This is a genomic window from Pseudomonas sp. MEJ086, assembly GCF_030209025.1.
Classification (GTDB): Bacteria; Pseudomonadota; Gammaproteobacteria; order Pseudomonadales; family Pseudomonadaceae; genus Aquipseudomonas; species Aquipseudomonas fulva_A.
The window spans coordinates 1-57,063 of record NZ_JARVSV010000010.1; the positions used below are offsets into that span (position 1 = coordinate 1).

At 61.6% G+C, this 57,063-nt stretch carries 48 protein-coding genes, 2 tRNA genes and 4 pseudogenes; 42 read left to right on the forward strand and 12 right to left on the reverse strand.

The features are described 5' to 3' along the window. Window positions 1-224: 224 nt before the first annotated feature. Window positions 225-827 carry a hypothetical protein gene (locus QRN22_RS08665; protein WP_042552855.1) on the reverse strand — a complete coding sequence of 201 codons (603 nt, stop codon included), beginning with the start codon at window positions 825-827 and terminating at the stop codon, window positions 225-227. A 293-nt stretch (window positions 828-1,120) separates the two neighbouring features. On the opposite strand from QRN22_RS08665, the gene hppD reads away from it, so the two are divergent. From hppD to QRN22_RS26570, 7 genes and pseudogenes are all read left to right on the forward strand, one after another. Beyond that, window positions 1,121-2,203: a 4-hydroxyphenylpyruvate dioxygenase gene (hppD, locus tag QRN22_RS08670; protein WP_042552856.1), complete on the forward strand. Its 1,083-nt coding sequence runs from the start codon at window positions 1,121-1,123 to the stop codon at window positions 2,201-2,203. Between the two features lie 4 nt (window positions 2,204-2,207). Continuing rightward, on the forward strand, window positions 2,208-3,347 hold the full coding sequence (locus QRN22_RS08675) for a homogentisate 1,2-dioxygenase (RefSeq protein ID WP_042552857.1): 1,140 nt from the start codon (window positions 2,208-2,210) through the stop codon (window positions 3,345-3,347). Then, a complete protein-coding gene (locus QRN22_RS08680; protein ID WP_042552858.1) occupies window positions 3,347-4,327 on the forward strand; it encodes a fumarylacetoacetate hydrolase family protein in 981 nt (326 codons plus the stop codon). Before QRN22_RS08675 ends, QRN22_RS08680 begins: the two co-directional genes overlap by 1 nt. A gap of 378 nt (window positions 4,328-4,705) precedes the next feature. Beyond that, on the forward strand, window positions 4,706-5,356 hold the full coding sequence (gene maiA / locus QRN22_RS08685) for a maleylacetoacetate isomerase (protein ID WP_042552859.1): 651 nt from the start codon (window positions 4,706-4,708) through the stop codon (window positions 5,354-5,356). An 83-nt stretch (window positions 5,357-5,439) separates the two neighbouring features. After that, entirely contained in the window at window positions 5,440-6,828 is a 1,389-nt protein-coding gene (locus QRN22_RS08690) for an amino acid permease (protein ID WP_042552860.1), read from the forward strand. A 1,166-nt stretch (window positions 6,829-7,994) separates the two neighbouring features. Continuing rightward, a pseudogene (locus QRN22_RS26565) lies at window positions 7,995-8,183 on the forward strand (HAMP domain-containing protein); the annotation flags it as partial. 264 nt (window positions 8,184-8,447) lie between these two features. Then, window positions 8,448-9,038 (forward strand): annotated as a pseudogene (locus QRN22_RS26570) (methyl-accepting chemotaxis protein); the annotation flags it as partial. A gap of 59 nt (window positions 9,039-9,097) precedes the next feature. Here QRN22_RS26570 and QRN22_RS08700 read toward each other — a convergent pair. Next, a complete protein-coding gene (locus QRN22_RS08700) occupies window positions 9,098-10,228 on the reverse strand; it encodes a metal-dependent hydrolase (protein ID WP_042552862.1) in 1,131 nt (376 codons plus the stop codon). Window positions 10,229-10,368: 140 nt separating this feature from the next. Between QRN22_RS08700 and arfB the strand changes: the two genes are divergently transcribed. After that, the gene (arfB, locus tag QRN22_RS08705) at window positions 10,369-10,782 is read left to right on the forward strand and encodes an alternative ribosome rescue aminoacyl-tRNA hydrolase ArfB (RefSeq protein WP_042552863.1); all 414 of its coding nucleotides are present in this window, start codon (window positions 10,369-10,371) and stop codon (window positions 10,780-10,782) included. Here the strand turns inward: arfB and dkgB are convergent. Next, window positions 10,779-11,582, reverse strand: a complete 804-nt coding sequence (gene dkgB / locus QRN22_RS08710; protein ID WP_042552864.1) for a 2,5-didehydrogluconate reductase DkgB — start codon at window positions 11,580-11,582, stop codon at window positions 10,779-10,781. The genes arfB and dkgB overlap by 4 nt on opposite strands. A 357-nt stretch (window positions 11,583-11,939) precedes the next feature. On the opposite strand from dkgB, the gene QRN22_RS08715 reads away from it, so the two are divergent. From QRN22_RS08715 to QRN22_RS08780, 14 genes are all read left to right on the forward strand, one after another. Continuing rightward, window positions 11,940-12,341, forward strand: coding sequence for a PA2779 family protein (locus QRN22_RS08715; RefSeq protein ID WP_042552865.1), 402 nt, complete (start codon window positions 11,940-11,942; stop codon window positions 12,339-12,341). Then, window positions 12,326-13,285, forward strand: a complete 960-nt coding sequence (locus QRN22_RS08720) for a PA2778 family cysteine peptidase (protein ID WP_042552866.1) — start codon at window positions 12,326-12,328, stop codon at window positions 13,283-13,285. The genes QRN22_RS08715 and QRN22_RS08720 overlap by 16 nt, the downstream gene beginning before the upstream one ends. A 538-nt stretch (window positions 13,286-13,823) precedes the next feature. Continuing rightward, window positions 13,824-13,900: transfer RNA gene (locus QRN22_RS08725), tRNA-Val, on the forward strand. A gap of 220 nt (window positions 13,901-14,120) precedes the next feature. After that, the gene (thrS, locus tag QRN22_RS08730) at window positions 14,121-16,043 is read left to right on the forward strand and encodes a threonine--tRNA ligase (protein ID WP_042552867.1); all 1,923 of its coding nucleotides are present in this window, start codon (window positions 14,121-14,123) and stop codon (window positions 16,041-16,043) included. After that, window positions 16,043-16,594: a translation initiation factor IF-3 gene (gene infC, locus QRN22_RS08735; RefSeq protein ID WP_179540022.1), complete on the forward strand. Its 552-nt coding sequence runs from the start codon at window positions 16,043-16,045 to the stop codon at window positions 16,592-16,594. Before thrS ends, infC begins: the two co-directional genes overlap by 1 nt. A 60-nt stretch (window positions 16,595-16,654) precedes the next feature. Then, window positions 16,655-16,849: a 50S ribosomal protein L35 gene (gene rpmI, locus QRN22_RS08740; RefSeq protein ID WP_042552869.1), complete on the forward strand. Its 195-nt coding sequence runs from the start codon at window positions 16,655-16,657 to the stop codon at window positions 16,847-16,849. 27 nt (window positions 16,850-16,876) lie between these two features. Next, complete coding sequence (gene rplT, locus QRN22_RS08745) at window positions 16,877-17,233, forward strand: 50S ribosomal protein L20 (RefSeq protein WP_003461224.1); 357 nt, start codon at window positions 16,877-16,879, stop codon at window positions 17,231-17,233. 97 nt (window positions 17,234-17,330) lie between these two features. Then, a complete protein-coding gene (gene pheS, locus QRN22_RS08750) occupies window positions 17,331-18,347 on the forward strand; it encodes a phenylalanine--tRNA ligase subunit alpha (protein ID WP_042552870.1) in 1,017 nt (338 codons plus the stop codon). A 46-nt stretch (window positions 18,348-18,393) separates the two neighbouring features. After that, window positions 18,394-20,772, forward strand: coding sequence for a phenylalanine--tRNA ligase subunit beta (gene pheT / locus QRN22_RS08755; RefSeq protein WP_042552871.1), 2,379 nt, complete (start codon window positions 18,394-18,396; stop codon window positions 20,770-20,772). 3 nt (window positions 20,773-20,775) lie between these two features. Further along, window positions 20,776-21,078, forward strand: a complete 303-nt coding sequence (gene ihfA, locus QRN22_RS08760) for an integration host factor subunit alpha (protein ID WP_013791841.1) — start codon at window positions 20,776-20,778, stop codon at window positions 21,076-21,078. Beyond that, window positions 21,059-21,415: a MerR family transcriptional regulator gene (locus QRN22_RS08765; RefSeq protein WP_042552872.1), complete on the forward strand. Its 357-nt coding sequence runs from the start codon at window positions 21,059-21,061 to the stop codon at window positions 21,413-21,415. Before ihfA ends, QRN22_RS08765 begins: the two co-directional genes overlap by 20 nt. A 90-nt stretch (window positions 21,416-21,505) precedes the next feature. After that, window positions 21,506-21,582, forward strand: a tRNA-Pro gene (locus QRN22_RS08770). Window positions 21,583-22,154: 572 nt separating this feature from the next. Then, the gene (locus QRN22_RS08775) at window positions 22,155-23,234 is read left to right on the forward strand and encodes a DNA cytosine methyltransferase (RefSeq protein WP_082045732.1); all 1,080 of its coding nucleotides are present in this window, start codon (window positions 22,155-22,157) and stop codon (window positions 23,232-23,234) included. 100 nt (window positions 23,235-23,334) lie between these two features. Further along, complete coding sequence (locus tag QRN22_RS08780; RefSeq protein WP_042552873.1) at window positions 23,335-24,252, forward strand: HNH endonuclease; 918 nt, start codon at window positions 23,335-23,337, stop codon at window positions 24,250-24,252. Between the two features lie 167 nt (window positions 24,253-24,419). On the opposite strand, the pseudogene QRN22_RS08785 reads toward QRN22_RS08780, so the two are convergent. Beyond that, window positions 24,420-24,707 (reverse strand): annotated as a pseudogene (locus QRN22_RS08785) (sigma factor); the annotation flags it as partial. A 646-nt stretch (window positions 24,708-25,353) separates the two neighbouring features. On the opposite strand from QRN22_RS08785, the gene QRN22_RS08790 reads away from it, so the two are divergent. From QRN22_RS08790 to QRN22_RS26580, 3 genes and pseudogenes are all read left to right on the forward strand, one after another. Further along, window positions 25,354-26,076 carry a hypothetical protein gene (locus QRN22_RS08790; RefSeq protein ID WP_042552875.1) on the forward strand — a complete coding sequence of 241 codons (723 nt, stop codon included), beginning with the start codon at window positions 25,354-25,356 and terminating at the stop codon, window positions 26,074-26,076. Between the two features lie 468 nt (window positions 26,077-26,544). After that, window positions 26,545-27,306: pseudogene (locus tag QRN22_RS26575) on the forward strand (MCP four helix bundle domain-containing protein); the annotation flags it as partial. A gap of 135 nt (window positions 27,307-27,441) precedes the next feature. After that, window positions 27,442-28,170 (forward strand): methyl-accepting chemotaxis protein, encoded by a 729-nt coding sequence (locus QRN22_RS26580; protein WP_419761276.1) that lies wholly within the window; start codon window positions 27,442-27,444, stop codon window positions 28,168-28,170. A gap of 280 nt (window positions 28,171-28,450) precedes the next feature. Here the strand turns inward: QRN22_RS26580 and QRN22_RS08800 are convergent, their stop codons facing one another. Beyond that, window positions 28,451-28,726, reverse strand: coding sequence for a hypothetical protein (locus tag QRN22_RS08800; protein ID WP_042552876.1), 276 nt, complete (start codon window positions 28,724-28,726; stop codon window positions 28,451-28,453). A gap of 419 nt (window positions 28,727-29,145) precedes the next feature. Between QRN22_RS08800 and QRN22_RS08805 the strand changes: the two genes are divergently transcribed. Then, window positions 29,146-29,394, forward strand: a complete 249-nt coding sequence (locus QRN22_RS08805) for a hypothetical protein (protein ID WP_156152669.1) — start codon at window positions 29,146-29,148, stop codon at window positions 29,392-29,394. A gap of 144 nt (window positions 29,395-29,538) precedes the next feature. Here QRN22_RS08805 and QRN22_RS08810 read toward each other — a convergent pair whose 3' ends face one another. After that, window positions 29,539-29,802 carry a hypothetical protein gene (locus QRN22_RS08810; RefSeq protein WP_042552878.1) on the reverse strand — a complete coding sequence of 88 codons (264 nt, stop codon included), beginning with the start codon at window positions 29,800-29,802 and terminating at the stop codon, window positions 29,539-29,541. 158 nt (window positions 29,803-29,960) lie between these two features. Between QRN22_RS08810 and QRN22_RS08815 the strand changes: the two genes are divergently transcribed. After that, entirely contained in the window at window positions 29,961-30,206 is a 246-nt protein-coding gene (locus tag QRN22_RS08815; protein ID WP_042552879.1) for a hypothetical protein, read from the forward strand. A gap of 15 nt (window positions 30,207-30,221) precedes the next feature. Here the strand turns inward: QRN22_RS08815 and QRN22_RS08820 are convergent, their stop codons facing one another. Continuing rightward, a complete protein-coding gene (locus tag QRN22_RS08820; RefSeq protein ID WP_042552880.1) occupies window positions 30,222-31,136 on the reverse strand; it encodes an alpha/beta fold hydrolase in 915 nt (304 codons plus the stop codon). Between the two features lie 116 nt (window positions 31,137-31,252). Here QRN22_RS08820 and QRN22_RS08825 point away from each other — a divergent pair, with 116 nt between their 5' ends. Further along, window positions 31,253-32,188, forward strand: a complete 936-nt coding sequence (locus QRN22_RS08825) for an AraC family transcriptional regulator (RefSeq protein WP_042552881.1) — start codon at window positions 31,253-31,255, stop codon at window positions 32,186-32,188. A 61-nt stretch (window positions 32,189-32,249) separates the two neighbouring features. On the opposite strand, the gene QRN22_RS08830 is transcribed toward QRN22_RS08825, so the two are convergent. Continuing rightward, on the reverse strand, window positions 32,250-33,278 hold the full coding sequence (locus QRN22_RS08830) for a LacI family DNA-binding transcriptional regulator (protein WP_042552882.1): 1,029 nt from the start codon (window positions 33,276-33,278) through the stop codon (window positions 32,250-32,252). A gap of 478 nt (window positions 33,279-33,756) precedes the next feature. Between QRN22_RS08830 and QRN22_RS08835 the strand changes: the two genes are divergently transcribed. The 14 genes from QRN22_RS08835 to QRN22_RS08900 all read left to right on the forward strand — a co-directional run bounded on the left by QRN22_RS08835 (window position 33,757) and on the right by QRN22_RS08900 (window position 50,897). Then, on the forward strand, window positions 33,757-35,412 hold the full coding sequence (locus tag QRN22_RS08835; protein ID WP_042552883.1) for a choline dehydrogenase: 1,656 nt from the start codon (window positions 33,757-33,759) through the stop codon (window positions 35,410-35,412). A 74-nt stretch (window positions 35,413-35,486) separates the two neighbouring features. Continuing rightward, window positions 35,487-36,239: an SDR family oxidoreductase gene (locus QRN22_RS08840; RefSeq protein ID WP_179537863.1), complete on the forward strand. Its 753-nt coding sequence runs from the start codon at window positions 35,487-35,489 to the stop codon at window positions 36,237-36,239. Window positions 36,240-36,249: 10 nt separating this feature from the next. Then, window positions 36,250-36,807, forward strand: coding sequence for an NIPSNAP family protein (locus QRN22_RS08845; protein ID WP_042553243.1), 558 nt, complete (start codon window positions 36,250-36,252; stop codon window positions 36,805-36,807). 65 nt (window positions 36,808-36,872) lie between these two features. Beyond that, window positions 36,873-38,360, forward strand: a complete 1,488-nt coding sequence (locus QRN22_RS08850) for an aldehyde dehydrogenase family protein (RefSeq protein WP_042553242.1) — start codon at window positions 36,873-36,875, stop codon at window positions 38,358-38,360. A 72-nt stretch (window positions 38,361-38,432) separates the two neighbouring features. Next, entirely contained in the window at window positions 38,433-39,467 is a 1,035-nt protein-coding gene (locus tag QRN22_RS08855) for a proline racemase family protein (protein WP_042553241.1), read from the forward strand. 157 nt (window positions 39,468-39,624) lie between these two features. Then, entirely contained in the window at window positions 39,625-40,392 is a 768-nt protein-coding gene (locus tag QRN22_RS08860) for an alpha/beta fold hydrolase (RefSeq protein WP_042553240.1), read from the forward strand. Next, entirely contained in the window at window positions 40,389-41,201 is an 813-nt protein-coding gene (locus QRN22_RS08865) for an aspartate dehydrogenase (protein ID WP_042553239.1), read from the forward strand. Before QRN22_RS08860 ends, QRN22_RS08865 begins: the two co-directional genes overlap by 4 nt. A 188-nt stretch (window positions 41,202-41,389) precedes the next feature. After that, complete coding sequence (locus QRN22_RS08870) at window positions 41,390-42,577, forward strand: MFS transporter (RefSeq protein WP_042553238.1); 1,188 nt, start codon at window positions 41,390-41,392, stop codon at window positions 42,575-42,577. 149 nt (window positions 42,578-42,726) lie between these two features. Beyond that, window positions 42,727-43,263: a cupin domain-containing protein gene (locus QRN22_RS08875; RefSeq protein WP_042553237.1), complete on the forward strand. Its 537-nt coding sequence runs from the start codon at window positions 42,727-42,729 to the stop codon at window positions 43,261-43,263. Between the two features lie 395 nt (window positions 43,264-43,658). Then, window positions 43,659-45,581 carry a methyl-accepting chemotaxis protein gene (locus tag QRN22_RS08880; protein WP_042553236.1) on the forward strand — a complete coding sequence of 641 codons (1,923 nt, stop codon included), beginning with the start codon at window positions 43,659-43,661 and terminating at the stop codon, window positions 45,579-45,581. 1,252 nt (window positions 45,582-46,833) lie between these two features. Continuing rightward, window positions 46,834-48,333, forward strand: coding sequence for a catalase (locus QRN22_RS08885; RefSeq protein WP_373565141.1), 1,500 nt, complete (start codon window positions 46,834-46,836; stop codon window positions 48,331-48,333). Between the two features lie 109 nt (window positions 48,334-48,442). Next, complete coding sequence (locus tag QRN22_RS08890; RefSeq protein ID WP_082045892.1) at window positions 48,443-49,003, forward strand: ankyrin repeat domain-containing protein; 561 nt, start codon at window positions 48,443-48,445, stop codon at window positions 49,001-49,003. 379 nt (window positions 49,004-49,382) lie between these two features. Beyond that, complete coding sequence (locus tag QRN22_RS08895) at window positions 49,383-50,159, forward strand: hypothetical protein (RefSeq protein WP_042556087.1); 777 nt, start codon at window positions 49,383-49,385, stop codon at window positions 50,157-50,159. Between the two features lie 90 nt (window positions 50,160-50,249). Continuing rightward, complete coding sequence (locus QRN22_RS08900) at window positions 50,250-50,897, forward strand: TetR/AcrR family transcriptional regulator (RefSeq protein WP_042556086.1); 648 nt, start codon at window positions 50,250-50,252, stop codon at window positions 50,895-50,897. Window positions 50,898-50,903: 6 nt separating this feature from the next. On the opposite strand, the gene QRN22_RS08905 is transcribed toward QRN22_RS08900, so the two are convergent. From QRN22_RS08905 to QRN22_RS08920, 4 genes are all read right to left on the reverse strand, one after another. Beyond that, window positions 50,904-54,446, reverse strand: a complete 3,543-nt coding sequence (locus tag QRN22_RS08905) for a molybdopterin cofactor-binding domain-containing protein (RefSeq protein WP_285402274.1) — start codon at window positions 54,444-54,446, stop codon at window positions 50,904-50,906. After that, the gene (locus QRN22_RS08910; protein WP_042556715.1) at window positions 54,437-54,931 is read right to left on the reverse strand and encodes a (2Fe-2S)-binding protein; all 495 of its coding nucleotides are present in this window, start codon (window positions 54,929-54,931) and stop codon (window positions 54,437-54,439) included. Before QRN22_RS08910 ends, QRN22_RS08905 begins: the two co-directional genes overlap by 10 nt. A gap of 351 nt (window positions 54,932-55,282) precedes the next feature. Further along, window positions 55,283-55,732 carry a MarR family winged helix-turn-helix transcriptional regulator gene (locus tag QRN22_RS08915; RefSeq protein ID WP_042556714.1) on the reverse strand — a complete coding sequence of 150 codons (450 nt, stop codon included), beginning with the start codon at window positions 55,730-55,732 and terminating at the stop codon, window positions 55,283-55,285. A 188-nt stretch (window positions 55,733-55,920) separates the two neighbouring features. Beyond that, window positions 55,921-56,973 carry a 2,5-dihydroxypyridine 5,6-dioxygenase gene (locus tag QRN22_RS08920; RefSeq protein WP_042556713.1) on the reverse strand — a complete coding sequence of 351 codons (1,053 nt, stop codon included), beginning with the start codon at window positions 56,971-56,973 and terminating at the stop codon, window positions 55,921-55,923. Between the last annotated feature and the right edge of the window lie 90 nt (window positions 56,974-57,063).

Here is a 57,063-nt window from a genome sequence, read left to right on the forward strand (position 1 = left end):
CGGAGATCCTTCTCCCACAGACCGCTGCCCTCCAGGCCGGATCATGCGCGTCGGCTATCCGATTCGCCCGCAAGCGGGCTCCTACAGAAACGGGGTGTTCGCTGGTTGGGTGGCGGGCTCGATCGCGTAGGAGCCCGCTTGCGGGCGATGGAGTTGTGGCCGCACCGCGATACCCGCGTTGGCACCATTTCGGTAGACGCGCCCTTGAGGCCAGCATTGAAAAACTACTCGTGCGGCAGCTTGCTGCCCCATTGCTGGATCGCCTTGGTGCGTTGCACGCTGGCGTTGACGGCCTTGTCGAGTTCTTCGTTGTAATCATCCAGCCAGCTGCGTGAGCCGGGAATCATGTCGGCGAGGTCGCGCATGCCGTTCTTCAGGGCCTGCAAGCTCTGCTGGAAACTCTGTTCCTGGCCCAGCAGGGTGCGGCCCATGAGCTTCAGCGCGGCGATGTCCTGGGGCGGGGCCGCTGCCGGTGCCGCGGTGGCTGGCGCCGGAGGCGGCGGGGTGGCCGCCAGTTTCAGCAGGGCATCCTGGCGTTTTTGATCCTCTTTGAGGCTGGCCACTTCCGTTTCCAGCGCTTCGGCACGCTTTTGAACGGCGGCGAATGCCTCGGGATCGAAAGGAGGCGGCTCGTCGGCGAGCATCTTCACCACCGCCGAGGTGGCCAGGCTCGATAGCACGATGAACAGCAGCAACGCCAAGCCGAAGATCAGCAGGCGGTTGAGGCGGTTGGCCTTTTCCAGCTTGGCCAGGCGCTCCTCATCGCTGGCGGGGGCGAGATCGAACGCGGCTGGGCTCTCGGCTTCGGAAGGCGTTTCACTGCTCATGGCGGCCTCATGGTTGGCTCATCTTGGATGCTGTCATTCTGGCACGTTTGCAGTTATCTGCCTGTCATTCGGCCATCATCCCGTCGGCAGCCAAATCGACCACGCTGTAAAGAAAGGTTTACGAGCGGGGAAGGTCTGTGGCTCTAAAAGCCACGAATACCGTGGCGGGGCCTTCCGATGTATCGATCCGTTGCCACGGCCACGACCTAAGGTCACCTCGCACCCATCCGAGGGCCTTGCCCCTAACACCGGCCTCGACTGTCATGGAGCCATAACGACAACGAGGACAACCCATGAACGCCGTGTCCAGAATCGAACAGCACAACCCCATCGGAACCGACGGTTTCGAGTTCGTCGAATTCACCGCCCCTACGCCTGAAGGCATCGAGCAGCTGCGTCAGCTGTTCACCGCCATGGGCTTCACCGAGACGGCCAGGCACCGCAGCAAGCAGGTCTGGCTGTTCCAGCAGCACGGCGTCAATTTCGTCCTCAACGGCAGCCCGACCGGCCATGTACATGCCTTCGCCGAGAAGCACGGGCCGAGCGCCTGTGCCATGGCCTTCCGGGTTCGCAACGCCGCCCAGGCTGCCGCCTATGTGAAGGAGCAGGGCGCTACCCTGGTCGGCAGCCATGCCAACTTCGGTGAGCTGAACATTCCCTGCGTCGAGGGCATCGGCGGCTCGTTGCTGTATCTGGTCGACCGCTATGGCGAGCACAGCATCTACGACGTGGATTTCGAGTTCATCGAAGGTCGCGGGCCGGACGACAACGCCGTGGGCCTGCAGATGATCGACCACCTCACCCATAACGTGAAACGCGGGCAGATGGACGTCTGGTCGGGCTTCTACGAGCGCATCGCCGGGTTTCGCGAGATCCGTTACTTCGATATCGAAGGCAAGCTCACCGGTCTGGTCTCCCGGGCCATGACCGCGCCCTGCGGCAAGATCCGCATCCCCATCAACGAGTCCGCGGACGACAAGTCGCAGATCGAGGAATTCATCCGCGAGTACCACGGTGAGGGCATCCAGCATATCGCGCTGTCCACCGACGACATCTACGCCACCGTGCGCAAGCTGCAGGCCAACGGCGTGGCGTTCATGAGCACGCCGGACACTTACTACGAGAAGGTCGACCAGCGCGTGGCCGGGCATGGCGAGCCGCTGGACGTGCTGCGTGACCTGAGCCTGCTGATCGATGGCGCGCCAGGTGACGACGGCATCCTGCTGCAGATCTTCACCAACACGGTGATCGGTCCGATCTTCTTCGAGATCATTCAGCGCAAGGGCAATCAGGGCTTCGGCGAGGGCAATTTCAAGGCCCTGTTCGAATCCATCGAAGAGGATCAACTGCGCCGTGGTGTGATCAGCGAGGAGTGAAGCCATGAGCCGCAAATGGATCAGCTTTCCCCTGCGTGAAGGCGAGCACTCGCGCCAGGCTCACTGTGACTTGCCCGCCGAGACCTACGAGCGGGAAATGGGCCGCGAGGGTTTCTTCGGCCCCGTGACCCACCTGCATCACAAGCACCCGCCCACCGGCTGGGTCGACTGGCAGGGCCCGCTGCGGCCCCATGCCTTCGACTTCAACCGGATTGCCAGCGAGCACGACTGCCCGCTGCAGGCGCCGCTGACCCTGCATAACGCCGACATTCGCTTGCGCGTGTGGAAGACCGCCGGCGCCATGAGCCACCTGGTGCGCAACAGCGATGGCGATGAACTGCTGTTCGTGCATGACGGCGCGGGGCACTTCTACTGTGATTTCGGGCACCTGGAGTACCGCGATGGCGATTACCTGGTGATTCCCCGTGGCACTGCCTGGCGCATTGAGCCGACAGCGCCCAGCCATTTCCTGCTGATCGAAAACACCGATGGCGCCTACCAGCTGCCCGACAAGGGGCTGCTCGGGCCCCAGGCGATCTTCGATCCGGCCGTGCTCGATCATCCGCATATCGATGAGGCCTTCAAGGCCCAGCAGGACGAGCGCACCTGGCAGATCCGCATCAAGCGGCGCAACCAAGTCAGCACCGTGACCTACCCCTACAACCCGCTGGATGCGGTGGGCTGGCACGGCGACAACACCGTGGTGCGCCTCAACTGGCGCGATATCCGGCCCCTGGTGAGCCATCGTTACCACCTGCCACCGTCGGTACACACCACCTTCGTGGCCAACGGCTTCGTGGTCTGCACCTTCACGCCGCGGCCGGTGGAGTCCGATCCCGGCGCACTCAAGGTGCCGTTCTTCCACAACAACGATGACTACGACGAAGTGCTGTTCTATCACCGCGGCAATTTCTTCAGCCGTGACAACATCGAAGCCGGGATGGTCACCCTGCACCCCTGCGGTTTCCCCCATGGCCCGCACCCCAAGGCCCTGAAGAAGGCGCAGACCGACCCAGCCACCTTCACCGATGAGGTGGCGGTGATGATCGATACGCGCCGCGCCCTGGAAGTGGCTGATGCCGCTGCTGCGGTGGACGTTGCCGAGTACGTGAATTCCTGGCGTGCGCCGGGCAAGGAGTCCTGATGAAACTGGCATCACTGAACCAGGGCCGTGATGGCGTGCTGGTGGTCGTCTCCCGCGATCTGTCATGTGCCGTTCGCGTGCCACAGATCGCCCACACGCTGCAGGCCGCCCTGGATCGATGGGCGAACATGCGGCCGCAACTGGAGGCGGTCTACCAGCGCCTCAATGATGGTCTGGAGGCTGCCGCGTTCTACTTCGACCAGCGCGATTGCCACAGCCCGCTGCCACGCGCCTATCACTGGGCCGATGGCAGTGCCTACGTCAATCATGTCGAGCTGGTGCGCAAGGCCCGCGGTGCCGAGATGCCCGAGTCGTTCTGGCACGAGCCGCTGATGTACCAGGGCGGCGCGGATGCCTTCATCCCGCCCCACGCGCCGATCCGTCTGGGTGACGAAGCCTGGGGTATCGATCTGGAAGCCGAACTGGCGGTAATCACCGACGACGTGCCGATGGGCGTCACGCCTGCCCAGGCGCTCGGGCATGTGCAGTTGCTGCTGCTGGTCAACGATGTGTCGCTGCGCAACCTGATTCCCGGCGAGCTGGCCAAGGGCTTCGGCTTCTACCAGAGCAAGCCGTCGTCGAGCTTCTCACCAGTGGCGGTCACCCCGGACGAGCTGGGCGAGAGCTGGCGCGAGGGGCGGGTGCATCGGCCACTGGTGTCGCATATCAACGACCAGCTGTTCGGCCAGCCCGACGCCGGCACCGACATGACCTTCGACTTCCCCACGCTGATTGCCCACGCCGCCCGTACCCGCCCCCTGGGCAGCGGCACCCTCATCGGTTCGGGGACCGTTTCCAATTACGACCGCAGTGCCGGTTCCAGCTGCCTGGCCGAGAAGCGCATGCTGGAGGTGATCGAGCACGGCGAGGCGAAAACCCCGTTTCTCAAGTTCGGCGACCGGGTGCGCATCGAGATGTTCGACGCCGCTGGTGCGAGCATCTTCGGCGCCATCGACCAGCAGGTCGAACGCTACCGCTAGCCAGGAGCCTGGTTTGTGCAGGCGCGTCGTCTTCGGCGCGAAGCGATTGCGGCCTTAGCGCATCATCTGCGTCGGCTGCACGATTCGCCCCGGGGGCGGGGCTCCTACGGGTAGGCGGTTGGCGGCAAGGTATTTGCGGGTCGCGTAGGAGCGTCGCCCTCGGCGCGAAGCGGTTGCGGCCTTAGCGCATGATCTGTGCTGGCTGCACGATTCGCCCCGGGGGCGGGGCTCCTACGGGTATGGGGTTGGCGGCAAGGTATTTGCGGGTCGCGTAGGAGCGTCGCCCTCGGCGCGAAGCGATTGCGGCCTTAGCGCATCATCTGCGCTGGCTGCACGATTCGCCCCGGGGGACGGGGCTTCTACAGATGTGGAGGCTGTATGTTGACGTTGTATTCCTACTGGCGCTCCAGCGCTGCTTACCGGGTGCGTATCGCGCTCAACCTGAAGGGCATCGCTTACCGGCAGGTGCCGGTGCATCTGGTTCGCGAGGGCGGGGAGCAGCACGGCGATGCCTACCGGGCGCTGAACCCCCAGGGCCTGGTGCCGCTGCTGGTGGACGAGGAGAACGGCGGGGTGCGGATCGCCCAGTCGCTGGCGATTCTCGAATACCTCGAGGAGATCTTCCCGGTGCCGGCGATACTGCCTGGCGAACCGGCGCAGCGCGCGGCGATCAGGGCGCTGGCGCTGCACATCGCCTGCGAGGTGCATCCGCTCGACAATCTGCGGGTGCTGCAGTACCTCGGGCGTGAACTGGGCGTCTCCGAAGAGGGGCGAAGCGCCTGGTACCGGCACTGGGTGGCTCAGGGCCTGGCTGCCGTGGAACAGGGTCTGGTGGCGTACGGTGAAACATTTTCCCTGGGCAAGCGGCCCGGCTATCTGGAAGCCTGTTTGGTTCCACAGGTGTACAATGCGCGCCGTTTCGACTGTGACCTCGATGCGTATCCTCGCATCCTCGCTCTGACCGCACGCTGTGAGGCCCTCGAGGCATTCCGGCAAGCCGCACCGGATGCCCAGCCCGACGCGCAGTGATCGACGAGAAAACCAAGCCATTCCGCCAGGCCACGAGCCGAGCGGGTTCGATCCCGTCACGGTCGATCACCCACAGGTGACAGATGCCAAGCGAAATGCTCCAGACAGGCCCGCTCAAGCGCGGCCTGAAGAACCGCCATATTCAATTGATCGCCCTGGGTGGCGCTATCGGTACCGGTCTGTTCCTCGGCTCGGCCGGGGTCATGGCGTCGGCCGGGCCATCGATGATCCTCGGCTACGCCATCGGCGGTTTCATCGCCTTCCTGATCATGCGCCAGCTCGGCGAAATGATCGTCGAAGAGCCCGTGGCCGGCTCCTTCAGCCACTTCGCCCATGCCTACTGGGGGCCGTTCGCGGGCTTCCTGTCGGGCTGGAACTACTGGGTGCTCTACGTGCTGGTCGGCATGGCCGAGCTCACCGCAGTGGGCAAGTACGTGCAGTACTGGTGGCCGGAGGTGCCGACCTGGGCCACCGCGGCGGTGTTCTTCGTCGCCATCAATGCCATCAACCTGACCAATGTGCGGGTGTTCGGCGAGGCCGAGTTCTGGTTCTCGATCATCAAGGTGGTGGCGATCATCGGCATGATCCTGCTCGGCTGCTACCTGCTGTTCAGCGGCGCAGGCGGCGAGCAGGCATCGGTGAGCAACCTGTGGAGCCACGGCGGCTTCTTCCCCAACGGCATTTCGGGGCTGGTGATGATGATGGCCATCATCATGTTCTCGTTCGGCGGCCTGGAGCTGGTGGGCATCACCGCGGCCGAAGCCGATCAGCCGAGAACGGTGATCCCCAAGGCGATCAACCAGGTGGTCTATCGCATCCTGATCTTCTACATCGGCGCGCTGACCGTGCTGCTGTCGCTGCATCCCTGGGACGATCTGGTGGCGACCCTCACCGCCGGTGGCGACTCCTACGGCAGCAGCCCCTTCGTGCAGATCTTTTCGCTGATCGGCAGCGACACCGCTGCGCACATCCTCAATTTCGTGGTGCTCACCGCGGCATTGTCGGTCTACAACAGTGGCGTGTACTGCAACAGCCGCATGCTCTACGGCCTGGCAGAGCAGGGCAATGCGCCCAAAGCGCTGCTCAAGGTCGACAAGCGCGGTGTGCCGGTGCTGGCGATCTTCTTCTCGGCGGCCTTCACGCTGGTCTGCGTGGTGGTCAACTATCTGGTACCCAAGAGTGCGCTGGAGCTGCTGATGTCCCTGGTGGTCGCCGCACTGGTGATCAACTGGGCGATGATCAGCCTGGCCCACATCAAATTCCGCAAGGCCATGCAGGCCAAGGGCGTCGAACCGTCGTTCAAGGCCTTCTGGTTTCCCTTCGCCAACTACCTGTGCCTGGCGTTCGTGCTGTTCATCCTTGGCGTGATGCTGTTCATTCCGGGCATTCGCATGTCGGTGTTCGCCATCCCGTTCTGGCTGCTGTTCATCTGGGGCTGCTTCCAGCTGCGCCAGCGTCGGCTCGCTCGGTAGCCGCCTGGCTACCCGCAACACCCGCAGTGCAAGGCTGCGGGTGTCATTTGTGCCATCTGCTACCGCGCTGCAACCTTTTGTTGCGCTACAGCAAACCTCTCAGTGAACCTGCAGGTATAGTGGCAACTTAATGGCGCTGTCTTTTTGCTAAGGGTTTGTGCCCATTGGCCGATGACCTTTCTGGAGCCATGAGTAGCGTCGCCATGACGGCGCTCGAGCACTGCAATCTATAAAAATAAATGGAGCCGCTTAGGATGTTGCATTCTGCCACTCGACTGTTCGTCGACCTTTCCGTAGGCAAGAAACTTCTGATGGGCTTTGGCCTGGTGCTGTTGCTGACCGTTGCCGTGACCGGCAGTGGTTTCGTCGCCGTGCAGGCGGTGATGACGGGGCACGCCCAGTCCCTCGGGCTGTCGACCATCGACGCGCAGATACTCGGTGCGCGGCGCATGGAGCGCGATTACGCCATCAGCCACAGCGAAGCCGATGCGCAGCGCATGCGTGAGCAGCTCGCCACGGTGCGTGCCAGCCTGGCCGAGCAGATCGCCAGTGCCACCCCCGCCGAACGTGAACGTCTGCAGGCCATGGACACCGCCACCGCGGACTATCTTCAGCAGTTCGACGCCAGCGTGCAGCAGCAGGCTCGCGCCAGCGAAGCCCGTACCCAGATGGGCGAAGCGGCCCAGGAAGCGCGTAGTCAGTTCGAGATGATCGAGCTGGGCATGTACGACGCCGTGCGTGAATTGCGCCTGGCCGGCGACCAACTGCGCGGCAGCGACCCGCTGACCCTGGCGGAAACCGCCTCCAACCTCAGCAAGCGCATGCTCGAACTGCGCGGCCACGAAAGCCAGTTCATCATCGATGGCTCGCCGGCTGCGCTGGAAGACTGGAACTTCGTCAGTTACGACCTGCAATCATCGGCCAGCGGCCTGATGGTGTGGCTCAACGACGATCAGAAGCGCGCGATCGAGGCCGCCCTGCTGGCGCTTGGCACCTACCAGCAGGCGTTCACCAATTTCCAGCAGCTCTACGAACAGAGCAAGGCCAGTGATGCCGCCATGCTCCAGCAGGCCGATCAGGTGCTTGCGCTGGCCGAACAGGCCAAGAACATCGAAGAGCAGAGCATGAACGATGACAGCCGCAGCGCCATGTTGCTGCTCGGCAGCATGGGCGGCGCGGCCGTGTTGATCGGCCTGTTCGCGGCGCTGAGCATCAGCCGTTCCATCGTCGCACCGCTGCGCCAGACCGTGGCCTTCGCCCAGCGCATCGCCGGTGGTGACCTCAGCCAGGATCTGCCTCAGGACCGCCATGACGAACTCGGCCAGTTGCTCGAGGCCATGCAGGGTATGACCCGCAGCCTGCGCGATCTGGTCGGGCGGATTGGCGGTGGGGTTGGGCAGATCGCCGCGGCAGCCGAGCAGCTCTCGGCGATCACCGCGCAGACCAGCGCTGGCGTGCAGACCCAGAAGGTCGAAACCGAGCAGACCGCCACCGCCATGCACCAGATGGCCGCCACCGTGCAGGAAGTGGCGCAGAACGCCGAGCAGGCCTCCCTGGCCGCGGCCGACGCGGATCGCGAAGCCCAGCAGGGCAATCAGGTGGTGCAGCAGGCCATCAGCCAGATCGGCAAGCTGGCCCAGGAGGTCGAGCAGTCGGCTGAAGCCATGCAGGAGCTGAATCAGGAAAGCGGGCGCATCGGCAGCGTGCTGGAAGTGATCCGCGCGGTCGCCGAGCAGACCAACCTGCTGGCGCTCAACGCCGCCATCGAAGCGGCCCGTGCCGGTGACCAGGGCCGCGGTTTCGCCGTGGTGGCCGATGAAGTGCGTGCCCTGGCACGACGTACCCATGACTCGACCCAGGAAATCGAAAACCTGATCGCCAACCTGCAGCGCCTGGCCGGTGGCGCCTCGGCGCAGATGGAAGGCAGCCGTGTCCTGACCCAGCGCACCGTGAGCCTGGCAGGGGAGGCCGGTGATGCACTCGGTCGCATCACCCAGGCGGTGAGCACCATCGAACAGATGAATCAGCAGATCGCCGCCGCCGCCGAAGAGCAAAGCGCCGTGGCGGAAACCATCAGCGAGAGCGTGACCCGAGTACGCGATATCGGCGAACAGAGCGCCAGCGCCAGCCAGCAGACCGCCAGCTCGAGCGCCGAACTGGCGCGTCTTGGCGTCGAGCTACAGGGCCTGGTGCGGCAGTTCCGAACCTGAGGTCGGGATACCCGGGAAAGGGCTTCCCGGGTACCGCTTCGCTCGACCCAGGCTAGGGTTCACAGCGCCGGGTCTTTCTTGTCGTTCGCGGAGCTGGCTGCTTTGCGGCCTGGCGCCAGGTCGGTATCGGGTGGTGAGCTCTCGCCTTGCGGATACTGGCTCAGCTCGCTGGCCCAGAGCGCCAGTGGGACGGGCGTCGAGGGCTGCCAGATGCGCTGCCAGAGCAAGGCCAGGCGCTGCATGTCGCCGCGCTCCGAGGGCCAGCGCTCGATGAACGACTGCACCTGCCAGGCATCGCCCTGGCGGTGAGCGAAGTCGAAACGGAACGGGTGGAAGCCGGTCATGCCCAGGCGGATGTCGGTGACCACCAGATGATCGCTAAGGCGGTCGTAACGCAGCACGTCATTGGTGAACCACTTCAAGCGTTGATGGGCTGGCGAATCGTCCAGCGCCTCGCCCAGTGCGGCCCCGCGAGGCATGCGCTCCAGCACCGGTGGCGCGCCGTCGAACCAACCGACCAACGCCTCGTGGTAGTCCTCGCCCTCGATCACGATGACCCGCCACAACAGCGTATTGAACGGCGTCGGCGAGCTGAAGATGGCTTCGGCTTCGATGCCTTGACGGGCCAGCTCCTGCTCCACCCGGTGCTCGGCCATGTATTTGCCGCCCAGGGTCGAAGCCAGATACAGGGTGGAAAACGCCAGCGCCCAGTTGACCACTGGGTTGGCCCGATCCTTCAGGCCGCTGATCAGCCCATAGATCACCGCGCCAAGCAGCGGCAGGCTGTAGATCGGGTCGATGATGAAGATGCTCGACCAGGCCGCCGGTGTGGGCGCCAGCGGCCAGAGCAGTTGCGTACCGTAACTGGTGAAGGCGTCGAGCAGCGGATGGGTGATCAGTACCAGCCAGATTGCCAGGAACAGCCGCTGGGCCGAATAGCCGGGATGGGGTCGCCACTGTCGTATCAGCCAGGTCAGCAGTAGGGCGAAGCCGCTGAGCACGAACAGCGAATGACTGAAACCGCGGTGATAGGTCATCGCCGCCACCGAGTCGCCGTAGTCGATGATCACGTCCAGATCCGGCAAGGTGCCCAGCACGGCACCATAAAGCAGCGCCTTGCGCCCCTGCCAGCGCCCCAGCAGGGCGCCCTGAATGCTGGCGCCGAGTACGGCTTGGGTAATCGAGTCCATGGTCTTCTCTGAAATGCCTGCGCGGTCGACTACGTTACTTGAGCGCCTCGCACCTTGTATCGGCAAATTTCAAGCAAAGGTTTCAGCCGTGCGGGCGTCTGGCGGGCTATCCTGCACGCCCATTCAGAACAAGGCACCCCATGCTGGTCATTTCCAACAGCATCCATCTGCCTGACGACGAAGTCGAACTCACCGCCATTCGCGCCCAGGGTGCGGGCGGGCAGAACGTCAACAAGGTGTCCAGCGCCATGCACCTGCGTTTCGACAGCCAGGCGTCGTCATTGCCGCCGTTCTACAAGGAGCGGCTGCTGGCCCTGCGTGACAGCCGCATCACTGCCGATGGCGTGGTGATCATCAAGGCCCAGCAATATCGCACCCAGGAACAGAACCGCGCCGACGCTTTGGAGCGCCTGGCGGAGCTGATCCGCTCCGCAGGCAAGACCGAAAAGGCCCGCCGCCCCACCAAACCGACCCTCGGCTCCAAGAAGCGTCGGCTGGAAGGCAAGACCAAGCGCGGGGCGATCAAGGCGGGCAGGGGTAAGGTCGACTTCTAATCCCAGTGCGGAGCGAAGCCCGGGTTGGCCAGTCGTTCACCGCGCTCCAGCTTGGCGATGGCTGCCATGTCCTGCTCGCTGAGCGTCAGCTTCAGTGCACCCAGGTTGCTTTCCAGATTGGCCCGTTTGGTGGACGACGGAATCACCGCGAAGCCCTGCTGCAGCGCCCAGGCCAGGGCGACCTGTGCCGGGTTGGCGGCGTGCTTGGCTGCGATGTCCTGGATCACCGGGTCGGTCATCACCTTGCCATAGGCCAGGGGCATGTAGGCGGTCAGGTGCACGCCGTGTTCCTGGGCGAACGCCACCACCTTGCGGTTCTGCAGGAAGGGGTGGATTTCCACCTGGTGAGTGGCGATCTGGTCGGCGCCCACTACCTCCATCGCCTGTTGCAGGTGCGCGTTGGTGAAGTTGGACACGCCGATCAGCGCGGTCAGGCCAGCGGCCTTGGCCTCCAGCAGGGCGGCCATGTATTCGGCTACCTGCAGGTCGTCATTGGGGGAGGGCCAGTGGATCAGGGTCAGGTCGACTTGATCGAGGCGCAGCTTGCGCAGGCTTTCCTCCAGGCTGGGGATCAGCTTGTCGGCGCCCAGGTTGTCGGTCCAGATCTTGGTGGTGACGAACAGCTCGCTGCGCGGCACACCGCTTTCGGCGATGGCCTGGCCCACTTCGGCTTCGTTGCCGTAGATCTGCGCGGTGTCGATGTGTCGGTAGCCGAGCTCCAGGCCGGTGCGTACCGAGTCGATCACCTGCTGGTCCTTGAGGCGGAAGGTGCCGAGGCCGAGGGCGGGAATCTGTGGCATGTAAGTCTCCTGTTGAATGAACAGCTGTCTGTAGCTGACAGCGATGCCTGGGCGTTGTTGCGCTGGATTCGCGAGCCAGTAAGTGCCGTGGACTTGTGCGTAAGAACCGCGTTTCATGCAGAACATATTTGCGCCGCGACTACCTGAGCAGCGAGCTGGGCCAGACGCTCTGAGTCATCGGGCACGCGCAATGGCATGAAATGCGCTGGTTTTCGGGGCGTTTTTCGGCGCCGGGCGGCGAGGCTGCAGCGCCCGGTATTCCTGGGCTGCAGCGCCTGCCGAGGTGGCCGCAGATATAGGTGGAACTGGCCGATTGCCACAGGGGTCTAGGATGATGGTTGATAAGGAGATACCAAAATGACCAAATCCCCGTTCTTTCGTCGTCTGGCTGCCATGTTGGCAGTGTTCCATGTCCTGATGATCGCCCAGGTTCCACTCGCCAATGCCGCGATGATCGGTACGGGTGAAGTGCTCACCGAGCAGCAACAGCAGGTCGACCGTCAGCAACTGCTGTCGATGCTCGACGATCAACAGGTCAAGGAAAAGCTGCTCGCCATGGGCGTCGAGCGTGATCAGGTGGAAAACCGCATCAACAACCTGACCAGCGCCGAACTGTCGCAATTCAATGCTCAGCTCTCCGAAGCCCCGGCTGGTGCGGGTGTGGTCGGCATCATCGTGTTGTTCTTGGTGATCTTCATCATCACCGATATGCTCTGCGCCACAGACCTCTTCAGTTTCGTGAAATGCATAAATCGCTAAGACCGCTCCTCGCTTCACTTCTGATCGTCCTGCTCAGTGCATGCGCCAGGTCTCCGGTACTTTCACCGGAGGCCCAGCGCCTGCCTGAGCGGGTCGAGCTCAGCAGCGTTCCCTTCTATCCGCAGACCGCCTACCAGTGTGGGCCCGCCGCTCTGGCGACCATGCTCAACCAGCGCGGTGTGCTGACCACTCCCGGTTTCCTGCAGGACCAGGTCTACATCCCTGGCCGCGAAGGCAGCCTGCAAGTGGAGATGGTCGCGGCAGCGCGTTCTCACGATCTGCTCGTCTATCCGCTCAAGCCCAAACTCGATGCGCTGCTCGCCGAAGTGGCCGCTGGCAACCCGGTGCTGGTGCTACAGAACCTGGGCTTCGATTGGTACCCGCAATGGCACTTCGCGGTACTGGTGGGGTATGACCGTCGCGAGCAGACGCTGATCTTGCGTTCCGGCACCACCCGCCGCTGGGTGACCGATTTCGCCGCCTTCGACAAGACCTGGGCGCGCGGCAGCCGCTGGGCCGTGGTGACCATGCCGCCAGACACCTTGCCGGCCACCGCCGAGCCGACCACCTGGCTCAAGGCTGCCGCGGATCTGGAAGAGGTCGGCCGCAAGGACGTCGCCCAGCACGCCTACCGCACTGCCACCCAGCGCTGGCCGGAACAGGCCGTCGGCTGGTTCGCCCTGGCCAACAGCCGTTACGCCGGCGGTGACCTGCGTGGCGCCGAAGCAGCGCTTCGCGAAAGCGTCAGCCGCCAGCCGGACTTCGCTGCAGGCTGGTTCAACCTGTCCCAGGTGCTCGACGAACGCGGCTGCAAAGCGGAGTCCACCAGTGCCCGCCAATGCGCCCAACGCATCGCCCCCGACGACAAGCGCTTCACCGTAATCGGTAAGCAAGGTGCCGCATCAGGCCAGTGCAGCGCCCCCATCGCGTGCCCGCTCCAGTAAGGCATCCGGCAAAACAGAACGGCGCTCTCGAGCGCCGTTTTTCGTATGGGTTGGTACGCGCCGCGCCGGACCGTCTCCCGCAGGGTGGATCGAGGTGGGTAGCTGGCGCTCTTTTTATCCGTCGTCCATGGGTAACCCGATCCGGGCCGGTCCCGCTATCAGGGTGCCGTCTGCCATCGTACTGGTAGAAAAGAGGAGCGTTTTCCACCCTGTGAATGCGTACGTCTTCGTTGCCTGGGCTGGCCTTGGGCCGTGAGGACGCAGAGCGTCTCGGGATGCATACCCACGCGGAGCGTGAGGAGCGATCAGTTGCTGTGCCAATGCTGGAATAGAAGAACGTTTTCCACCCTGCGAGGGCGATGCGCATCATCGTAGCCCGGGTTGTGCGAAGCGATACCCCAGGAATAAGAGCTGGCGTTACGGCGGCGAGGGCAGGGCGGTTACATGCCTCAAACGTAAAAAACTCAGTTTTTTTAGTCAGTTAGCGAAAAAAGGTGTTGACTCCTCGGCGTGGCTCCGTAGAATGCGCACCCACAGCAGGCACATAGCTCAGTTGGTTAGAGCACCACCTTGACATGGTGGGGGTCGTTGGTTCGAATCCAATTGTGCCTACCAAATTTTAAATGGTCGCTTCGGCGGCCATTTTTTTTGGCCGTCTTGTCAAGCGGTCATGATTCTGAAAGCATCCACCGTTTCACACCTTCCAGTGACTGCGGTTCTGTGGCCAGCCTCACGGCTCCTGCCTCTGTATGGCAGATACGCCACCGGATCGCTTACTGGCTCATCCCAACCCACGTGGCCTTTGGTAGAGGTCACCACTAGGAGAGGAGGCGCCATGCCCATCATTACTCTTCCCGACGGCAGTCAGCGTTCGTTCGATCACCCGGTATCCGTACTCGAGGTGGCGCAATCCATTGGTGCTGGCCTGGCGAAAGCCACCGTCGCCGGCAAGGTCAGCGGTCGTCTGGTAGACGCCTGTGACCTCATCGAAGCCGATGCGACCCTGCAGATCATCACGCCCAAGGATGACGAGGGTGTCGAAATCATCCGTCACTCCTGCGCCCACCTGATCGGCCACGCGGTCAAGCAGCTGTACCCGACTGCGCGCATGGTCATCGGCCCGGTGATCGACGATGGCTTCTATTACGACATCGCCTACGAGCGCCCCTTCACGCCCGATGACGTCACCGCCATCGAAGCGCGCATGAAAGAGCTGATCGACAAGGACTACGACGTCATCAAGAAAGTGACGCCGCGCGCCGAAGTCATCGACGTGTTCACCTCGCGCAGCGAAGACTACAAGCTGCGCCTCGTCGAAGACATGCCGAACGAGCAGGCCATGGGCCTGTACTACCACGAAGAGTACGTGGACATGTGCCGCGGCCCGCACGTGCCCAACACCCGCTTCCTCAAAGCATTCAAGCTGACCAAGCTGTCCGGCGCCTACTGGCGTGGCGATGCCAAGAACGAGCAGTTGCAGCGCATCTATGGCACCGCGTGGGCCGACAAGAAGCAGCTGGCTGCCTACATCCAGCGCATCGAAGAAGCCGAGAAGCGCGATCACCGCAAGATCGGCAAGCGCCTGGACCTGTTCCATACCCAGGAAGAAGCGCCGGGCATGGTGTTCTGGCACCCCAACGGCTGGACCATCTACCAGGTGCTCGAGCAGTACATGCGTGGTGTGCAGCGTGAAAACGGCTACCAGGAAGTCCGTACCCCGCAGGTCGTCGACCGTGTGCTGTGGGAGAAGTCCGGGCACTGGGGCAACTACGCCGACAACATGTTCACCACCGAGTCGGAAAGCCGCGACTACGCCATCAAGCCCATGAACTGCCCGTGCCACGTGCAGATCTTCAACCAGGGTCTGAAGAGCTACCGCGAGCTGCCGCTGCGTCTGGCCGAGTTCGGCTCCTGCCACCGCAACGAAGCATCCGGCGCCCTGCACGGCATCATGCGCGTGCGCGGCTTCACCCAGGACGACGCGCACATCTTCTGCACCGAAGAACAGGTGAAGAAGGAAGCGGCCGACTTCATCAAGCTGACCCTACAGGTCTATTCGGACTTCGGTTTCAGCGACATCAAGATGAAGCTGTCCACCCGTCCGGCCAAGCGCGTTGGCGACGATGCCTTCTGGGATCGCGCCGAGAAAGCCCTGGCCGACGCCCTGAACGATGCCGGCCTGCCGTGGGAATACCTGCCGGGCGAGGGTGCGTTCTACGGTCCGAAGATCGAATTCACGCTGCTCGACTGCCTAGGCCGTGCCTGGCAGTGCGGCACCCTGCAGTACGACCCGAACATGCCGCAGCGTCTGGAAGCGAGCTACGTTTCCGAAGACAACAGCCGCAAGATTCCGGTCATGCTGCACCGCGCGATTCTCGGTTCCTTCGAGCGTTTCATCGGAATTCTCATCGAGCACTACGAGGGTGCCTTCCCGGCATGGCTGGCGCCAACCCAGGCGGTGGTCATGAATATCACCGACAAACAGGCCGATTTCGCCCTCGAAGTGGAAAAATCGCTCACTCAAAGCGGCTATCGTGCCAAGTCCGACTTGAGGAACGAGAAGATAGGCTTTAAAATCCGCGAGCATACTTTGCTCAAGGTCCCCTATCTGCTCGTCATCGGGGATCGCGAAGTCGAGACGCAAACTGTCGCTGTGCGTACCCGTGAAGGTGCTGATCTGGGCTCTATGCCCATCGCCCAATTCAATGAGTTGCTCGCACAAGCGGTTTCCCGGCGCGGTCGCCAAGATTTGGAGTAATTATTATTAAGCGTGAAATGAGACAAGATAAACGAGCTGCACCGAAGGCCCCGATCAACGAGAATATCTCGGCACGCGAGGTTCGGTTAATTGGCGCTGAAGGCGAGCAGATTGGCATCGTCTCTATTGAAGAAGCGCTTAGAATCGCCGAAGACGCGAAGCTGGATCTGGTGGAGATTTCCGCTGATGCGGTCCCACCAGTGTGTCGGATCATGGACTATGGCAAGCACCTCTTCGAGAAGAAGAAGCAGGCTGCCATCGCCAAGAAGAACCAGCACCAGCAGCAGATCAAAGAAATCAAGTTTCGTCCAGGGACGGAAGATGGGGATTACCAGGTAAAACTTCGCAACCTGGTACGTTTCCTGATGGAAGGGGACAAGGCCAAGATCTCTCTGAGATTCCGTGGTCGTGAGATGGCCCACCAGGAGCTGGGTATGGAACTGTTGAAGCGAGTCGAAGCCGACCTCGCCGAACACGGTACCGTCGAACAGCATCCTAAGATGGAAGGACGCCAACTGATGATGGTCATCGCTCCCAAACGCAAGAAGTAACCTCCAGGGCACGGCAGGCCTTATGGTTATCTATATCAACTGAATGCGGAGTATCCGAACATGCCAAAGATGAAAACCAAAAGCGGTGCGGCTAAGCGTTTCCTGAAAACCGCCACCGGCTTCAAGCACAAACACGCTTTCAAGAGCCACATCCTGACCAAGATGTCGACCAAACGTAAGCGTCACCTGCGCGGTAGCACCATGGTGCATCCGTCTGACGTTGCAAAGGTCGCGCGCATGCTGCGCGTTCGTTAATCTCGGTCAAGAAAGAGGAAATAACTCATGGCTCGTGTTAAACGTGGCGTTATCGCTCGTGCTCGTCACAAAAAAATTCTGAAACTCGCTAAAGGCTACTACGGTGCACGTTCGCGCGTATTCCGTGTTGCCAAGCAGGCTGTCATCAAGGCTGGTCAATATGCCTACCGTGACCGTCGTCAGAAAAAACGTCAGTTCCGCGCTCTGTGGATCGCTCGTATCAACGCTGGTGCTCGCGTCAACGGTCTGTCCTACAGCCGCCTGATCGCTGGCCTGAAAAAAGCGTCGATCGAAATCGACCGTAAGGTTCTGGCTGATCTGGCAGTGAACGAAAAAGCGGCGTTTGCTGCGATTGTCGAGAAAGCGAAAGCCGTACTGGCTTAAGTCCCCGACAATCACCGGGTTTCGGCCCGGTGCTAAACGTCACCAATAGGGGAAGAGCCTTCAAGCTCTTCCCCTGTTTCGTATCTGGAGTCTGTAAATGGAAAATCTGGATGTGCTGGTCTCGCAAGCGCTCGAGGCCGTCAGCCACACCGACGATGTGAACGCCCTGGAGCAACTGCGGGTTCACTATCTGGGCAAGAAGGGCGAACTGACCCAGGTGATGAAGACTCTGGGCAACCTGTCTGCCGAAGAACGTCCTAAGGCGGGCGCTCTGATCAACTCGGCCAAGGAGCGCGTCCAGGACGCCCTCAACAGCCGCAAGGACATTCTCGAGTCGGCCGCGCTGAGCGCCAAGCTCGCCGCCGAACGTATCGATGTCACCCTGCCGGGCCGTGGCCAGGCATCGGGTGGTCTGCACCCGGTTACCCGTACCCTGGAGCGCGTCGAGCAATTCTTTACGCGCATTGGTTACGGCATCGCCGAAGGCCCCGAAGTGGAGAACGACTACCACAACTTCGAGGCGCTCAACATTCCGGGTCACCACCCGGCGCGTGCCATGCACGACACCTTCTACTTCAACGCCAACATGCTGCTGCGCACCCATACCTCGCCGGTACAGGTACGCACCATGGAGTCCCAGCAGCCGCCGATTCGCATCGTCTGCCCGGGCCGTGTGTACCGTTGCGATTCCGATATCACCCACTCGCCGATGTTCCACCAGGTCGAAGGCCTGTTCGTGGACGAGGGCGTGAGCTTCGCCGACCTCAAGGGCACCATCGAGGAATTCCTCCGGGTGTTCTTCGAGAAGCCCCTGGGCGTGCGTTTCCGTCCCTCCTTCTTCCCGTTCACCGAGCCATCGGCCGAAGTCGACATGCAGTGCGTGATGTGCAGCGGCAAAGGCTGCCGCGTGTGCAAGCAGACTGGCTGGCTGGAAGTGATGGGCTGCGGCATGGTCCACCCGAACGTGCTGCGCATGAGCGGCATCGACCCGGAAAAATACTCCGGCTTCGCCTTCGGCATGGGCGTCGAGCGCCTGGCCATGCTGCGCTACGGGGTGAACGACTTACGGCTGTTCTTCGATAACGATCTGCGGTTCCTGGCGCAATTTCGCTAGCACCTCTCGCAGTTTGTAATCGAATCGGATCAGGAGAACAGACAGTATGAAATTCAGTGAACAGTGGCTGCGTGGCTGGGTAAGCCCGCAGGTTTCCCGTGACGAACTGGTCGCGCGCCTCTCCATGGCCGGCCTCGAAGTCGACAGTGTCAGCCCGGTGGCCGGCGCCTTCAGCGGCGTGATCGTGGGCGAGGTGCTGAGCACCGAGCAGCACCCGGACGCCGACAAATTGCGCGTGTGCCAGGTCAGCAACGGCAGCGAAACCTTCCAGGTCGTGTGCGGCGCGCCGAACGTGCGCCCCGGCCTGAAGATTCCGTTCGCCATGATCGGCGCCGAACTGCCCGGCGACTTCAAGATCAAGAAGGCCAAGCTGCGCGGCGTCGAGTCCAACGGCATGCTCTGCTCGGCGTCCGAGCTGCAGATCAGCGAAGACAACGACGGCCTGCTCGAGCTGCCGGCCGATGCGCCGGTTGGCCAGGACATCCGCGAGTACTTCGAACTCAACGACGTCAGCATCGAAGTCGACCTCACTCCCAACCGCGGTGACTGCCTGTCGCTGGCCGGTCTGGCCCGTGAAGTCGGCGCCCTGTACGACGTGCCGGTAACCCGCCCGCAGGTCGCTGCGGTTGCCCCGGCTCTCGACGACGTGCGCCCGGTCGAGGTGCTCGCCACCCAGGCCTGCCCGCGTTACCTGGGCCGCGTGGTGCGCAACGTCGACCTGTCCAAGCCGACCCCGCGCTGGATGGTCGAGCGCCTGCGCCGCGCCGACGTGCGCAGCATCGACGCCGCCGTCGACATCACCAACTACGTGATGCTCGAGCTCGGCCAGCCGATGCACGCCTTCGACCTCGACGTGATCCGGGGCGGCATTCGTGTGCGCATGGCCGAAGAGGGCGAGAAACTGGTACTGCTCGACGGCCAGGAAGTCACCCTGCGTGCCGACACCCTGGTCATCGCCGACCATGAGCGCGCCCTGGCCATCGCCGGCGTGATGGGCGGTGTGCACAGCGGCGTCAGCGACAGCACCCGCGACCTGTTCCTCGAAAGCGCCTTCTTCGACACCATCGCCGTCGCTGGCAAGGCCCGTTCCTACGGCCTGCACACCGACTCCTCGCACCGCTTCGAGCGCGGCGTGGACTGGCAACTGGCTCGCGAAGCCATGGAGCGCGCCACCTCGCTGCTGCTGGAGATCGTCGGCGGCGAAGCCGGCCCGATCATCGAAGCGGTCGCCGAGGCGCAACTGCCGGCCATCGCACCGATCAGCCTGCGTGCCGAGCGCGTCGAGCAGATGCTCGGCCTCAAGCTCGACGACGACCTGATCGTCAAACTGCTCTCCGCACTGGGCCTGGGTATCGAAGCCCAAGGGGCAGGGCAGTGGCAGGTCAAGGTACCGAGCCACCGCTTCGACATCAGCCTGGAAGTCGACCTGATCGAAGAACTGGCCCGCCTGTATGGCTACAACCGCCTGCCGGTCCGCTACCCGCAAGCGCGCCTGGCGCCGCAGACCAAGGCCGAAGCCGTGGCTGACCTGCCGGTGCTGCGCCGCCTGCTGGTGGCCCGCGGGTACCAGGAAGCGATCACCTACAGCTTCATCGATCCCAAGCTGTTCGAACTGTTCAGCCCGGGCGTGCAGCCGCTGACCCTGGCCAACCCGATCTCCGCCGACATGGCCGCCATGCGCGCCTCGCTGTGGCCGGGCCTGGTCAAAGCCGTGGAGCACAACCTCAACCGTCAGCAGTCGCGCGTGCGCCTGTTCGAAAGCGGCCTGCGCTTCGTCGGCCAGCTGGACGAACTCAAGCAAGAGCCAATGCTCGCTGGCGTGATCACCGGCAGCCGCCTGCCGGAGAGCTGGGCCCATGGCCGTGACAGCGTGGACTTCTTCGATGCCAAGGCAGACGTCGAAGCCCTGCTGGCTGCAGCTGGCGACATTGGCAGCTTCGCCTTCGTGCCGGGCGAGCACAGTGCCCTGCATCCGGGCCAGACCGCACGCATTGAGCGGGAAGGGCGCCTGGTCGGCTACGTGGGTGCCATCCACCCGGAACTGGCCAAGACCCTCGGCCTCGATCAGCCGCTGTTCCTGTTCGAGCTGGTGCTGAGTGAAATCACCCAGGGCCGCATGCCGGCATTCAAGGAACTGTCGCGCTTCCCCGAAGTGCGCCGCGACCTCGCCTTGCTGGTCGACCGCGACGTGCCGGCCCAGCATTTGCTGGCCGATATCCGTGCCCAGGCAGGGGAATGGCTCACCGACCTAAGGTTGTTTGATGTTTATCACGGTAAAGGTATTGATCCGCTTAGAAAAAGCCTCGCCGTTGGCTTGACCTGGCAGCATCCATCGCGCACTCTAAATGACGATGAGGTGAGTACCGCAACCCAGAACATCCTCACCTCCCTGGAACAAAGGTTCAACGCCACGTTAAGGAACTAGCGTATGGGGGCACTGACGAAAGCTGAGATGGCCGAACGTCTGTACGATGAACTGGGCCTGAACAAGCGAGAAGCCAAGGAACTGGTGGAGCTCTTCTTCGAAGAAATCCGCCAGGCCCTGGAACTCAATGAGCAGGTGAAACTCTCAGGCTTCGGTAACTTCGATCTGCGCGATAAGCGTCAGCGCCCCGGTCGTAATCCAAAAACAGGGGAGGAAATCCCTATCACGGCCCGCCGTGTAGTGACTTTCCGCCCCGGCCAGAAGCTCAAAGCCAGGGTCGAAGCATATGCTGGAACCAAGTCATAACGACGAATTACCTGTCATACCCGGCAAACGGTATTTCACGATCGGCGAGGTCAGTGAACTCTGTGCGGTGAAACCGCACGTGCTTCGTTACTGGGAGCAGGAGTTTCCGCAGCTGAACCCGGTGAAGCGTCGCGGCAACCGTCGGTATTACCAGCGCCAGGATGTGCTGATGATCCGCCAGATCCGCGCCTTGCTGTACGACCAGGGCTTCACCATCGGTGGCGCACGCCTGCGCCTGACCGGCGAAGAAGCCAAGGACGACACCACCCAGTACAAGCAGCTCATCAAGCAGATGATCGCCGAGCTGGAAGATGTCCTCCTCGTACTGCGCAAATGATTTTCTGAAGAAAAACCTTCCGTAATTCAGATGCTTAGTATATAGTTCCTCCCGCTTTCGGCTAACGCCAAAGGCACCAGCAACACCCGTCGGGGCGTAGCGCAGCCCGGTAGCGCACTTGCATGGGGTGCAAGGGGTCGAGTGTTCGAATCACTCCGTCCCGACCAATAAATACCCTAGAAATCCAGTCATCGTGAGGTGACTGGATTTTTTTATTTAAGGGGTGAGCAAGGCTCTAGCAAATCCCGCGCATCACAGCCTCGCAGGCAGAATCAGTAGATAGCCTAATCAGACTATTAGTTAGCGTCTGGCTAAAATTGGAAGCATTACGTATAGATGATAATGATTCTAATTGCCGGGTTGGTGAGTTCGGCTAATATGCGCGCAATTTTGAATGCCTGGTGGGAGTGCTGATAAGGCCTATTTTAGAGGGCTCCCGATGCTCTGGTCCGAGGGATTTGCTCAGAAATGTCAATTTATTTGGACTGTAGTTCAGATGTGTGTGGAGCATTTCTTGATGATTTTGCTGTATGTTTGTACAGTTATTGCGTTGGTGAGCGTCATGCAGGTTTGGAATGAGTCAGAGCCCTTAGAGGTTTAGAGGGCGAAAGTTCCCGCGGAGTCGCTGATTTACTGGCGTTCGAGGCCAACGGAGGCGAGCTGAAAATGCAGGATGGTCTTGCTTTGGATGCTTGCTTTATACTGACCTTATGAGAGTATTTTCAGAATGAAAACCCCTATGCCACAAGAAAAACTCCGTTTAATTGATCTTTTTTCTGGTGCCGGTGGCATGACGCTTGGTTTCACGGATGATCGATTTTGTGGCGGATTCCAGTGTGTCCTTTCCGTTGACAATGATGCAGCTGCTATGGAAACGCACAAGCTAGCTTATGCCGCTCCTGGGGTGGTTGGGAATATAGAGAGTTGGTTGCTCACAAATCCTAATATTCCGCAGGCAGATGTCGTGATTGGGGGCCCGCCGTGCCAGGGGTTCAGTCTCCTAAATAGAAAAAGAACCGGGGATGAACGTCGAGCTCTTTGGGAACCTTACATGGATGTGGTTCAAAAGTGTGGTGCTAGAATTTTTGTTATGGAGAATGTGCCTGAGCTCTTGCGGTCGGATGAGTTTTTAGATATCCGGTCTCGCGTTGATGCTATGGGATTTAATATTATTCACGAAGTTGTAAATACTGCAGATTATGGTGTCGCTCAAACTAGGAAGCGTGCAATTATAATCGGATGGAAAAAAGAGCTAGTTGAGTCCCCCGTTATTCCTGAAAGAACACACTCTAAACTAGGGGGAGAGCTGCCTCTTTGGAAAACAGTGAGGGAGGTTATCGCTGACCTACCTCGGCCGGAAGGTGTTGAAATTAGAAGTTGTCCTGCGCCATTAAATCTTCATTTTGGTCGTACCCCGACAGCAAAAAGTTTTGCTCGATACAAAGCTGTTCCTCCTGGTGGTAATCGTTTCGATCTCCAAAGAAATGCACCTGAAATAACTCCCGCTTGCTGGATCCGTAAAACTTCGGGCGGCACAGATCTTTTTGGCAGGCTTTGGTGGGACAGACCGAGTGTTACTATCAGGACTGAGTTTTTTAAACCTGAGAAGGGACGTTACCTTCACCCTGAGCAGCATCGCCCTATTACTCATCGCGAGGCAGCCCGCATAATGGGCTTTCCTGATGACTTTCCGTTTCAGGGTACAAAAATTGAAATTGCACGTCAGATAGGTAATGCTGTCCCACCCCTTCTAGCTGGCGCAATTGCAAAAGTTGTGTTGAAGGTATTGAAGTCTAAATTAAAAAATAAAGCTGCATGAGGAGCTTTTTTAATAATTTATAATTGTTGTTTTTTGATAATTTCTCCAGCGTTATGCTGGAGTTTTTTATTTAAAAGAAAGTGATCGGTGTGGTGGTATAATGGTCCAGCGCGATTCGGAACAACTGCGACAGCATCTGCTCAAGTTGATTGATGGTTTCGGTCTTGAATTGAGTCAGGGCGATCTGCGTGAAAAGGTAGTTGCATTAGTTCCTGCATTTCGTACCTTGCGCGATTTGGGGTGTTCATTAGTCCCTGTAGAGAACTCCGATTCCGCACGCGATAGAATAATAACCTATCTAAAAAAATACCCGCGAACATTGATTAGTGGCGATGAGTTAATGGTTGTGTCTGGTATCGGGGAGTGGGCCAGGAGAGTCAGGGAGCTTAGAGTTGAATATGGTTGGAATGTTATTACAGGGATTACTGCAAGAGAGATGTTTCTGGCTGGTGATCTAGAGTTAAAGAATAATTCTTTCGGAAAGAATGACTATGTTCTTCTGGCTGAAAAGCAGGATCGTGAAGCTGCTTTTCGCTGGAACAGTGCGAATTCAATTCGTACGAAGAAAGGTGGTGCAAGAGAAAAGATGCTCGAGTTCTTGAAGCTCAATGAAGGGCGGGCTGTGACTGGAGAGGAACTTCGTTACGTTGCCAATGACACTACCGAATGGGCTCGTAGAGTCAGAGAGCTGCGTACTGAAGAAGGCTGGTCAGTAGTGACTCGTACAACAGGTCGTCCGGATTTACCTATTGGGGTGTATATGCTTGAGGACCTGCATCAGACGCCCCATCATGATAGAAAAATATCTGATAGAGACAGGGCTATTGTGCTTGCGAGAGACGAATATACCTGTACGGTTTGTAAATGGAATCAGAGTAAATGGCATAAGTCTGACCCTCGCCATTTGGAACTTCATCACGTCCATCACCATGCGAAGGGTGGTGATAACTCGGTTGATAATTTGATCACGCTGTGTACTTCTTGTCATGTTGAAATCCATAAAAGAGAGCGGTCTTAGTAGTGGTGTTTTAATCTAGATGGTTTGTTATTTGCTCTTGTGTATTAAATTGCTCTTGGCTTTCTATGGCTTTGTATTTTGAAGTGATGCGCTATTTGGTTATTTTAGTATATGAGTCCTTGATAAGTAATTTTCCGAGTTTTTAACTGAGCGGAGGTTTGCCAGCAGGGGTGGGTTGAATCGCCTTCAGGGCGTGCCGCGAGCGCCTCAAGGTAGGCCCGCTCAATTGCCAGGCGATGCCAGCGGTTGATCAGCAAACCATTGGCGATTGCGGCAGGAAACGCCACAGGCTGTCGCAACTCACGCACTTCCCGCTGCGTGTGCAGGGCGCGTATGAACGTGTCGTGTGCCAGATCCTCGGCATCAGCGCTTCACCCCAGGCGACGCTGCAACCAGCCGTGCAACCAGCGTTGATGGCTGATGTAGAGTTGTTCGAAGGGGGAGACCATCGTCATGCGTGTCAGTATCATTGGATGGCAATGATAATTCTTACCATTCTGGTGTCGTGGTATTACGCTCGTACAGTGCTTGCAAAATACATTTTTGGTATTTGACACTTTTGCCATCGTTGGAGCCTGCCCTAGGTGCTATCTTGACGATCAGACAGCACTTATCGACAACGATTGGCGTTAAAGCCAAATTAGACCGTGGTCGTTCGGACTGTCGCAGTCTCACGATGGTGCCGATCCGCTTCAACTATTGAGCCTGATTTATTCGATTGGGCTTCAGGGTGTGTATACGCTACTTCCTGTGCTAACAACAATGTGTCGCCCAAACCTCTGAGCAATCGCAAGTGTGCTGACGAGGCGTGATGGTTCACGACGACGGATTACTATGTTGTAGAAGGTTCCTTGTCACCTCGCCAAGTGCATCCGCAGCATTGCATAGCGTACAGAACTTAATGCTTGGAGGCGTGCCTCTGAAATTGAGTCATGCCTCATTTGAATATCGATAAAACGTGCCGCTGGAATTTTTAAATCAGATAAGCGAATTAATTTGTGCATTGCCCTTAGCCTGGTTTCCCAAACCTAGGCTGGCCTCCATTAGGGTATTGGGGGCACTTGGGCCAACTTAAACCAATACTCTTTAAATGGACGATCTATGAAATCTTCGCTGAAGGTTGCTTTGTGGATAGGGTTTTGCGTCTTGGCCGGATGTAGTGCAACGGGCATTTCCGACGTTGAGATGGCGGGGTTGACGTCGCCTGCTGGTGCGATCGTTCCCGTGACAACACCAAGGCCAGTGAAGACGATGCAAATTTATGGTGGGCAAGCTGGTGGGAGTCAAGAAAGTGAAGTGTGGTCGCTTACTTCCAAGCAGATCCGGGAGCGCCTGACGACTACCGATGTGATTGTCAGCATTGAGCAGTATGACAACAAGGGCTCATTCAGGTATCTGGGAGCTGAGTCGAGCGCGGGAAAGGGGCGCTACAAGGTTATCTTTGACTACGGTGCTTCCAGGATCGAAAACGTGGATGCGGGCGGCAATCGATCTGTTACAGGTCGTATCGGAGTCGGCTTCAGGATAACTGCAGAGCTCAACACCAAGGCGAGCAACCTGGATTTGAGTGGGTTGATGCCGATAGCTTTCGCGGTTCAGAACAACAAAGCTTTTGGAAAGATTCACTTCCAAGCCTATGGCATGAGCCATGACAAGCTGCCGCTGGTAGTTCCGCACAGTGGAGCTATCGACTCTTCGTCCATTCAGAAAGCTTTGGAAGCGGTAGGTGCAGTGAAGACGCTTATAGGTCTGGATGAGACGAAGCTTGAGCCTTACCTCATTGGAATCGTTGAGAATCCAACTTTACAGGTACCCGGTTACTGAGATCATCAGGATAAAAATCACTGGTAGGGTGCTTTCATGGTGCTCTGCCGATGTCCGTTACCGGATATCGCTGCTGGAGGCTGAGTCTGGTCAGAGGAGAGGGGCTGCGAGGGGCAGGCAAAGGCTACTAGAGTCTTCCGGCTATAAGATTGACAGAGGGCGAGTTCGGCAGCGCAAAGCACGGATCGCTGGCCGGTTACCTTGAGTCGGAATTGGCGAAGCAGCCCTTCAAGTTCCTACAGCGGGGGTCGATAGCCAGTAGTGCCTTTTCAAAAGTCGACCAGTGCCGTCCATGACGCGGGTAAGACGCAGCCGACACCGCCAGAGAAAAGTGGTACACGCGCCATCCGGTGCAAGGACGCTTCTTTAGCTCATGCGTGAAAACGCAGAGCTTCTATTTTAGGACCTATGGCTTTCAGGCTGGAGCAGGTGCTCCGGCAAGCCGCCGTCCTTCTCGAGATATCCCCCATGTTCGCTAACCTGACCATTCGTATCCGTTTGGCCCTGCTCGTAATCGCCCCCCTTTTGGTCCTCATGGCGGTCATTTTTATCGCCTCGATCAACGCACAACGCATAAATGATAGCTTGGGACACCTTTTCCTCGACAGAATGAAGCCCATCAGCCAGCTGAAGATTGTGTCGGACAGCTATGCCGTCAGCATGGTCGATACCCTTCACAAGTACCGCGCCGGTTTAACCGACGGGGTGCGCTTGAATCAGGAGTTCAATACGGCGCTGCTGCGCGGCAACAAGGCTTGGGAGGAGTACCGGGCCACTCAGCTGACAGATAGAGAGAGAACGATGGTCAGCGAGGTGGATGGTGCGCTGATGCACGTACGTGATGTTTCTCAGGCGTTCATCCGAGCCGTCAACGATGGCACCTTACGGACAATGGAAAGTCAGCGTTTCAATACCACTCTTTATGAGGCCTTCGACCCACTAGGAGCCAAGCTTTCCAGCTTGATTGATCTGCAACTGAGTGAGGGCCAGGCGCTCTATGTCGCTTCTGATTTGCAGTACCAGGCAGTGGTAAAAACATTCCTGGTGATCGGAGCCGCATCGTTGGTAGGCCTACTGATCGCGGCGGTGCTAATAAGCCTCTCCATCATTCGCCCACTGTCAGGGCTGCGCAGCGTTATTACAACGGTCCAGCAGACTTCGAACCTCACCCTGCGCGCCAATGGAGTTGGTCGAGATGAGGTGGCTGAAACTGCCCGTGCTTTCAACTCCCTGATCGAGCATCAGCGGGCTTTGATTCTTGATCTTTCTGCAACGGCGACACAGCTCTCCGGTGCTTCCGAGGAAATGAGCGCGATCAGCGCCCAGGTTAGCCAAACTGCAACGCTTCAGGGAGACCAAACACATATGGTTGCTGCCGCTGTGCATGAGATGAGCATGGCGGTCCAAGAGGTGGCTAGTAACGCACTCTCTACTGCAAACAGCGCATCTAATGCTAACCGACAGGCCCAAGAAGGCGGTGTGTTGGTGCAGGCGAGTGTTGAGTCTGTACAAGGGGTCTCGGTATCTGTGGCTCAGGCTGGCGAGGTAATCGATAGCCTGCATGCGCAAAGTGGTGAAATCAGCAAAGTGCTGGGTGTGATTCAGAGCATTGCGGCGCAGACCAACTTGCTGGCCCTCAATGCTGCGATTGAAGCTGCGCGGGCCGGCGAAGCGGGGCGCGGCTTTGCGGTCGTAGCGGATGAAGTCCGTGGTTTGGCGAGTAATACCCACACTGCGACCGAGTCGATCAGGAGCATGATTGATGCGCTTCAAAGCGGAGCTCGTGCCGCGGTGGCTGTAATGCAGGAGTCGCGCGAACACGTCCAGCACTGTGTGCAGCGGGCCAGCGATGCGGGTGACGCCCTGATTTCCATCACTAGCGCGGTTGAGGGAATTGCTTCCGGTAACGAGCAGATATCAACCGCAACAGAAGAGCAGACCTCAGTCGCCAACGAGATCAGCAAAAACGTTAATCAGCTCAACAGCAGCATCGCCGAGGTGGTCAACGGCGCCCAGCAAAGTCTCATCGCCAGCCGCGAACTGGCACAGATGGCAAGCCGTCTGCACCAACAGACCCAGCAGTTCGTGGTGTAGTTAGGACTAAGCGTGGCTGCGCGATTGTCGGCCACGCTGCGGTGCACCGGCGCTGCTTGGCGTTCTTCTACCCAGCGAATATCAGCAGCCGCCGGGGCGCTGCACCGCTGTTCTTGGTCATAGAAAGCATCCGGCTGCATTATTTTCGTTGGGCTCAGAAGATCCGAGCCGGGTTCACCGGCTCAGATTTTTCATCGTAGTACCGTTAAAGGTTGCATGTTTGCCATTGTGATTTCGACGAGCATTGCTCTCGTTAGTCGGGAGTTACCGTGTTGGACTTTTAATTATGTATTTCCCCTCCCGGATCCTCACAAAGCGCCCTTCGATACAACACCACCATCTCTTCAACCAAATCCTTGGCAAACAGCGCGGCCACATGTATCTGCATGCTGTCCTGGGGCTCGTCTTTCTTTTTGATGACCTCGTCGAAAAGGTCGCATACCAAACTGGCACGCAATTCTGCCTCACCCTGCAAGTCGACGGCTGGGAACGGTTTCTGAGGGATAGGGCTTTGCCGTTTGGGGAAGCGGATTACACGGCAGTGCAGGTTAGTCATGGTGCACCTCCTGGCTGGAGGTGGCCGAGCCTGCGGAAAGGGCAGGGTGGTGCTCTGGCGTAAAAGCTGGATAGCGCATTTTCCTTATGCTCCTCGAACTTATTAAGGAGCCGCCACCGCCGTTGTCACGCGGTTATGGTGACGGACCGTACGGGGGTGACAAACCGGCGTCCGAGGGAACCGGCCAGGCCGAAGCCTGCCCCGTACGGACCGCCATAGAAATGCAGTAGCACGGTAATGGATACCGGCTAGGCAATTTGGACGCACCGCGTCTCGAACATTCAGGTTGTCACACCCGGCCACGGGATAGACCGTGACGGACGCACTCTAGCTCGCGGGTTTTGTGATGGCAACCATAGAGGCGTGCCTTGCGCGTCTGTAACGTTCGCTGTGGGAATTTTTCACTAAGGAGTATGGATGTGAGGCGGGCTTTGTTCGTGGTCGGCGGCCTTCTCGTTGCGCTGGCTGTCGAGTTCTGTCTGTACATCGCTTTCGGGTTGCGTGCAGTCAGCTTCGGCTGCCGAAGAATCAGTGCGGATTGCTATATTCCAGCGGCTCAGTTCTCTAAGGATATGCAGGCGCTTGCGGTGATGATGTTTCTGGGCACTGCAATGCTTTTGCTGTTTTATCTGCTTTATTGCGGGCTGAGGCTGCTGCTCAAGAAGTAGCTTTTCACCGGATTCCCCGAGGCCCCGCGGTTGGCTCTGGCTCTACTGGCAAGGTCATGTGCGCCAACTCTTCGCAGGTAGTGGCTCCCAGCATCACGCTGAGGCAAGGCGAAAGCCCGCAGCCGGGCTCCCGCCAGCAACCATCTACAAATCCTTCTTCAGTTCCTTGTCGATGTGTTTATCGGCCTTGTGGTGTTCCTTGCTGTCGTGGTCGATGCCTTTGTCGATTTCTTCATCACTGTGGTGCACGCCTTTTTCGAGTTCCTTGGCGTCGTGTTCGACGCCTTTGTCGAGGTCTCGATTGTCTTCGCGGATGCTTTTCTCGGCGGGGCTCTCCGCCACGGCGGCGGGTATCAGCGTGGCGGACAGGAATAGAGCGGCAGTCAGGCTAAGGGCAAGATGGCGCATAGGGATTCTCCATTTCGCTATGTTCAGCCCCTCATGGGCTGTTCATGTTGAAATCTAGTCAGAGAATCGGACGGGTCCTACGCACTTTGTCGGAATCTCGTGCTGGTGTTCAGGAATGTGCTGGCTAAACTCGAGAAAACCCCGAGAAGGAACTCGATATGACTGCCTTCGTTTCGCCCCCAATTCCCCTCTCCGACATCGCTCGGGATATCGACCTCGACCTGAGCCTGGTCGAGGCCTGGGTGGCGCAGGCCCAACCCTTCTCGGATGGCAGCGGCTATACCGTGCAGTTCAGCCACGAAACGCCAGCCAGGGTCCTGGCGCTGCTGCCGGGTATCGACAAGGCTGGCCGGCTGGTTGTGGCATACGAGGACTCGGTCGTGCGTCAGCGGCGGCAGGTTTAGCTCCGCTATCACTCCTCACTGCTTGCCTGCAGCAGCTGCTTTCACGAAGTTCACCAGGTCCTGGTTGAAACGCGCGGCCTCTTCCAGGAAGGGGGCGTGGCCTGATCCTGCGTAGAGCTTCGATTGCGCCTTGGGGTTGAGGGCCTTGGCGCGATCGATGCTCGGTTGCACTTCAACGAGCTGGTCCTTGGCGCCGTACAACAGCAACAGCGGTACCTGCGCCTTGGGTAGGCCTTCGGTAGCGGCGGAGGTCATCGTGGGAATGCTGCGGGTCATCGGCCAGGACGCCATGGCGGCGTTGGTCAGCAGCAGCTCCATGGTCGCAGCGTCGGGCTGGGTGTGGAAGCACAGGCGCAGAAAGGTGCGCAGCGCATCGAGGTGGGTCTTCAGGTCATCGGAGGCCAGGCCAGCATACACCTCGGGGTGTGGGGTGATCAGTTTCTCGTTGAGCTCGATCACCGCGTTGACGTACACGGCGCCGCCGATCTTCGTGTCGCCGTAAGCGGCCAGGTAGTCGGACATCACCAGTCCGCCCAGGGACCAGCCCACCAGCACCGGCCGCTTGGCGCCGGTCGCCTCGAGCACGGCGGCCAGGTCATCGGCGTAGCGGCGCCCGTCGGCATAGGCGGCAGCATCATCGGGTTTGCCCGAGAGGCCGTGGCCGCGCATGTCGTAAGTGATCAGCCGGTAGCCTTGCAGGTCGGGGCTGCTGGTCTGCTGTTCCCAGTTCAGGCGGCTGCCCAGCAGGCCATGGATGAACACGATGGCTGGGCCGTCCGGGTTGCCGGTCTCCTGCACGGCGAGTTTCAGGCCGTCGGGGGCGGTGACGCTGTAGTGCTTTTCTGCAGCCATGGCCGAGGGCGACAGGGCGGCCAGCAGCAGGGCAAGCCAGATGCCGCGCAGGGTGCGGGTGAAAGGGGAGTGGCGCATGGGAGGCTCCTTATCGGCGAAGTGGATGGATTGAAGTCTAGGTCGGTGACCTGGGACGAGCTATGGCATAGAGTGCGGATCTGTTGATCCATCGTCCTGATCTGCGAGGAGCCCCGATGAGTGCCAGTGACCTGATCAGCGAACTACTGCTGGGCATGCGTCTGTGTGGCGTGCAGTTTCGCAGGATGGAAGTGCCACGCCCGCTGGGAGTCGGCTTCAGCAACGAAGTGGGTCGGGCACAGTTCCAGTTCGTCGGTCGCGGCCCGGTATGGCTGCGCAGCCCGGCTGGCGAACTGCACCGGCTCGACAGCGGCGATGCGGTGCTGATTCCCCGCGGCGGCCAACATGCGGTGCTGTCCAGGCCAGACACGCTGAGCCGCGATATACGCACCTTCGACCCGGCTGTGCCGGCCGATGACCAGCCCTGGGAGTCGGCGGAGGCTGACCAGGCGGCAGTCATCTTCAGTTGCTGCATGACGTTAGAGTTGGGTGGTATGCAGCCTCTGGTCGAGGCCATGCCGGAGGTGATGCGGGTCGACACCATCCTGCACAGCTCGCCGGAGATTCGTCCGTTACTCGATGCCATGGAGCGTGAATCCCTGGTGCTGCTGGCCGGGCATGCGGGCATTCTTGCGCGCCTGGCGGAAGTGATCGCGGCGCTGATCGTGCGCGGCTGGGTGGCCAAAGGCTGTGGGGTGGCCACCGGCTGGATCGGCGCGATGCAGGACCCACGGCTGAGCAAGGCTCTGGTGATGATGCACAGGCACCCGGGGCGCCCGTGGACGGTGGCCTCGCTGGCCAGCGAAGCCGGGCAGTCGCGCTCGGTGTTCGCGCAACGCTTTCTACGCGCGACCGGCGTTTCGCCGCTGCGCTACCTGACGGACCTGCGCATGCGCCTGGCCCAGCAGAGCCTCAGTCATGACCACCAGGCCGTCGAAGCCGTAGCCGAGCAACTCGGCTACGGCTCACTGGCCGCTTTCAGCCGCGCCTTCAAGCGCTCGGTCGGTGTGCCGCCCGGCGCGGTGCGGGCTGGCTGGCGGGATGGTGGGTAGGTGAGGGCGGCTGTTTGACTGCTACTAACCGCCCTCGATGCCGCAGTGCCTTTGTAGCCGCTCAGATCCTGTCGCTGGACTGGCGAATCATCATCTGCGTGCTGAGCAGCGCCGGTTTGATCTCGGTGCCGTTTTTCAGGTTGGCGATCAGCGCTTCGGCGCTGAGCAGCCCCATCTCCGTTGCTGGAATCGACAGTGTGGTCAGCGGCGGATCGAGGTAGTCGGCGAATTCCAGGTTGTCGTAACCGGTCACGGAGAGCTGCCGTGGCACGTCGATGCCGAGCTTCTTGCAGGCCGAGAGCACGCCGAAGGCGATCACGTCGCTGTTGCAGACGATGGCCGTTATCTCGGGGTGCTCGAGGCGGATACGGCGCAGCGTCTGTTCGCCGAAGGCGATGGTGTAGCCATCGGTGCTTTCGTAGATGGCGTGGCTGCAGCTATCCGGGTGGTTGGCCAGGGTGTCGATGAACGCCCGTTGGCGGGCCTCCTGGCGATCGTTGCCTTTCATGGGGCCGGTTAGCATCGCCATGTGCCGATGACCAAGGCCGAGCAGGTAGTCGGTCAGTTGCCGGGTGGACTGGTAGTTGTCGAAGCCGATGAAGGGGAAGGCGCGGTCATCGAAATAGGAGTAGGTGCAGATGACCGGCATCCGGTGTTCCTGCAGGTATTTGGTCAGCGCCGGGTCGCGGATGTCACCGACCACCAGCAGCGCTTCGGCACCGCGCTCGACCAGCAGCTTCACTTTTTCGTAGATGGCGCCGGAGTCGAAGCCGCAACTGAGCACGTAAACCACATAGCCGTACTCGGCGAGCTTGTCCTGGAAGCTCTTCACCATGGTGGCGTAAATCGAGTGGTCCAGGGTGGGGATGATGGCGCCGATGACGTTGGTTTTGCGCAGGCGTAGCGCCTTGGCCGCCGAGTTGGGCGTGTAGCCCATGCGGGCGGCGACTTTCAGGACCTTTTCCCGCACGTCGTCGCGTACGTGATGGGGCAGGTTGAAGCTGCGCGAAACGGTGGCAACGGAGACGCCTGCAGCCTTGGCGACATCCGTGACGTTGCATCGGGTCTGGTTGTTCTTGGCGATGCTCACACGTGCTCCTCTGGTGTCGTGGTGCAGTTGCTGCGTGCGCAGGATTCTGCGGGATTCAATGGGGTGCTGCATCAAAAAACTGCCCGCGTTCGTGCCGCAGGGGCTCGCCCGCTCTGGGCAGAGAGGCGCGTGCAGGGAGACGATCAATCGCTTGCTTCGCGGTATGGGCCAAAGCCCTACGGTTTGCCTGTGAATGATTGTAATCGTTTTCAGTGCACTGTTACCGCTTTTCGCATCGGCTTGGTGCGGTAACAGGTTGCGCGGTGCCAGACGCTGATCCGCCCGATCACGCCAAGCCGCATGAACACTGAGTCGGCAACGCAATTGGCTGGCAATGGCGCGCTTTATGCTTGGGCACTTGTACGTCGAAGCGCAGATTGATTGGGAGCTTGGCCCGGTAGGGTGTGGGTTTCCAAATTTTGCTTCTCTGGTTTGTAAACGATTACAGTGTTTTCCAGCTTTCAATTCGGGTGGACTCATGCGTGACATCAACGGCCGATCTACAGCAAGTACGTACGACTACATCGTCATCGGTTCCGGCTCTGCCGGCAGTGTGCTGGCCGCACGCCTGGCCGAGGACCGGCAGCACTCGGTACTGATGCTGGAGGCCGGCCCGAGCGACAGGAGCCTGTATATCCAGATGCCGGCGGCGCTGGGTTTTCCGCTGATGAATGACCGTTTCAACTGGTACATCCATTCCGAGCCCGAAAAGGAGCTGGGGGATCGCAGCATCTACGAGGCGCGTGGCCGGGTGCTGGGCGGTTCGTCATCGATCAATGGCATGAACTGGGTGCGTGGCAACCCCTGGGATTACGATAACTGGGGCGCCCTTGGGCTGGCCGGCTGGAGTTATGCCGAATGCCTGCCGTACTTCCGCAAGGCGGAGACCTTCGACAAGGGCGGCAACGACTATCGCGGGGTTGGCGGCCCGATGCACATCGAGACGTGCAAGGCGGATAACCCGCTCTATCGCGCCTTCCTGAAGGCGGGCGAGCAGGCCGGTTATGCGCGGGCCGATGACCACAACGGCTACCGCCAGGAGGGTGTGCACATCACCCAGCGCAACGTTCACAAGGGCATTCGCTGGAGCACCTCCCGGGCCTATATCCACCCTAATCGCCATCTCGGCAATCTGCACGTGTGCGACAAGGCTCTTGTCACCCGGATCGAGTTCGAAGGAACGCGGGCGATGCGCGTCCACCTGCTACGCGACGGCGAGCCTCAGGTGATTGGCGTGAGCCGGGAGGTGGTGCTCTGCGCAGGTGCCATTCATTCGCCCCATCTGCTGATGCTCTCCGGGATCGGTGACCGAGAGCATCTGGCCGAGTTCGGCATCGACTGCGTGGCGCATTTGCCAGCCGTGGGGCAGGGCATGAAGGATCACGTTGCTGCGCCCGTGCAATACCGCGCCACGCAGAACGTCTCGATTGCCAAGCAACTGACGGCCCTGGGCAAGCTCAAGCTGGGCTTCATGTGGCGGTTCTTCAAGAAGGGATTGGGAGCCACCAACTTCTTCGAAGTGGGTGCGTTCATCCGCACCCGTGATGACATTCAGGTGCCGAACGTGCAGTTCGAGTTCATCCCGATGCTGGGCGAGTTCCAGCACGGCAGCGTGAAGCTGGAGAACGGCTTCCAGTATTTCTTCAGCCTGATGCGCCCGACCAGCACCGGCCGCGTCTGGCTGGGGTCGGCCGATCCTCGGGACGCACCGCGGTTCGTCTTCAACTTCCTGTCCACTCCAGAGGACCAGCAGGATGCCATCGCGGCCGTGAGGGCGATTCGCAATGTGGTCGCGCAGCCGGCCTGGGATCCCTACCGCGGCGAAGAGGTCACGCCCGGGCCTGCGGTGCAGACCGATGAGCAGATTCTCGAAGCCCTGCGCGGCCTGGCGGGAACCAACTATCACCCGTGCTGCACCTGCCGCATGGGCGTGGACGAGAACAGCGTGGTCGATGCCCGTGGTCGGGTTCATGGCATCGAGAACCTGCGGGTGGTCGACGCTTCGATCATGCCGGAGATCGTCAGCGGCAACCTCAACGCGCCGATCATCATGATGGCCGAGAAGATCGCCGACGACATTCGTGGCCGCAGCCCACTGGCTGGATCCAGCGCGCCGTACTACGTGCCGGAATGATTTCTCGCCGACCGGCTCCGGCGGGTTGGCGGCCCAGGCGCATGCGCCGTCCTTTTGCACTCAGGAAATGCATCATGAAACTGCACGAGAAAGTCGCCCTTATCACCGGTGCTGGCGCCGGCATCGGTGAGGCTACCGCCAGACTCTTCGCCCGCGAAGGGGCCAAGGTGGTGGTGGCTGACCGCAATATCGAACTGGCCCGCCGTGTGGCTGCCGACATCGGCCCCCAGGCTTTCGCCGTCGAGGTGGACGTGGCCGTGGCCGGTCAGGTCGAGGCCATGGTCGCTGCCAGCGTCGGCAAGTTCGGCGGGCTGGACATTCTGGTCAACAACGCCGGCTTCGGCACGCTGGGCAGCGTTGTCACCCTCGAAGAGGAGACCTGGGATCAGGTCGTCGACGTCAACCTGAAGGGCGTATTCCTCTGTTCCAAATACGCGATTCCCGAGATCGTTCGGCGCGGTGGTGGGGCTGTGGTGAACCTGGCCTCGACCATCTCGGTGGTCGGCATCAAGGATCGTGCAGCCTACGTGGCGGCCAAGGGCGGAGTGGCGGCGCTGACGCGAGCCATGGCACTGGATCACGCCCTCGAGGGTGTGCGGGTGAACAGCGTTGCACCCGGTGTGATCGCCTCCAGCTACTACGACAAGATCTTCGAATCGGTGCCCGATCCGGTGGCTTTCAAGAAGGGGCTGGAAGCTCGCTCGCCGCTCAACAAGATGGGCGAACCGGTGGATATCGCCAACATGATCCTGTTCCTGGCCAGCAACGACTCCACCTTCGCCACCGGTGCGATGTTCACCGTCGACGGCGGCTACACCGCCTGGTGAGGATGCCGGAATGATCGATGAACTGCGCGAGTACCAATTCACCGAGCAGGCCTGGGAGCGCTACTGGCAACTGTTCCAGACGTGCTGCCTGCCGATTCGCGGCAATGACTACGGGGCGCTGCTGGGTATGTGGCAGGAGCAGGTGGACAATTGCATCTACTTCAGCCACTTGTGGCGCTATCAGTCATTCGATGAGCGAACGCGGTTGCGGGCCGAACTGGGCAAGGTGAAGGCCTGGCGCGAGGCGTTCCTGCCGCAGGCCGCTCCTCTGGTCAGCAGGCAGTTCCTGCAATTGCTCAACCCGCGTTCGGAAGTCGAGCTGTGCAAGGCGCGCTTTGTGCATTCTTACCGCTGTGCCACGGGTACTGCATCGGCCGTGATCGACCGCATCCACCGTAGCGTCGATGCCTCGGGACAGCCCTGCTGTGGCGTATGGACCACCGAGTTCAGCGACCCCAATCAGGTGCTGGTGATGACGGCTGGTGCACAGACACCGCTGTCGACGCTGGAGGCTGCAGTCAGTATCGAGAGCCGCCGCATCGAGCCACTGATGGCCCGCTGCAGCTAGCCCCTTGCGGTGCAATGTTTAATCTCGAATGTAAACGTATACATACCCTTTTCAGGAGAAACAGCATGTCCACCAGAACCTATGACCACTGGATCGATGGGCGCGAGTACGCACCTTCCAGCCGGCAGCACATCGAGCGCCATTCTCCGGCGCATGGTGGCCTGCTGGCGCGCTTCGCCGAGGGAAGTGCCCAGGATGTCGACATTGCCGTCGAGCGGGCCAAGGCGCTGCACGTCAGCAGCGCCTGGTCCTCGCTACCGGGGTCAGAACGCGCGAAGTTGCTGAGCCGGCTTGCCGATCTGATCGAGCGAGATGCCGAACGCCTGGCAGAAATCGAGGCCGAAGAGGTGGGCAAGCCGATCATCTATGCTAGGGGAGAGGTGTCGTGGGCTGCCGAGCTGACCCGGTTTGCCGCGTCCCTCGCGTGGCAGATCAAGGGCGAGGCCTTTACCCATCTCGGCGACGACAGACTGGGCCTGGTCACCCGCGAGGCGCGGGGCGTGGTCGGCCTGATCGTGCCGTGGAACTTCCCCCTGGTGTGCCTGTTCCAGAAGCTGCCCTACGCACTGGCTGCCGGTTGCCCGGTAGTGATCAAGCCCTCCGAGTTGACCTCCGGTAGCGCACTGGAGGTCGCCCGGCTGGCGGCCGAGGCTGGTTTTCCGGCCGGGCTGATCAATATCGTCACCGGTCGTGGCGAGGTGGTGGGCGAGCGCCTGACGCGCCACCCCGATGTGTCGATGATCTCCTTTACCGGTTCGACCCGGGTTGGCAAGCAGATCGCTGCCAGCGCCGCTGGCGACCTTACCCGGGTAGCGCTGGAGCTGGGTGGCAAGGCCGCCAACGTGGTGTTCGCCGATGCCGATCTTGAGGCCGCGCTGGACGGTGTGCTGTTCGGGGTAATCCTCAATCAGGGCGAGGAGTGCGTGGCGGGAACGCGGCTGCTGATCGAAGAATCGGTGGCCGACGAGTTCGTCGCCAGGCTGGTGGAGCGTGCCTCGCGGGTCGTGGTGGGGCTGCCTCTGGACGACCAGACCCAGATCGGTGCGCTGATTCACGAGCAGCATCTGCACAGCGTGCTGGGTTATATCGAGGTGGGCAGGCAGGAGGGCGCGCGGCTGCTGTGTGGCGGTGAGCGCCTGACTCAGGGCAGCCTGGGCAAAGGCTACTTCGTGGGGCCGACGATCTTTACCGAGGTGCGACCGGAGCACCGTATCTTCCGCGAGGAGATCTTCGGCCCGGTATTGACGGTCACCCGTTTCAAGACGGTCGACGAAGCCATCGAACTGGCCAACGATACGCTCTATGGCCTGGGTAATGGCCTCTGGACCAAGGATCTGGACAAGGCGCTCGCGGTATCGCAGAAACTGCAAAGCGGCACCGTATACGTGAATACCTACCTGGAGAGCGCACCGCAGTTGCCATTCGGTGGCTTCAAGCAGAGTGGCTACGGGCGTGAGAACGGTGTCGACGGCTTGCACGAGTTCCTCGAGGTGAAGGCGACCTTCATCAAGACCGGGCCGCGCACGCCTGTTCTGCCCAATACCCTTGGCTGATGCAGCCGACCCTCGGCACCGCCGTTGCGGCGCCGAGGGATCAGGCACCACTCCCTGAACGAAGGTCTGGTTATGAACTTCAAGCGAATGATCAATGTGGTCAGTGCCCATGCGGCTGGTGAGCGCAATGACGTGATCACCGGCGGCGTACTGGACGTCCCCGGGCAGACCATCTTCGACAAGATGAAGTACCTGGAGACCCAGGGTGACGACCTGCGCAAGCTGCTGCTGCAGGAGCCTCGCGGCAGCGTCACCCAGTGCGTCAACCTGGTATTGCCGTCCGCGCATCCCGAGGCGGATGTGGGGTTCGTCATCATGGAATCCGAGTTCTACCCGCCGATGTCGGGCACCAATACGATCTGTACGGTGACCGTGCTGCTCGAGACCGGCATGCTCCCCATGGCCGAGCCGGTCACGCGCCTGACCCTCGAGGCTCCTGGCGGGCTGGTGCGTGTCGAAGCGGCGTGCCGCAATGGCAAGTGCACCAGCGTGACGTTCTCCAACGTGCCGTGTTTCGTCTTCGCGCTGGACCGCTTCATCGAGGTACCGGGCATTGGCTCGCTGAAGGTCGACGTGTCCTACGGCGGGATGATCTACGTGCTGGCCGATGCCCAGGCCCTGGGCTTTGCCATCACCCCGGACGAGGCCGCCGATATGGTCAGTGTCGGTGAAGTCATCAAGGCCGCTGCCGCCGAGCAGGTGCCTGCGGTGCATCCGGAAAACCCCCAGATCCACACCATCAACCAGACGCTGTTCGCTGGCCCGCTACGGGACGATCCATTGGGCAAGCGTTCGCGCAATGGCGTCATCGTTTCTCCAGGGCGGCTGGATCGCTCACCCTGCGGCACCGGGACCAGCGCCCGGTTGGCGGTGATGCATGCTCGCGGGCAGATTGGCATGGGCGAGAAGTTCGTCCACGAATCCATTCTGGGTACCGAGTTCGTGGGCGAGATCGTCGAGACCATGAGTATCGGGGGCCGCCCGTGCATCCGCCCGACCATTTCCGGGCAGGCCTGGCTGACGGGGTTTCATCAGTACGTGCTCGATCCCAGCGATCCGTTCCCCACCGGCTACACCCTCAGCGATACCTGGCGCAGGAGCGGCTGACGCCCGTCCCGCAGCAGAGACGCTCGAAGACAATCCGCCAGCGGGTTGTCCGTCTGGATTTGTAAACGATTACGGGCTTGCGGCTGGCAACCCGAGGCATGAGGAGCATGCAGATGTGCAAAGCAATTCGCGCTGCTCGGAAAGGGAGTAGAGCGCCATGAGCGCAGCGATCAACATCGTGGAAAAGGGGCAGGGCGATGCTGTCGTGCTGATTTCCGGCCTGGGTGGGCTGGCGTCCTTCTGGGAGCCCAGCGTGGCGGCGCTGAGCCAGTCCTGGCGAGTGATCACCTTCGATCATCCCGGCGTCGGTGGCAGCGAGATCGACGGCTTGCCGAACATCCCCGGTATCGTCGCCGCCGCGCTCAGGGTGTTCGACGAACTGGAGCTCGACCGGGCGCACGTGGTGGGGCATTCCACCGGCTCGCTGGTCGCCCAGGCGCTGGCACTCGACCATGGGCCGCGGGTTCGCAGCCTGGTGCTGAGCAGTGGCTGGGCGCGTCCGGACAAGCGCTTCGAGGACTTCTTCGCCTACCGCAAGTATGTGCTGGCCTGGTTGGGAGGTACCGCCTACAACGCGCTGACGCGCTTCGCCGGCTATCCCTCGGCCTGGTACGGCGAGCAGTTCGCCATCGACGGCGCCGTGAACTTCGACGAACCGTCACCTCTGGATGTCGGCATGACCCAGGCGCGCATGGACATGTTGCTGGGGTACAGCCGCCGCGACGAACTGGGGGCCGTCCAGGCGCCCACCCTGGTAGTCGGTGCACCTGACGATTACATCATTCCTTTCCATCACAGCGAGGAGCTGGCCAGCCTGATCCCCAGGGCCAGGCTGCTGGCGCTCAACGGTGGCCACTTCGCGCCGCTCACTCGCACTGACCTGTACACGGCGATCTTGGCCGAATTCTGGGAGTCCTTAGCATGAGTGAACCAACAATCAGGCGAGTCGGCATCATCGGCCTGGGAGCAATCGGCAGGCGCGTGCTCGAAGCCCTGCAGACCCAGCACCTGCCATCGGCCTCCTATGCGGTCGTGGATCGCATGCAGCACCCCGAGGCTTTCACCGGGTCTCGTCACCTGACGCTGTTCAGTGACGTTCGGTCGCTCATCGACTGGCAACCCGATCTGGTCATCGAGTGTGCTGGCCATGGCGCGGTCGTGGATGCCGTTCCGGCCTGCCTGCGGGCGGGTATCGATGTGGTGATCGCCTCCATCGGAGCGCTGGCCGACAGGGCCCTCAGGGAAGATCTGGAGCAGGCTGCCAATGCCGGCAAGGCACGCCTGATTCTGGTCTCGGGGGCGATTGGCGGGCTCGATGCCATACGTTCGGCCCGTGCGGCTGGGCTGGACGAAGTCATCTACATCGGTCGCAAACCACCTCAGGCCTGGGGCGGAACGCCTGCCGACGATGTATTCGACCTGGCCAGCATCGACGAACCGACCACCATCTTTCGCGGTTCGGCCGCCCAGGCGTCGGTGCTGTTCCCGAAGAACGCCAACGTGACCGCCGCGGTGGCGCTCTCCGGCGTCGGTTTCGAGCTGACTCAGGTCCAGTTGATCGCCGACCCTGGCGTGCACAAGAACGTCCATGAGGTTCAGGCACGAGGCGCCTTTGGCGAACTGTCGATCCGCCTGATCAACAACCCCTTGCCGGACAACGTCAAGACATCCTGGCTGGCTGCGCTGAGCATCGAAGAGGCGGTCGCCAAGCAGTTGCAGGCGCTGGTGTTCTGATGGCCGGGCGGCTTGGCGCAGGAGCCGGATGGGGAAGGGGCGGGCACTGCGTGGGCCGCGCCATGACGATTTTGAATACGTTGATTTGTAATCGATTACGGGCTTTAGTCTGACTACGGCCTGGAATGCCAACCCTGGGTGCTCACCTGGCACCCAGTCACGCAACCAATGTTCAGCGAGATCCAGCCATGAGCATCGTCAGTGATCTGAAATATTCACGTTACGCAACGACATCGATCTTTTTCGTCAATGGCCTGGTGTTGGGGATATGGGCCACCAACATTCCGGCCATCAGCAGGGCGCTCGGTCTGAGCGATGGGCAGCTGGGGGCCGCCCTGAGCATGTTCGCGGCCGGTACCATGCTGATGATCTTCCTGGCTGGCAGCGTCGCCAACAAGCTGGGCAGCCGTGCGTCGATAGTCATCGGCGGGATATTGCTGTCGATCTCTTTGCCACTGCTGGTGATATCACCGTCCTACGAGGTGTTCTTCGTCATTCTGCTGTTCTTCGGGATGTGCAACAGCGTCATCGACATTTCGATGAATACCCATGCCTCGATCATCGAGGAGAAGCTGAACAAGCCACTGATGTCCTGGTTCCATGCCGCGTTCAGTTTCGGTGGCATGGCTGGCGCCGGGTTGGTGTCGGTACTGGATGCCTATGCACTGAGCGCGCTGACCAATCTGGGCGTGGCCGCAGTGCTGATGCTGCTGACCACCCTGCTGTGTGCCAGGCCGCTGCGTCACCTGCGTCCGACTCTGGCCACGGTTGCCGAGAAGAAGAAGGTGGTGATCAGGCCCAACGGCACCCTGTTGATCATCGCGATGCTGACGGTCATGTCGCTTTTCACCGAGAACTCGATGATCAACTGGAGCGCCAAGTACCTCACCGACGTGGCCAGCACCAGCACCGGTATCGCTGCATTCGCTTTCGGTGGCTTCAGCTTCGCCATGGCGATCGGGCGCCTGATCGGCAACCCGCTGATTCGCCGTTATGGCCGTGATTGGGTGCTGGTCTGTTCGGGGCTGCTGGGCGTTGCCGGCTTCGCCCTGGCCATCAGCGCACCTGCGCCGCTGACCGCCATCGTCGGCTTCATGCTGGTCGGCCTCGGGCTGGCCAACATGACACCGATTCTCTACAGCAAGGCTGCTCAGGCTTACCCGCAGGCGCCCAGCTTGGGGCTGGCGCTGAACGGCACCATTGGCTATCTGGGCTTTCTGATCTGCCCGCCAATCATCGGCGCTACGTCGGATCACATCGGCCTGCAGTTCAGCATGTCGCTGCCGCTGTTGGCCATGTTCATCGTCAGTCTGGTCGCCTGGAAAGGGCAACTGGAAGTGCGCCAGCGAGCGACCACGAGTCCGCTCGCTGACTGACCGTCATGGCCGTGAAAGCCCTGCCGAGCAATTGGCGTGCAGCGCTTCACGGCCCTTTGCCGAGCCTGTCGAAGAGACGCAGTGGCCTTTTCAGGCGCGGCTGCGGGTGCCTCTTCGACGGTAAGGCCACTTTTCTAGAGGGCAATACGATGTCGATGATCGAGAAAGGCAACAATGCTGATCTGGGCGATATTCTGGTACTCGGGCCAGACGACGGAAAGGACTACTGGCAGCCCGTGCCGGCCAATGGCTTCATTTCCGTGCGTATCGATCCCGAAGAGCTGGAAATTCAGAGCCCGTTCAGCCTGGGCACGCAGACGCTGCCGCCGGCCAGCTACGTGAGGGAGCACTACCACCCGATACATGACGAAGTGCTGCATTTCATCCGCGGGGAGGGCAAGGCGCGCATCGATGGCAAGGAATATATCGTCAAGCCGGGCGTGACCATCTTCGTCGGCCGCGGCCGCCGGCACATGTTCATCAACGACAGCGACAGCGAGCTGCACTGGCTGTGGTTCATCCAGCCAAACGGCCTGGAGATATTCTTCAAGGACATTGGTATCGACAAGCAGCCTGGGCAACCCGAGCCCGAGCCGTTCCCACGGCCAGCCAACGTTCTGGAGATCGAGAAGACCACGGCGTTCGGCCCGCCGCTCGAGGATGCCTACGTTCCGCGGTTCGACTGATCGGATTCCACGCCGCAAGCACGGGCGATGCTTCAGCAAACAGCTCTGAACGCTCGCCCGTATCGCTTCACCCTCCGCCCGCCCGTGCCAAGGCCGATCTCCCGTCCAGCCGCTCGGGCAAGGGCTGTATTACCGATACCCGCGCCCCAGAGCGCCGCATTCAATTTCCAGCCAATCGCGATTTAGGTTGAACCAAGCCGCGCGCCACTGCGTCTGTGCAATATCAAAGTGATATCGTCCGCTTCAGCGGACCCCACAGCATCGTCATTTCGATGGGTGAATCATCGCGACACCGGCTGGGATGCCGTCTCAGAACCGCGCTTGGAGTGCGGGCTGGCTCAACAAGAATAAGTCTCCAGTTTCCTCATCACATGAATTTGCAGTTGGAGCGATCCATGAATACGTGGTTTGGCAATATCAGCGTCACCATGAAACTGGCTTTGGGGTTCGGCCTCGTGCTGCTGCTGACGATGGCCCTGGCCGCCGTCAGCTGGACCAGCCTGGACAGCGTGGTGCAGCGCAGCGAGCGCATGACCGACGTCAATGAGCTCACGCATACCCTCACCGATCTGCGTGTGGCGCGTTTGCAGTACCTGCTCTCCAATGGCGGCGCGGCGGAAGCCGACAAGGTGCAGCAGCAGATTCGTGTGCTGGCTCAACGGCAGCAGGAAATGTTGCCGCACTTCCAGAACCCGGAGAACGTACGGCTGATCAAGCAGCAGATCGAGTTGATCGAGCAGTATCAGAAGGCCTACGACAAGACCAACGTGACCTACACCACCGCCAACAAGACCCGCAGCGAGATGGTCGACATGGCGGATCGCGCCGGTGAGTTGATCGACCGTGTCAGGGACGAAGTGGCCCGCACTGCCGTGGGCGACGAAGCGGGCTTCGCGCGCTACCAAGCCATCGCCCGGCTCAAGGATGACGTGCAGACCCTGCGTTACCGCGTGCTCACCTACACCGCTGATGTGAACGAGCGCACTGAGCAGGCACTGAACCAGCAGATCGAGCGCGTCGATCAGGGGCTCGATGGCCTGGCGACCGTGTTCGCCGGCGACTATCGCGACCAGATCCAGCAGCTCGAGAGCTCGGTCACCGCCTACCGCAGCCTGCTGGGTACCTATCGCACGGCAACCGCCGAGCGCTTGCAGTTGCGCGACGCCATGACCAATCAGGTGCAGGAGATCGTCAAGGGCAGCGACGCGCTGCTGGCCATGCAGGTCAAGCTGCGTGACAGCGACACCGGCTTCGCCACCCGCATGATGATCGGCGCCACGTTGCTGGCCCTGCTGGTGGGCATACTCGCCGCCTGGCTGATCACCCGGCAGATCACTCGTCCGCTGCAGGAAACCCTCGAAGCGGTGGAGCGCATCACCAGCGGTGACCTCACCCAGACCCTGCAGGTCAGCCGTCGCGACGAGCTCGGTGTGGTGCAGCAGGGTATCCAGCGCATGGGCAGCACCCTGCGTGAGCTGATTGGTGGCATTCGTGATGGCGTCACGCAGATCGCCAGCGCAGCGGAGGAGCTGTCGGCCGTCACCGAGCAGACCAGCGCCGGGGTCAACAGCCAGAAGGTGGAGACCGATCAGGTGGCTACGGCCATGCAGGAAATGTCGGCTACCGTGCAGGAGGTGGCGCGCAGTGCTGCTGAGGCCTCCCAGGCCGCGTCCGACGCGGACCACGAGGCCAGCCAGGGTGATCGGGTGGTGGCGGAAGCCATCGCGCAGATCGATCGCCTGGCCGCCGAAGTGACCCGTTCCACCGATGCCATGAGCGAGCTGCAAAGCGAGAGCAAGAAGATCGGCGGCGTGATGGACGTGATCAAGGCGGTGGCCGAGCAGACCAACCTGCTGGCCCTCAATGCCGCCATCGAGGCCGCGCGTGCCGGTGAAGCGGGGCGCGGGTTTGCCGTGGTGGCCGACGAGGTGCGCGGGCTGGCTCAGCGCACGCAGAAATCCACCGAAGAGATCGAAGGCCTGGTCGCTGGTCTGCAGCAGGGCACCCAGCAGGTGGCAGCCATCATGCACGGCAGCCGCGAGCTGACCGACAGCACCGTGGCTCTGACCCGCAAGGCCGGTGAGGCGCTGGGGATGATCACCCGCAAGGTGTCCAACATCCAGGCGATGAACCAGCAGATCGCCGCCGCCGCCGAGCAGCAGGGCGCGGTCGCCGAGGAAATCAGCCGCAGCGTGGTCAACGTGCGCGACATCTCCGAGCAGACCGCAGAAGCCAGTGAGGAGACCGCCGCATCGAGCATCGAACTGGCGCGTCTGGGCAACCAGCTGCAGATGATGGTCAGCCACTTCCGCGTGTGACGCCCAGGCGGAATGCCCACGACACCGTAGGAGCCGGCTTGCCGGCGAATGGTGGCCATACCGCGATTTTGTTGAATGGCCGCTATCGCATCGCCCGCAAGCGGGCGCTGGTATCCACACGGTCGCGTAGGAGCCGGCTTGCCGGCGAATGGTGGCCATACCGCGATTTTGTTGAATGGCCGCTATCGCTTCGCCCGCAAGCGGGCTCCTACGTGGGCTCTGGTATGCACACGGTCGTGCTGGCTTGCCGGCGATGGGTGGGCATGCCGCGATTTTGCTGGATGGCCGCTATCGCTTCGCCCGCAAGCGGGCTCCTACATGGGCTCGGGTATCCACACGGTCGTGCCGGCTTGCCGGCGAATGGTGGCCATACCGCGATTTTGCTGGATGGCCGCTATCGATTCGCCCGCAAGCGGGCTCCTACATGGCGCTGGTATGCAGACGGTCGTGCCGGCTTGCGGCGATTGGTGGGCATGCCGCGATTTCGCTGGATGGCCGCCATCGCTTCGCCCGCAAGCGGGCTCCTACATGGCGCTGGTATGCACACGGTCGTGCCGGCTTGCGGCGATTGGTGGGCATGCCGCGATTTTGCTGGATGGCCGCTATCGATTCGCCCGCAAGCGGGCTCCTACATGGCGCTGGTATGCAGACGGTCGTGCCGGCTTGCGGCGATTGGTGGGCATGCCGCGATTTCGCTGGATGGCCGCCATCGCTTCGCCCGCAAGCGGGCTCCTACGTGGGCGCTGGGGTACACACAATCGCGTAGGAGCCGGCTTGCCGGCGATTGGTGGGCATGCCGTGATTTTGCTGGATGGCCGCTATCGCTTCGCCCGCAAGCGGGCGCTGGTATGCACACGGTCGCGTAGGAGCCGGCTTGCCGGCGAATGGTGGCCATACCGCGATTTCGCTGGATGGCTGCAATCGCTTCGCCCGCAAGCGGGCTCCTACGTGGGCGCTGGGGTACACACAATCGTGTAGGAGCCGGCTTGCCGGCGATGGGTGGGCATACCGCGATTTCGCTGAATGGCCGCTATCGCTTCGCCCACGAGCCGCGGCCGATCGGCGCTTCGCTTATCACTTTCGGGCTCTATCGCGTAATAAGCATTGTCTATCGGGGCGCTGGGTTTTCCCAATTTAGACCAGCGGATGACCTCTCGTAGCCTTGGGAAAGCGCATGACGCGCTTGGAACCATAAGAAAACGAGGATTCATCCATGAAACCCAGGAATTCATGGGCACCTGCCCTTGGCTTGATGACGGCGACCTTGTCCGCTTCTCTGTTCAGCTTTTCCGCCCACGCTGCGCCTCTGACCCGCGACAACGGCGCCCCGGTCGGCGATAACCAGAACTCGCAGACCGCCGGCAGCACCGGCCCCACGCTGCTGCAGGACGTGCAGTTGATCCAGAAACTGCAGCGCTTCGACCGCGAGCGCATCCCCGAGCGCGTGGTGCATGCGCGGGGTACCGGCGCCCACGGCGAGTTCACGGCAAGTGCTGACATCTCCGACCTGAGCCGCGCCAAGGTCTTCACCAAGGGCACCACCACACCGGTGTTCGTGCGCTTCTCCAGCGTGGTGCACGGCAACCATTCCCCGGAAACCCTACGTGACCCGCGCGGCTTCGCCACCAAGTTCTACACCAGCGAAGGCAACTGGGATCTGGTCGGCAACAACTTCCCGACCTTCTTCATCCGCGATGCCATCAAGTTCCCGGACATGGTGCATGCCTTCAAGCCCGACCCTAACACCAACTACGGCAGCAACCGCACCCAGTTCGATTTCTTCAGCCACGTGCCCGAAGCCACCCGCACCCTGACGCTGCTGTATTCCAACGAAGGGACGCCGGCCAATTACCGGCAGATGAACGGCAACGGCGTGCACGCCTACAAGCTGGTCAACGACAAGAACGAGTACCGCTACGTCAAGTTCCAGTGGCGCAGCCTGCAGGGGGTCAAGAACAACGACCCGCAGCAGACCGAGCAGATCCAGGGCAAGGACTTCAACCACATGAGCCGCGACCTGATCACCACGATCAACGCCGGCGACTACCCGAAGTGGGATCTGTACATTCAGGTGCTCGAACCCGCTGACCTGGCCAAGTACGACTTCGATCCGCTGGATGCCACCAAGATCTGGCCGGACGTGCCCTACAAGAAGATTGGCCAGATGGTCCTGAACAAGAACCCGGATAACGTGTTCCAGGAAACCGAGCAGGTGGCCATGGCGCCGTCCAACCTGGTGCCGGGCATCGAGCCCTCCGAGGACCGCCTGCTGCAGGGCCGGCTGTTCTCCTATGCCGACACGCAGATGTATCGCCTGGGCGCCAACCACGCGTTCCTGCCGATCAATCAGGCCAAGGTCGCGGTCAACAACGGCAATCAGGATGGCGCGGCGAACATCGGCCATACCACCACCGAAGTGAACTACGAGCCCAGTCGCATCAACCCGCGGCCTGCCAGCGAGCATGCGCGCTACAGCAACCTGCCACTGAGCGGCAGCACCGAGCAGAAGAAGATCCAGCGCGAGCAGAACTTCCTGCAGGCCGGTGAGCTGTACCGTTCCTACGACAAGAAGATGCAGGGCGATCTGATCGCCAGCCTGGGCGGTGCCCTGGCCGAGGCTGAAGACGAGAGCAAGCACATCATGCTGTCGTTCTTCTACAAGGCCGATGCGCAGTACGGCGAGGGGCTGACCCAGGTAGCCAAGGGCGATCTGGCACGGGTCAAGGCACTGGCCGCCAAGCTGCAGGACTGACCTTGCGACCGGCCCACGCCGGTCACTCCGTGGCGCACCGCCCCCGAGCGGGCCGTGCGCCACGGGTTCCCCAACCCGGGAGCGGCCGCTGGCCGTTCGGGAGGTTCCCATGTTGCGTACCCTCTGCTTTGCGCTGACGCTGACCGGCGCGACTTCGCTGCTGGCCGATACTCCGCCCGCCGGCGATGCCGAGCACATCCAGGCGCAATTGCGCACTTACTACTTCGATGCGGCGCGGGCGGGCAATACCGCGATGCTCGACGAATTCATCCAGGCCGGTTACGACCTCGATACGGCTGACGAGAAGGGCTACACGGCGCTGATCCTGTCGGCCTACCACGGCCACCGCGAGGCGGTGGAGCGCCTGCTGAGCGCTGGTGCCGATGCCTGCGCCCAGGACCAGCGCGGCAACACCGCCCTGATGGGGGCGATCTTCAAGGGTGAGGTGCGCATCGCCAAGCGGCTGCTCGACGCCGACTGCAGCCCTGATCAACGCAATGGCAGTGGCCAGACGGCCGCCATGTACGCGGCCCTGTTCCAGCGCAAGGACATGCTCGATGCCCTGGCCAACAAGGGCGCCGACATGAGTGCCGAGGATGCCTTCGGCAACAACCCTCAGCGCCTGGAACAAGGCGACATTCGTACACGCTGGTCGCAGGAGCAGCCTTGAGGACGACGATGGTGCCGTCACTGCTGCGGCGCGTCGGATTCATAGCCGCTAACGCTCCAGCCCAGGTGCGCTAGGCGGCTGGCGCTTCGTATCGGGCCCGGGAGCCTCTAGTTGGCCATTCTCTGGCCACCATGCCATTCGTCAGAAGCTGCCGCTGGTCGCGCATCGAGCGGCCCTGGCTAGGCTACAACTGCCTGTCTGGAGGTAATTCCCATTCAGCGTGGCCCGTTGGGCAGGCCATCTCCGGCTTGGCCTGGATGATCACCCCTGGCGAGCGAACGTCGAACCCGCGATATGAAGGTGCGAGTCGGGTCGGAGGACATCCCGAGGCTTGCCGATTGGCGTGACCGTCGAAACAGCAGAGAAGGACGCGACCACAATGCCCGATTTTCAGAAGGCCGACCCGCAGGTCGTGCCGCGCATCGTCAACGAAATGGAGAACCAGGGGTATTCCGTCATCGAGGGTTTCCTCTCCGAGGAGCAGTTGCAGGCGGCCCGCACCCACGTCAATTACGAAGTGGAGCGGCACCACCACGAGTACTTCGCCATGCAGGGCCAGGATGCCGTGAGGGGCAGCATCTTCGAAGAGATGAGCGTGTCGCCCCAGGTGATGGACCTGTTCAGGGACATCTACAAGACCGGCACCGGCCAACCACCGCGCTCACCCGACATCTTCCCGGCGCTGCGCTGCCTGCAGGGCAAGACCGGCAAGCGCGAGTCCTATTACTTCCACTACGACGCCGCAGCGCTGACCGCGCTCATTCCGCTGGTGACGCCCAGCGAAGGCCGCGACTGCGGGGATTTCATCTTCTTCCCCAACCTGCGCAACATCCGCAGCAACCTGTACGTCAACATTCTGGAAAAGGCGCTGATGCAGAACACCCTGACCCAGAAGCTGGTGACCTTCGCCGTCAAGCGCAGCTGGCTGAAACCGGCGAAGATCAAGATCGTGCCCGGCAACGCCTATTTCTTCTGGGGCTATCGTTCGCTGCACGCCAACGAACCCTGCGACCCCAACGCGCTGCGCTCCACCGTGCTGCTGCATTACGGTGAGCCGCACAGCCGAGAAAACCTCGCCTCGAAGCTGCTGCTCGGCTGGAATTTCCGCCGCGCCCGGGTGATCAACGAGCGCACCCGGCGCAGGGACGTGGGCTAGGCGCGTCCTGCGGGGAGGCTGGCGGCAAAGTGGATTGGTCAGGAGCAGATGCCGCATACTTCGCCGTCGATTAAGCCAGCGGGATACACCATGGAAAAGGCCAAGACCGGTACGCGAGCTGCCCAGGCGGATCGCAGTCGGGCGGCGATCCTCAAGGCGGCGGTCAAGGTGTTCAGCCGTCAGGGTTATGCCGGGGCGCGCACCGAGCAGATTGCCAGCCAGGCCAAGTGCAACGAGCGGATGATCTATTACTACTTCGGCAGCAAGGATGAGTTATTCGTCAATGTGCTGGAGCATATCTACGCCCAGTTCAACCGGGCCGAGGCCCGGCAGGTGTTCGATCTGGCAGACCCCGAGCAGGCGATCCGCGATCTGGTCGCCTTTACCTGGACCTACTACCTCAAGCACCCTGAGTTCATCACCATCCTCGGCACGGAAAACCTGCTGCAAGGCGTGCACGCCCGCAAGTCGGGCAACCTGCGGGCGCTCTCCGGCACCGCAGTGGGCGTGTTGCAGCCGATCGTCGCCGCCGGTCAGGCGCAGGGGCTTTTCCGCGAGGATATCGACATCAGGCACCTGTACCTGATGATCGCCTCGCTCTGCTACTTCTATAACTCCAACCTGCACACGCTGAGCTGTTTTCTCGATGACGAGCTGGTCAGCGTCAGCGAGAAGGCGCGCTGGCTGGCGTTCATCAGCGACGTGGTACTGCGCGGTCTGCGCCGCGCGGCGTCGTGATGGGGCTCAGTGGGTGCCGGGGTTGGCGCGCACGTGCGCGACTTTCTGGGTCAGGTCGAGCCACGCCGGCTGCTCGCTGGCGAAGCGGTGGCGCAGATAGGCGACCAGTTCGGCGACCTGGCGGTCGTTGAAGCTGTCCTTGAAGGCCGGCATGTAGCCGAGTTCAGGAGTCGCCGGCGTGTCGATGCCATGCAGGATGACCTTCAACAGGTTGTCCGGCATGCGGCTGTGCACGTTGCTGTTGACCGCCATCGATGGGCTCACGCCAAACAGTTGCGGGCCCAGGCCATCGCTGTGACAAGCCTGGCAGGCGCCTTCGAAGGTGCGCTGGCCACGGGCGAGCGCTGCCGGGTCGGGGGCCGTGCTGCTGGCGACAGTCTGCGCTGGCGCGGGAGCGTCCAGAGAGATCAGGTAATTGGCGATGGCCTGCACATCGCTTTTCGGCAGCATCGCCAGCTCACTCACCACCGGGCCCATTGGGCCGGCGGCCACGCCATGGCGTTCGGAGAACCCGTTGCTCAGGTAGTCGGTCAGTTCCGCCTCCGTCCAGGGCGTAGCGCTGCTGCGCAGGCCGCTGAGTGGCGGTGCCTCCCAGCCGTCGACCATCCCCCCGGCAAGAAACGACTGGCCGCCTTTTTCCGCGCCGAGCAGGTTGCGTGGCGAGTGGCAGGCGGCGCAGTGGCCCAGGCCGTTGACCAGGTAGGCGCCACGGTTCCATTGCTCGCTGCGGGCCAGGTCGGCCTGGTATTCGCCGCGCCCGAGAAACAGGGCGTTCCAGCCGGCCATCAGCGGGCGGATGTTGAACGGAAAGCTCATCTGGTTGGCCTGGGCAGGCTGCTTCACGGCGGGCTGCGACATCAGGTAGGCATACAGCGCCTGCATGTCGGCATCGTTGATGTTGCGAAACGCCGTGTAGGGAAATGCGGGGTACAGGTGGCGGCCATCGCGGCTGATGCCTTCACGCATGGCGCGCTCGAATGCGCCGAACGACCAGCTACCGATGCCGGTTTCACGATCCGGGGTGATGTTGGTGCTGTACAGCGTACCGAACGGGGTGTCCATGGCCAGGCCGCCGGCATTGCTGGCACCGCCAGGCGCGGTATGACAGACCGCGCAGTCGCCAGCGGCTGCCAGCAAGCGGCCTCGCTCCAGGGTGGCGGCGGACCAGGTGCCGGAACCCGCTGGTGCCACGGGGGCGATCTCCGCGCGCCAGGGCAGGGCGGTGGTGAGCAGGCCCAGGGTCGCGCCCAGCACGCCAGCCAGGCCACCAAGCCACCACTTGCTGCGTTTGCCCGTGGCGGGAGCCGCAGGCGCGGCGTTGTCGGCCCCACCGTCAGCAGCGAGCGCGGCACGAACCCGTTCGGCGGTGATCGGCAACTCGCGAAAGCGCAGGCCTGTGGCGTCGAAGATGGCGTTGGCAATGGCGGCCGCACTGGGTACGGAGGCCGATTCGCCGCTGCCCATGGGCGGTTCGGTCTGCCGAGGCATCATCATCACGTCGATGGCAGGCACTTCGGGAAAGGTCAGGATTGGGTAGGTGCCCCATTCGGTGCTGGCGACTCGCGAATCCTCGAACTGCACCTGCTCCTTGAGTACCCGGCTGGTGGACTGCACCACGTTGCCGTGGATCTGGTGACGCACGCCCTCGGGGTTGATCATCATGCCGGCGTCGTGGCCGATCACCACGCGGGTAACGGCCACTTCGCCGGTGCGCTTGTCCACCGCCACATCGGCGACCCAGGCGGCCCAGGCCGCGCCGAAACCGGGGAACTTGCTGTGAATGTAGCGGGCATAGGCGAAGCCCCGGCCGCGTAGCACGTCACCCTCGGCGGGCGTTTGCTGCGGTTGGGTGCGCGGCTGCCAGTCGGCGCGCTGGGCGGTGGCCTGGATCAGATCCCTGGCGCGCGGATCGTCCAGGTGGCGCAGGCGATACTCGACGGGGTCCACCCCGGCGGCGAATGCCAGTTCGTCGATGTACGACTCGTGGGCAAAGCTGTTCGGCATGGCAGAAACGCCGCGCATCCAGGACGCGCGCACCAGCGGAGCCATGTCGTTGATGGTGACGCGCATGTGCTCGTAGTCGTAGGGCGGTATCGAGGTGCGGTCGCCCATCTCGAACATCATCGGCAATGGCTCGACGCGGCCGGTGAGCAGCAGCGCCAGGGTCGGCGCGCCGTTGGACGGGTAGCTGGTCTGGAAATCGTAGGCGCTGATGCTGCCATCGGCATTCAGGCCGCCGTCGACCTCCATCAATTGAGCGGTACCCTTGGGTTCCCACACGTGTTCCTGTTCGCGGGTGAGTTGAACCCGTACCGGTTTGCCCACCGCCCTGGACAGCAGCAGGGCATCGGCGCATACGTCATCCGCGCAGTTGCGCCCGTAGCAGCCGGCGGCCTCCATGCGAATCACCTCGATGCGATTCTCGTCGCACTCCAGCAACCAGGCCAGGTCGGCACGCAGCAAGTGAGGGTTCTGGGTGCCTGACCAGACTTTCGACTGCTGCTCGCTGTAGTCGGCCAGTGCGCATGAAGGGCCGATCGACGCGTGCAACTGGTAGGGCCAGAGGTAGCTGCGGGTCAGTCGCTGGTCGGCGTTGGCCAGGGCCTGCTCGACGTCACCCTTGTCGAGAACCATGCGGGCGATGCGCGGGTTGTCGCGGATGGCCTGGGCGATATCGCGCATGTCGGGCAGTTTCTGTGTCCAGGGTTTCCATTCGATTTCCAGTTGTTGGGCGGCGCGAGCTGCCTGCTCCTCGCGCTCGGCGACCACGCCGACGAAGTCGCGAATCACTACCACGGCGACGATGCCCGGGATATCGGCGATGGAGCTTTCGTTGACCGAGAGCAGGCTGTTGCCAACGAATTCGCCACTGTCGTAGCCCGCGTAGGGCGGACGTACCACGCGGCCGTGCAGCATGCCCGGCAGGCGCATGTCGTGGACGTAGGTCAGCTCGCCCGTGGCCTTGCCGGGAATGTCCACGCGCTGCGCGGCCTGGCCCACCAGGCGGTATTCGCTTGGCGGTTTGAGTGGCGCGTCGCCGCTGATGGACAGACGAATGTGCTGGCCGGCGATCAGTTCGGCGAAGCTCAGCTCGCGGCCGTCCGGGTGATGGAAGCGGCCGCGCTGCAGTCTGAGCCGCTCGACATCCGTCTGCCAGCGCTCACTGGCCAGCCGGCCCAGGTGGCGTCGCGCTTCCGCAGCGGCATTGCGCAGAGGAATCGCGCTGATCTGGATGGTCGCGCTGGCGATGGTTGCGCCCTGATTCGGCGCTCGCTCGGTGTCGCCCAGGACCATCTCGACCTGATCCATGTCCAGGTTCAGCTCTTCGGCGACGATCTGCGCCAGCGAGGTGCGGATGCCCGTGCCCAGGTCGACATGACCGTTGAAGGCATGAACCCGGTCACCGGCGATGGCGAGAAACAGCCCGAGTTCGCGAGGTTTCAAGGTGGCGCTCTGGCCTTTGGGCATGGGGCCGGAGGGGGGCTGGATGGTATCGATCACCAGCAGCGCATCGGGCTGTTCGAGCCATTGGTCGCGGGTCAGGTGCATGGGGTTTCTCCGTGCGGGGCAGCGGGACGGCCGGCGGCACGCAGGGCCGCGCGCATGATCTCGACGTGGGTGCCGCAGCGGCACAGGTTCGCCGACAGCTCGTTGCGCAGTTCTTCGTCGCTGGGGTGTGGGTTGCGATCGAGCAGGGCCTTGATGGTCATGATCATGCCGTTGAGGCAGTAACCGCACTGCGCCGCCTGCTCGCTGATGAAGGCCTGCTGCACCGGATGGGGGCGTTCGCGACAACCCAGGCCTTCCAGGGTGGTAACGCTGCGGCCTACGGCACCGCCAACGGGAAATACGCACGAGCGGGTGGCGCGGCCATCGACGATTACCGTACAGGCGCCGCACTCACCCAGGCCGCAGCCGTACTTGGGGCCATTGAGGGCCAAATCGTTGCGCAGGATGTAGAGCAATGGGGTCTGCGGCTCAGCATTGAGCTGCACCGCCTGCCCATTCACTTGCAGGGTCAGGTTCTTTTCCATGGATGCCTTGCTGCCTTGTCTGCCCGATCCCGGCGTTACCGCATTACCCAGGAAGGAGGCTTTTAGTTCGTTAAGTGCTTACTTCATGAAATATGCTTTTGGGTACGCAAGGAATGGGCCAGGGCGAGGGGCTTGGGCAATTCAGGAGGAGGGGGCAGCTGTCTGCCCGTAGCTGTCGTGGCAGATTTGCAGGCAGTGGCTGCACGGTGGCGTAGCTGTGGCGAACCTGCTTCGCGAGCGTGCGCCATGCGTATCAATCGCGGGCGTGGCGCGCTCCCACGGGGGATTGCTGGGCGGCTACCTGCGCCTTGCTCGAGGCAGTTGTCGGCAGAGTCGTGGACGACCTGCGGCCTACTCGCCGCTGTCGTTCATCTTGCGCAGCAGGTAGAGAATGGCGATGCGCTCGCCGGGATTGAGGCTGCCCATGGTCAGCTCGCTGATTTCCTGGGCACAGGGAATCATCTCGGTCAGCAGTGCCTGGCCCGCGCTGGTCAGCTCGACGATGACCTTGCGACGGTCGTCGGGGTCGGGCGACAGGGCGACCAGGCTGCGCGCCTTCAGGCGTTCGACGATGCCGCGAATGGTGGCTTGGTCGACGGCCGTGGCCTTGATCAGCTCGGCCTGGGAGCTCGGGCCATGGTCACGCAGGGCGCACAGTGTGACGAACTGGATGGAGGTCAGCTGAGCGTCGCAGACGTTCTGCTGGAAGATCGCCGTATGGCGCTGATAGGCCTTACGCAGCAGGTGGCCGATCTGTTCGGTTACCTGGTAGGTGTTTTCTGGGCAGTTGTCGGTCGACATGGGGGCATTCGGTTCGAGGCGCAGGTGGCCGAGTATAGCGGTGCAGGGCGGTCGCGTGTCTGCCCGCAGTGTTTTCCGGCTGGCGCTGGAGCGTTGCGCGGCCGCCACGGGCGGCGGGCTGTACATGGCGACGAACAGCGCCGTAGCCCTTGTTGCCCGACGCCTGCGGCCGCGCCCGTGGTGCCGTGTCAGCCAGCCTTCGAGGCTTCGGGATAGACCACGTCGCCAGCCAGCACCACGGCCTGATCGTCCAGATAGATATCGCAGTTGCGCAGTGGAATATCCAGATGGCAGGGCGTCTTGCGTGTGCCGCCGACCTCGGTGTTCGGCCCGGTGGAGAACAGGAAGTTGCCGTAGAACGCACGCGCGTCCATGCACATGCCGTCGTTGCGGTCGTGCAGGCCCATGGCTGTCCACTGCGCGCGAGGTTGCAGCCCCCAGCCGATATGGGAGATGCCGTACACCTCCGGGTCTTTGAAGTACTTTAGGTAGTCGCGCAGGTACTCGGCTTCGAAACCGCCGTGGATGGCGGTGATGAAGCCCTTGTCGATTTCCAGGGTGATGCGCTCGCGGCAGTAGTTCTTGAACGGCAGCAGGATGTCGCCGACGTCCAGCACGAGGGTGCCTTGCGCGCTTTCCTCGTTCGGCCAGCTGAACAGGAAACCGCTGGGCCAGTGATCCCAGCGGCCTGGCTCGTCGGCGAAGCCGTACTCGGTAACCGCCGGGTACTGCCCCAGAGCGGCATGGAAGTCGCTGCCTGCAGCGGACTTCACGTGCAGGCTGCGCGCCTGCTTGAGCAGCGCCTCGCTCGCCAGGACGCGGCGTTTGTCGTCCTCGGTCGGCAGCATGCGCGCCAGTACTTCGGGTGGCTCCACGGCGAGCAGGATTCGGGTTCCGGTCTTCAGGATCTGCTCCTGCTCCGGAGAGTGCAGCAGCATCATGGTGTCGACGACCAGGTCGGCAGCTTCCAGTGCACGCTGTGCAGCGAGGTTGCCGGTCAATGCGGTGTCGCCGCAGTAGGCCGTCATGTCGTTGCCCATCGCCCTCGGGTGGTTGAACGACGGCAGTTCCACGGCGTACACCTTGGCGTTGAGTCGCTGCGCGGCATCCATGGCGGCGCGCACGGTTCTCGGGTTCGAGTAATGGCTCTTGAGAATGGCGACGCTCTGGGTCGCATCGACCCTGGACAGGGTCAGCACCTGTTCGAACATCTGGGTTAGTTCGCTATCGCTTACCGGCATGACGTGTCTCCTGAAAAGTCGTGAGGAGGGTGCACCGAGCTGGTGCCTTGCTGCTGTCTGATGGTGCGTTTTTATAGAGTGTGCGCTCTA

Coding starts and splice junctions, on each gene's coding strand:
- QRN22_RS08875 (WP_042553237.1), top strand. CDS start 42,727: ATGTCGATGATCGAGAAAGGCAACAATGCTGATCTGGGCGATATTCTG.
- QRN22_RS08790 (WP_042552875.1), top strand. CDS start 25,354: ATGAAATCTTCGCTGAAGGTTGCTTTGTGGATAGGGTTTTGCGTCTTG.
- QRN22_RS08865 (WP_042553239.1), top strand. CDS start 40,389: ATGAGTGAACCAACAATCAGGCGAGTCGGCATCATCGGCCTGGGAGCA.
- QRN22_RS08900 (WP_042556086.1), top strand. CDS start 50,250: ATGGAAAAGGCCAAGACCGGTACGCGAGCTGCCCAGGCGGATCGCAGT.
- QRN22_RS08920 (WP_042556713.1), bottom strand. CDS start 56,973: ATGCCGGTAAGCGATAGCGAACTAACCCAGATGTTCGAACAGGTGCTG.
- pheT (WP_042552871.1), top strand. CDS start 18,394: ATGAAATTCAGTGAACAGTGGCTGCGTGGCTGGGTAAGCCCGCAGGTT.
- rplT (WP_003461224.1), top strand. CDS start 16,877: ATGGCTCGTGTTAAACGTGGCGTTATCGCTCGTGCTCGTCACAAAAAA.
- QRN22_RS08905 (WP_285402274.1), bottom strand. CDS start 54,446: ATGCACCTGACCCGCGACCAATGGCTCGAACAGCCCGATGCGCTGCTG.
- QRN22_RS08835 (WP_042552883.1), top strand. CDS start 33,757: ATGCGTGACATCAACGGCCGATCTACAGCAAGTACGTACGACTACATC.
- QRN22_RS08720 (WP_042552866.1), top strand. CDS start 12,326: ATGCATAAATCGCTAAGACCGCTCCTCGCTTCACTTCTGATCGTCCTG.
- QRN22_RS08680 (WP_042552858.1), top strand. CDS start 3,347: ATGAAACTGGCATCACTGAACCAGGGCCGTGATGGCGTGCTGGTGGTC.
- QRN22_RS08915 (WP_042556714.1), bottom strand. CDS start 55,732: ATGTCGACCGACAACTGCCCAGAAAACACCTACCAGGTAACCGAACAG.
- QRN22_RS08820 (WP_042552880.1), bottom strand. CDS start 31,136: ATGCGCCACTCCCCTTTCACCCGCACCCTGCGCGGCATCTGGCTTGCC.
- dkgB (WP_042552864.1), bottom strand. CDS start 11,582: ATGCCACAGATTCCCGCCCTCGGCCTCGGCACCTTCCGCCTCAAGGAC.
- QRN22_RS08890 (WP_082045892.1), top strand. CDS start 48,443: ATGTTGCGTACCCTCTGCTTTGCGCTGACGCTGACCGGCGCGACTTCG.
- maiA (WP_042552859.1), top strand. CDS start 4,706: ATGTTGACGTTGTATTCCTACTGGCGCTCCAGCGCTGCTTACCGGGTG.
- QRN22_RS08850 (WP_042553242.1), top strand. CDS start 36,873: ATGTCCACCAGAACCTATGACCACTGGATCGATGGGCGCGAGTACGCA.
- thrS (WP_042552867.1), top strand. CDS start 14,121: ATGCCCATCATTACTCTTCCCGACGGCAGTCAGCGTTCGTTCGATCAC.
- rpmI (WP_042552869.1), top strand. CDS start 16,655: ATGCCAAAGATGAAAACCAAAAGCGGTGCGGCTAAGCGTTTCCTGAAA.
- QRN22_RS08715 (WP_042552865.1), top strand. CDS start 11,940: ATGACCAAATCCCCGTTCTTTCGTCGTCTGGCTGCCATGTTGGCAGTG.
- QRN22_RS08840 (WP_179537863.1), top strand. CDS start 35,487: ATGAAACTGCACGAGAAAGTCGCCCTTATCACCGGTGCTGGCGCCGGC.
- QRN22_RS08870 (WP_042553238.1), top strand. CDS start 41,390: ATGAGCATCGTCAGTGATCTGAAATATTCACGTTACGCAACGACATCG.
- QRN22_RS08700 (WP_042552862.1), bottom strand. CDS start 10,228: ATGGACTCGATTACCCAAGCCGTACTCGGCGCCAGCATTCAGGGCGCC.
- QRN22_RS08910 (WP_042556715.1), bottom strand. CDS start 54,931: ATGGAAAAGAACCTGACCCTGCAAGTGAATGGGCAGGCGGTGCAGCTC.
- QRN22_RS08860 (WP_042553240.1), top strand. CDS start 39,625: ATGAGCGCAGCGATCAACATCGTGGAAAAGGGGCAGGGCGATGCTGTC.
- QRN22_RS08895 (WP_042556087.1), top strand. CDS start 49,383: ATGCCCGATTTTCAGAAGGCCGACCCGCAGGTCGTGCCGCGCATCGTC.
- arfB (WP_042552863.1), top strand. CDS start 10,369: ATGCTGGTCATTTCCAACAGCATCCATCTGCCTGACGACGAAGTCGAA.
- QRN22_RS08775 (WP_082045732.1), top strand. CDS start 22,155: ATGCCACAAGAAAAACTCCGTTTAATTGATCTTTTTTCTGGTGCCGGT.
- QRN22_RS08815 (WP_042552879.1), top strand. CDS start 29,961: ATGACTGCCTTCGTTTCGCCCCCAATTCCCCTCTCCGACATCGCTCGG.
- QRN22_RS08825 (WP_042552881.1), top strand. CDS start 31,253: ATGAGTGCCAGTGACCTGATCAGCGAACTACTGCTGGGCATGCGTCTG.
- QRN22_RS08665 (WP_042552855.1), bottom strand. CDS start 827: ATGAGCAGTGAAACGCCTTCCGAAGCCGAGAGCCCAGCCGCGTTCGAT.
- QRN22_RS26580 (WP_419761276.1), top strand. CDS start 27,442: ATGGTTGCTGCCGCTGTGCATGAGATGAGCATGGCGGTCCAAGAGGTG.
- pheS (WP_042552870.1), top strand. CDS start 17,331: ATGGAAAATCTGGATGTGCTGGTCTCGCAAGCGCTCGAGGCCGTCAGC.
- QRN22_RS08690 (WP_042552860.1), top strand. CDS start 5,440: ATGCCAAGCGAAATGCTCCAGACAGGCCCGCTCAAGCGCGGCCTGAAG.
- ihfA (WP_013791841.1), top strand. CDS start 20,776: ATGGGGGCACTGACGAAAGCTGAGATGGCCGAACGTCTGTACGATGAA.
- QRN22_RS08880 (WP_042553236.1), top strand. CDS start 43,659: ATGAATACGTGGTTTGGCAATATCAGCGTCACCATGAAACTGGCTTTG.
- QRN22_RS08810 (WP_042552878.1), bottom strand. CDS start 29,802: ATGCGCCATCTTGCCCTTAGCCTGACTGCCGCTCTATTCCTGTCCGCC.
- hppD (WP_042552856.1), top strand. CDS start 1,121: ATGAACGCCGTGTCCAGAATCGAACAGCACAACCCCATCGGAACCGAC.
- QRN22_RS08675 (WP_042552857.1), top strand. CDS start 2,208: ATGAGCCGCAAATGGATCAGCTTTCCCCTGCGTGAAGGCGAGCACTCG.
- QRN22_RS08800 (WP_042552876.1), bottom strand. CDS start 28,726: ATGACTAACCTGCACTGCCGTGTAATCCGCTTCCCCAAACGGCAAAGC.
- QRN22_RS08765 (WP_042552872.1), top strand. CDS start 21,059: ATGCTGGAACCAAGTCATAACGACGAATTACCTGTCATACCCGGCAAA.
- QRN22_RS08845 (WP_042553243.1), top strand. CDS start 36,250: ATGATCGATGAACTGCGCGAGTACCAATTCACCGAGCAGGCCTGGGAG.
- QRN22_RS08780 (WP_042552873.1), top strand. CDS start 23,335: ATGGTCCAGCGCGATTCGGAACAACTGCGACAGCATCTGCTCAAGTTG.
- QRN22_RS08855 (WP_042553241.1), top strand. CDS start 38,433: ATGAACTTCAAGCGAATGATCAATGTGGTCAGTGCCCATGCGGCTGGT.
- QRN22_RS08885 (WP_373565141.1), top strand. CDS start 46,834: ATGACGGCGACCTTGTCCGCTTCTCTGTTCAGCTTTTCCGCCCACGCT.